Genomic DNA, 57671 nt, shown 5'->3' on the forward strand with positions numbered 1-57671 from the left:
CGCCAGGGGAGCGGAACAGCCGCAGTACGCCAGCCTTGATGGCTGCCTGAGGGGGGCCTTCGCCTATGTCGGATGGTTTCGCGTAGCCCGCCAACGCTTCGGAGAACTGCAGATGTTCCGGGCGTATCAGGTTGCCGGTCGACACCAGCAAGGCGAGATGGATGACATTTTCGAGTTCCCGGATATTGCCGGGCCATGGATACGCCTGCAGCGCCTGCACCGTCGCCTCGGACAGCATAGGCTGCGGCCGTTTCAACTGGGTGCAGTAGCGGTTGAGAAAGTAATCGGCTAACAGCAGGAGATCCTGCGGCCTTTCGCGCAACGGCGGCAACCTCAGCCTGACAAGACTGATCCGGTAGAACAGGTCCATGCGGAAATTGCCTGCGAGTACCGCGCGTTCGAGATCGACATTGGTTGCGGCGACCACGCGAACGTCCACGGGCTTTGCGCGGTTGGTCCCCACACGGGTTACCTCGCCCTCCTGCAGCACACGCAACAGCTTTGCCTGCAGCTCTGGCGCGAGATCGCCGATTTCGTCCAGGAATAGCGTGCCGCCGTTCGCCTCTTCGAAGTACCCTGTGCGCCGGCTGTGCGCACCGGTGAACGCGCCCACTTCGTGGCCGAACAGTTCACTCTCTGCCAGTTGCGGATTGATGGCGCTGCAGTTGATGGCGATGAACGCTCCGCTGCGGCCGCTGACATGATGGATATGGCGAGCCACGAGCTCCTTGCCCGTTCCGGTTTCACCGAGAATCAGTACCGGCGCGGAACTCGGCGCTACCTGCTCGATGACGCGCAGAATCTCGACCGATGCGGGGTCGACAAAGACCAGTGCCTTGGCGCGAATAGAAGTAGCGCTATTCTCGCTGTCCGGCAGCGAGATCAGGCGCGGGGATTCTGGCTGACTGCCCATCATGGGGTTGGCAAAGCTTATCGATAATCGATATCGGGTACGGGAGCGTTGATGGTAATCAAGTCAAATACGGTTACGAAGAAATAATTGCTAACTTGCTTTCTTCAGAATCCGCGATAACTATTCCTCGCCTTGTGAATTGGCGATATCAGCGGGCGTATGCGTGCGCCACGGCTCGTTGGGCGGCGTCGAGATCGACCGCGCGCCCCAACTGCTCGAGCGCCTTGCCATAAGCGAGAACATTCGCCAGAACCGTGTCTGGCGTCGCGCGCAGACCGGTGTGATTGAGACGCACCATTTGCCCCGAGACGTCGCCGAAGCCGGGCGTGAGTTCGCTGCCATGACGCAACGCGTGCCCGATCAGTTCACGTCCGTCGATACCGGCCGGTATGGGCGCTGACGTGACGAGCGCCGAAGCAGCGTCCTCGCGCTCGATCCACGGCGCTACACCGAGCGAGCGCAGCGCAGCCCGGGTCGCGCGTGCCGCCAGTTGATGACGGGCGATCACACGCTCTATCCCCTCCGCTTCAATACGGTCGAGCGCCGCTTCGAGCGCCCAGAATTCCAGTGCTGAAGGCGTGCCCGGTAACGCGGCGCGCCCGCGTTCCAGCCAATCTTGCTTGAGCGCCGCAAGAGAAAGGCTCGACGGCGCGAAGTCCGGCGTCGATTCAATATGGGCCCAGGCGCGCTTGCCGAGCACCACCGCCGACACGCCCGCCGGGCCGGCAAGCGCCTTTTGCGGGCCGATCACCGTGATATCGATACCAAGCCCATCGATATCGATCGCGTGACCGCCAACCGACGCAACAGCATCCACCGCAAAAAGCGCGTTACGCGATTGGGCCAGCGCTGCCAGTTCCGCGAGTGGGTTCAATACACCGCTCGAAGACTCAGCGTGAACCGCGGCGACGATATCGACCTGCGCCAGCGTGTCGAGACAGCCGGACACGGCAGAGAGCGTCACCGGTTGTCCGGCTTCGGCGACCACGTCGTAAACGGTTGCGCCGCCCCGCCGTAGCCACGTGCCGAACCACGTGCCATAGGGGCTCGTCACGACATTGACGGCTACGGCCCCCGGCCGCGCAATGCTCGCGGCAACGGCTTCGAGCGCGAGTATCGCTTCTGCCTGGACAAACACGACGTCAGCCGATGTACCCAGCATCCGCTTGATGCGATCGGCGAGCAACGCGTAACCCGTGTCGGGATAGCGGGGAACATCGAGCAGCAAGTGCGGATTGAACTCTGGCATCGCGTAAGCTCCATCAGACTAGGACGCCGGCGTGTCCGGCACTCTGCAGCACGGCATGCAACAGTACGTTCGCTCCCGACTCGGCCCAATCCGGCGTAATGGCTTCGGCCTCGTTGTGGCTAAGCCCATCCACACAGGGAATAAAGATCATCCCTGTGGGGACAATGCGCGCAAGATGACAGGCATCGTGTCCGGCGCCGGACACGATATCGGCATGAGGAAGCTCGAGCATCGCCGCCGCGCGCCGCACGGAGTCGACACATACCGGTGCGAACTTCACCGGAGCGTACTCGAAAATCTGCTCAAGCTGTTTTTCCAGTCCGGCTTCGGCGGCAACGCGAGCGACTTCGTCGCGCAGCGCCGCATCCATCCGGTCCAGAACGGCAGCATCCGGATGACGGAACTCAACGGTGAAAAAGCACTCGCCTGGCACCGTATTGCGTGAATTGGGCCGCACCTCGATCATGCCGACGGTTGCGCGTCCGTGCGGCGCATGACGACGCCCGAGGGACTCCACAAAGGAAATCACCCGCGCCGCGCCGGCCAGCGCATCCCGCCGCAGTTCCATAGGCGTGGTGCCGGCGTGGGCATCGGTACCCTTGAGCGTCGCTTCGTACCAGCGTTGACCCTGCCCGCCCGTCACCACACCAATCGTGCGACCGTCGCGCTCCAGGATCGCACCCTGCTCGATGTGCAGCTCATAGGCCGCGTGCACCCGCATACCGCCGACAGCCTCTGCCCCGTCGTAGCCGATGCTCCGGAGCGCGTCGGCGATAGTCGTGCCGGACGCATCCACACGCGACAATCCGTATTCGAGCGGATAGGCGCCTGAAAATACGCCCGAACCGATCATGGCCGGTGCAAACCGCGAACCCTCCTCGTTGGTCCAGACGACCACGTCGATGGGGTGCTCCGTGACAACTTGCGCATCATTCAGGGTTCGCACAACCTCAAGCGCACCGAGTACGCCGTATATCCCGTCGTACCGTCCGCCGGTGGGCTGCGAATCGGCATGCGAGCCGACCAGTACCGGTGCGGCATCAGGATCGCGGCCCGCCCGGCGGGCAAAAATATTACCCATCCTGTCGACGCGCACTGTGCATCCTGCCGCTCGTGCCCATTCGACAAACAGGTCACGCGACTGGCGATCCAGTTCAGTCAGCGCAAGCCGGCACACACCGCCCTTAGGGGTGGCGCCGATTTGAGCCATACGTTCAAGTGAATCCCACAGTCTCGCGCCATTTGTCCTTAACGCATCGATAGCGTCGATAGCGTTGGTCGTGCTGGTGACGCTGATGGCGCTGATGGCATTACTCACGCGATTCGTCTCCCTCCGCCCTGTCCGCGAGGCGATATCGAAAGTCGCAGCGGGCGCCACCCTGCATGATCGTCGTGGTCCGGGTAAGATGAATTCGCGGATCATAGCCCGCGATGAAATGACTGTCCCGCGCGCAACTCAGCAGGTGGCCGATCTCGCCCAGCCCCATCGCGTGGTACATCTCGGCATAAGCGCAGCGCTTGACGTCGTAGTCGTAATGTCCGGCGTCCACACGCAGTACGTCGACATCGAGCGCATCGTCCTTTTCCCACAGAACCTGCAACGCCACGAACGATGCCACACTGGTGCCGTCCTGCTCCTGTGCTGCGAACTGCCTACCGGTTTCCACAGCCGCACCGCGTATCGCTTCGCCAATCACCGCCTGCGCTCGCTCAATGCCGAAATCGCGCTTGAGAATTTCGTAGATCGGCTTGATGATCTCTGCTTCAATCCGGCGTTGCGCCAGGATGCCCAGCCGATCAGAAGGCACCCCGGATGATTGTGGCCACTCGTCGCTCATCGCAACCTCCCTTCTGTTCATTTCGCCGCGGTCTGCTCGGTGCCGCCCAGCAAATCGACCACGGCCCACTTGCCGTCACGTACCTGATAGATAGTGTAGGCAGGGTCCTTCAGATTGCCTTCGCTATCGAATGCGATCGTGCCCGTCACACCGGGACGGCTGATCGAATGCAGCGCCGTCACGAGCTTCGCCGGGTCGGTAGAATCCGCTTGCTGGGTGGCCGCAATCAGCGTCGCGGCGGCATCGTAAGCGAATGGGGCGTACAGTTCGATCGGTTCATGATAACGGGCACGGTATTGCGCATCGAACGCTCGCCCGCCCGGCATGCCGAGAAGCGGCCGCCCCGGGTCCAGCGCGGTCACGCCGTCCCCGTCAGCGCCTGCCAGCTTCAAAAAGGTCTGGCTGACAAATCCGCCAGCTCCCAGCAAGGTTGCCTGAATCTGCAACTGATGCATGCGACGCGCGAGCGGCGCGGCCTCCACATCCACCCCACCGAGAAAGATCAGGTCAGGGTGCTTCGACTTGATTTCGGTGAGCACGCCGCTGAAGTCGGTCGTCTTGTCGTCGATGTACTGGTGATCCACGACCGATCCACCGTTGCTTTCCACGCCCTTGATGAACTGCGTCGCGAGACCCGAACCGAACGAGGTACGGTCGTCGATCACCGCGATGCGTTTCGCTTTCAGCGTCTTGACCGCATATGCACCGGTATAGGCGCCACCGATATCGTCGTGGCCGATGATCCGGAACGCCGTGTTGTAGCCTTGCTGCGTGTATTGATGGCCGGTCGAAACCGGTGCGATCTGCGGAATGCCCGCATCGTGATAGACACGGGACGCAGGCAGACTGCATCCGGTATTCCAGTGACCGACCACCCCAACCACGTGCTGATCCACGAGTTGCTGCGCAACCGTCACCGCGGCGCGCGGGTCCGCCTGGTCATCGACGGAGACCAGCTTGTAAATGACGGGCTTGCCGTCGATCACCGGATGTTTCCGGTTGGCATCATCAAGCGCGAGCTGCGCACCGTTCTGCAGATCCTTGCCGGTCCGGGCCGACGGACCCGTGAGCGGTCCGGCCAGCCCAATCAGCACGACCTGCTCGTTCTGCGCGTGGGCGATACCCGTCAGGCCAAGTGACGAAACGGCCGCAAGCGCGACCATCAGCGGGGAGACAATCTTTTTCATGTACGAAGTCGCAGGAAAAGCCGCGTTTGTGGGATGGATAAGGGTGGCGAAAAGATGAGAAATATTAGGCAGTTGCCAATCAGGCGTCCAAATATCCAATTGTTGAATGCTTATGCCGGACGAATGTGTTTCGCCATAACCCCTTAATCCAAGGGCCTCACCGGGAGCCACCCGAACTTTCCATTCTTCGATAAAATTCTGTACATGAAAAATATCGAACAATCGCTCAATGATCCGCCGCTTCGGGCCGTACGTGCCTTCGAGGCCTTCGCGCGCCACGGTTCCGTGACGGCAGCAGCAGCCGAACTCGACATCACACCTTCCGCAGTCAGCCACCAGTTGCAACTGCTGGAGACCTTTGTCCAGACGCCATTGACCGTGCGTGAAGGCCGCATGCTCGCGTTGACGGATGAAGGCCGCGACTACTACCGCTCGATCAGCACGGCTTTTTCCGTCCTGCGCAGCGCGACGGGCTTCGTGCGCGATCGCACCTCGCGCCGTCAGATCACGATCAGCCTGATTCCACTTTTTGGCATGGGATGGTTCATTCCCCGGCTGGAGACCTTCCTGTCGGCGAATGAGGACGTTGATGTCACCGTGCTGTATGCGAACCACCGCAACTATCGAAGCGACGCAGCCGATCTGTCGATCCGCTTCGGTACCGGTGACTGGCCGGGGTACACCAGCACACGACTGATGTCAGGCGCTGTCGTGCCGGTATGCAGTGCTGCGTTCCGGCGCCGTCACGGGCCGTTCAGGAAGCCCGCTGATCTCGCACCGGTGCCGCTCGTGCATGACGAGGACCGGAGTACCTGGGTCAACTGGCTTCAGAGTGCGGGCGTGCGGCATATCACGCGCACGGTGGGCCCCCTGTTCGAAGACGGACAATTGACGCTCAGTGCGACGCAGGCAGGACTTGGTGCAGCGCTACTGCGTGCGCCGCTGGTTGCTCGCGAACTGGCTTCAGGGGAACTGGTGAAACTGTTTGACCAGGAACTGGACGACGGGCGCCACTACTATCTGTGCCGGCGGGTTGACGCGGATCTGCCCGATGGCGCACAGCGGCTCGCAGCGTGGTTACTCGAGTCCATCAAGCTTAAGTGAATGGATAGGGTTGCAGGGGCGGTGGGCCTCGCTGCGGCTTGCGCCTCTGATTGCGGCCGGTTGCTCAGCGCGTAGCGCCGCAATCAATGGATCGCGACGCTACCTTGGCCGATCAGATCTTGCCTACCAGGTCGAGCGACGGTTTCAACGTTTCAGCACCCGGTGTCCACTTGGCGGGACAGACTTCGCCCGGATGTGAAGCGACATATTGAGCAGCCTGCACTTTGCGCAGCAGCTCCTTCGCGTCGCGGCCGATACCGTTGTCATGCACTTCGTAAAGTTTGATCCGGCCTTCGGGGTTGATCACAAAGGTGCCGCGCAAAGCCAATCCCTCTTCTTCGATCAACACCTCGAAATTGCGGGCAAGCGTTGTCGTTGGGTCAGCGACGAGCGGATATTGCACCTTTGCGATCGTATCCGATGTGTCGTGCCAGGCTTTGTGCGTGAAATGAGTGTCCGTGGACACGCCATAGATTTCGACTCCGAGCTTCTGGAACTCCGCGTAGTGATCGGCGAGGTCGCCCAGTTCGGTCGGGCAAACGAAAGTGAAATCGGCCGGATAGAACACCACCACCGACCATTTGCCCTTGAAGTTTTCTTCACTGACAGGCACAAAATTACCGCCGTGATACGCCGTGGCCTTGAACGGTTTGACCTGCGTGTTGATGAGAGACATGCGCTTTTCCTTGATCAGTTTGCAATGTTGTGTGCATCAGCCTCACCGAGACTAGCCGACCCGAGCGAGCGGGAGAACTGATTTTTTCTTGTATGGAATCCGTGTGGGTTGAAATGGCGGCCGCTCCCGCACGCGCACGGTGACCAGCAGAGCCACACCGTTGTCCTCCTGATCACTACCGCGCTAGCGCTAAGGCAATATATACAAATCGGCAAAATTTCCGCGAATGCCTTCTCCGGTCGGCGCGTAGTCCTTCACCTTCTTCGACGAAATGGTGATGTTGGGATTCGCGCCGAACTCGATTGACGGAATGTCGTCATGGACAATCTGCTGGAACTGCACGAATAACTGACGGCGCTTGGTTTCGTCGGTTTCCACCGAAGCAGCTTCCAGCAGACGATCCACCTCCGGGTTCGAATAGTGGGCCGCATTGGAGAATGGCAATCCAATCTTGAAGTTCTTCGACCAGAATACGCGCTGCACTCCGACTGTTGGATCGAAGACGTTGGCGAGCGCTTCAAGCGTGATGTCGAAGGCGCGGTCCGTATAGGCCTTCTTCACATAGGTCGCGAAATCGTAGCTTTGGATCTCGGCATCAATGCCGATACGCGCCAGAGACTGGCGAACGAAATCGGCCGCGCGGGGGTCCTGAAAGGGGTTGTATGTCAGTCTCAGTTTGAACCGGGTGCCATCCGGGCCACGCTTCAAACCGGCGGCATCCAGCGCCGCATTGGCCTGAGCGAGGTCAAACGGAAAATAGTGAATGTCGGCGTCGTGGTACCGTGTGTTTGCCACACCGATGGCCGCGGCGGAGACCTGGCCGTAGCCGTACCAGACCACCCTGTTCAATGCATTGACGTCAATCGCCTGGGATATCGCTTTGCGTACCGCCTTGTTTTGCAGGACAGGCGTGTCCAGGTTGAATATCAATTGCTGATGGTTGCTGACATAGGGCCAGTTGGTTGTGTCCACATTGAAATCGGGCAGCTCGCTGAAACGCTTGACGTCCGCCAGCGGGATTGCCTGATCTCCCAGATTGGCGGCGCCTGATTCGAGCGCCGCGGCACGGGCCGCCGCATCTGGCAGAAAGCGCACGACAATCTTGTCGATATACGGCTTGGGCTTGTCCCAGTAGTCCGGATTGCGCTCAAGCAGAATATAGTTGCCTCGCACAAAGGATTTGAAAATAAATGGCCCTGTGCCAACCGGCGCATTGTTGTAGGGGTTGGAAGCAATGTCCGTCCCTTCGTACAAGTGCTTCGGGATGATCGGTGACTCGGAACCCGATAGCGCCGTTAGCAGGAACGGCGCCGGCTTCGAGAGTTCGATGATCGCCGTATAGGGGTCCGGCGTTTTGACATCGGTCACGTTCGCGAATGTGCTACGTCCGCGCGGATGGACCTGCTTTAAGGTCAAGATTGAAAAGGCGACGTCGGCCGAAGTGAAAGGCTTGCCGTCATGCCACTTCACGCCTTGCCGCAAGGTGAAGCGGTACTCGAGTCCGTCCTTGCTGACCGACCAGGCAGTTGCCAGCAACGGTTCAGGATTGAGGTCCTTGTCGTAGGTCAGCAGGCCTTCCACAATCTTGGGGCCAATTTCCGCGTTCCCGCCGGCCGTGGTGGTCAACGGGAGGATCGATGCGGGCTCCGGCGTCACCAGCCAGGTCAACGTCCCCCCGTGATTGGGCGCCGCTACAGACGGTGGCGGGCAGGTGCAAATCAACGTGGCCGCAAACAATGCCCCGAGGAAGCAGCCGCGTAACCGGTTTTTCCCAATCATATCCATCCCGCGTATTGTAAAAATTGCAGATACTAAGACGCTTTGATGGAGCGGCAAAGGAAGCAAAAGAGATTAGCTTTGCAATTCGGACCGGCGCGACTAAACAGGTCGTCTAAGAGGCGCCAAGGGGATCACGTTTGGGGCGTTACGTCGTGATCACGTCAATCGTGTTGCAAAGCGCCGGCGGAACATGTCGGCCAGAGCGGCGAGTAGCGCTCCGCCGGTCAGCGCCAGCACCAGACCGAGCGCGGCGACGAACGCAGAACGATAGGCCTCCAGACTGGCTCCGCTCGTCAGCCTCACAAGGAAGATGCCTGCGCCCAATGACATGCCAATCGAACAGGCCAAACGCTGGGATAGTTGCAGGAATCCAGCCGCCAGTCCGCGCCCCTCGCCCTCACCTGCCTCAGCCAGCGTCATCACCTGATTCGGTGCGTGGATCAATCCGCTCGCAACACCCTGCAGAAGGCCGATTACCGGATAGACGTACAGTATTCCCGGCACCGGCAGCAACAGGATCGCCAAGCCCTCCAAAACGAGCAAGGCGGCATAAACGGCAATCACGAACGCCACGCCGGGACGGCCGAAGCGGCTGACGAAACGCCAGCTTCTGGTTGAAGACGCGAGCATGCCCAGCGCTGAGGAAACCGACAGAGCGCCAAAGAGTAGTGGCCCAATTCGCAGACCATCGAGGAAAAACAGCGCGCTGACGATGCCCAATGTAAGGCCAGCGGCAAACTGGAACATCGCCACCGTAGTGCCCAGCACGTAGCCGGGCGAACGCACAAGTCCGCGCGCGAGTATCGGGGTACCGCCGCGGCGCTGGTAGTACACCTCCCAGCAGACGAACAGCGGAACACCAGCCACGGCTGCGAGCAGATAAGCCCGTGCGGAGAGCGAGCCCGTGCTGCCAACCAGAGTGGCGAACATCAACGAAAGTGTGATGAGACTCAGCAACACCAGTCCCCCCGTATCCAGAGAGAACTTCTGAGGCTGTGACCGGCTCCTGGGTAAATGCCGCAACGCGAGGAAAAAGATCACGGCGCCGAAAGGAACGTTAGCAAGGAACAACAGCCGCCATCCGATGTCCGGGGGCGTCAACGCCAGCACCAGTCCACCGAGCAGGGGTCCGACAGCACCGGACATGCCTCCTGCCGACGCGTAGCGGCCGAGCGCCTTCGCGCGCCCTATCCCCTGAAACAGATCCTGAATCAATCCCAGCACCTGCGTATTGATGATGCCCGCTCCCAGCCCTTGCAACAGTCGTGCGGCGATCACCGTCTGCGCGCTCCAGGCCAGCCCGCCGAGCACGCTGAACCCGGCAAACATTGCCAGCCCGATCAGGAACAGAGACCTGCGTCCGATGATATCGCCCAGTCGCCCAGCGGGAACGAGCGCCACACCGAAGGCCACCGAGTAGGTCGATATGATCAGTTGCAGTTGGGACGCGGAGGCGTGCAGACCATCGCGCAGTCTGGGAACGGCGAGTGCGAAGATCGTCTGGTCCAGCAGTGTGGTAAAGCCCATCGCGACGCAAATGCCAAGAATGATGCGTGCATTGCCGTCGGACTGAGCGGTCGCATCGGCGTCAACCCTGTCCGGATGCTGGAGCAGCGGTTTTATGGCCGGGTTGTGGGGCAACGTGTCTGACGCCATCGATCTGGGTGTATCGGACATGGGAGAAGTCGCAGAGCGTCTGCGCGTCGCCAGGGTAGGCGATCACATGAGCGAAAGATTCTCCCGATCCCTGGCGAGAATCGCCACCAAGAAATCGATCCAACAATATGAACTCCTACGCTAAGGGACCCGAAGATCGCGCTCAGCCTCGGAATGCGAACCCGGGTCAGGTCCAGCTTGCATGATGAAGACCTCTAGCGGCAAACGTGCAACTGCAGTTTAGTCGCGCTACCAGTCCGGCCCGCCGTTTGCCGGCGCTGTACCTATCTCCCCCGTCGCGAGCGCGAGCGAAGCAGCAGCGGATAATGCGGCGCTGTAGCTATCCGCAGACGCATCCTGCGCGGCAATAAGCTGGTTCTGCGCAAGCAGTGCGTCGGTGATCGAGCCGACACCGTGCCGGTACGCGGCGAACGCCGCGTCGTAGGTGGTCTGCGCGGCGGCAACCAGCGCCTTTGCGGCATCGTTCGATGCGAGGCTTGTGGATAGCGCGCTCTGAGCGGCAACGACCTGGCGGACGGCCTCCTCCCTTGTCCGCGTCAATTGCGCGGACGCGCTGTCTGCGTCGTTGCGTGCCTGCATCAGCACAGCGGAACGCAACCCGCCGTCGTATAGCGGGATCGTCACACCGACGAACACGCTTCCGCTGCGGCGGCTGCCGTTCAGGTTCACGGTGGCCGCCTGATCGCCGACCGATGGAATCGCCGTGATCCCGGTAGAGCCGGTGCCGTATGCAGCCGTCGCGGACACGAACACCTTGGGCATGAACGCCGCCTCGGCCGCGCGCACCTTTGCCTGGTTTGCCTGCTCGAGCGCATAGGCGCCTTGCACATCCGGGCGGCGCGCGATCGCATCGGCGACGATCTCGTCGACCGACTGGTGCAGCGCCGGTGACAGCGTGCGCGGCGGCAAAGGAGCGATCGCCGGTTTCGACAGCGGCGAGATACCGAGCGCGGAGACGAGGCTCAGATAGCTGTCGCTCAGGGCGCCATCTGCCTGCACCTTCACAAGATTCGCCTGGGCGCGGTTCTGCGTTGCCTGTGCAACCTCCACGACTGTGCCCACACCCTGCTTCGTCCGTGCCCGCGCCGCGGCGAGGATGCCGTCGGCGTTGTCGAGCGCCTGCTGCGCGGTATGCTCCCGCGCATAGGCAGCTTCGTATGCGTAGTAAGCAATGCTCACGTTGTGGATCACCTGCTGGTGCACGGCCGTGAAGGCGACATTCGCGGCGACCGACAGTTGCGTGGCCGCATCGACGCGTGCGCGGCGGCCGCCGAAGTCGAACAGCAGCCATTGCAGCGCCAGCACGGAGACGGTGCCGTGAATATCCGAGCTATTCGACACATTGCCTAGCTGCGTCGACACCGAACTGCTCGCCGCCTGATAACCTCCCATCGCGGTCGCGGAGAGTTGCGGCAAATACGCGGTCTTGGCAATGCCAGTCGCAAGCGCGGCATTGCGCGCGTCGTTCCAGGCGATTCGCGTCAGTGGATTCGTCGATTCCGCGAGATCGATCAGTTCAGGCAGCGTGTACGCATGGTTCGCGTCTAGCGCGGCGGCGGGCTCGACCCACGCCAGCCCGGTGCTGTTCGGCAGCGTGTAGCCGGCATGCGCGGCAGCGTCGCCGGTGCGCGGCGCTCCAGGCACGATGTCGCCGGCGGTGTTCGTCTGCGGCTGCCACGGACGGTCGGGCGCAGGAGGTGCGAGATCGAGCGAGGTTGTCGCGCATCCCGCGAGTCCGGCCGCGGCCAATGCGATCAGCCAGCGCGTCGGTTCAAGGGCGCGCATCGGTCACCGCCTCCTTCAGTTCGGATGAATGCGCGGCGTCGGCAATCTGGCCAAAGCGCGCATCTATGACGTGTGACAACGCGTCAACGTTGGAATCCGCTGTGCTGTCGACCGCGGGACCGGTGTGAGGTGCTTGCGTTTGCGTGCCGGCGGCACGCTGGCCCACATCGTCCTCCGCGTGATCGACGGATTCAATCCGCCGCGCGAGTTCCCGCAGCCGCGTATCGGCCACGGCGCCCGCGCGGCCGGCCGCGAGAAAGAGCGGGCCCTCGAGTGCGCCGAGTTCCGCGAGCGCGCGCCAGCGGCTCGCGATCCACGCGGGCGCGGGGCGCACCCATGACGGCTCGTAGTGGATCAGGCCGAGATTCTGGCGCAGCGCGCCGTACTGGGCGAGCGCCCCTGCAACAAGCGCAGTGCGCGTGCCGGTGTCGGCGACGCGCGCAATCCGCGTCCACTGCTTGACGAGCGCGTCGAGCGCCGAGTCGATCCGACCAGCAATACTGACGGGCCAGACTCGCGTGAACATCAGATAGACCACCACGTTGCCGATCAGAATGCCAATCGAGCGGTCGCGTGCGAGCGTCAGGTCGAACTTGGGCGCATCGCCCTGGATCACGCAGAGGAAGAACGCGAACGCGATCTGCATACCCGCGTAGGCGATCCGCGGCGACCCCGTCGCCACCCATGCGGCCAGCCAAGCCCCCACGAAGACCAGCGCCATCAGTTGGTCGATCGACGTCAGCGCCGGCGTCACGAACACGATCGCCGCCGTGCCGAGCAGGGCGCCAACGAGACAGCCCGCAATCCGCAGTGTCAGCTTCTCGACCGTCTCGGCCGTCGTGCCGAGCGACACCATATAGCAGGTGATGAAGCACGTATGAATCCCTTGCCAGTCGAGCTGCTGATACAGCACGTAGCAGAACATTGCCGCTATCGTGGTCTTCAGCGCGTAGCGGACGTGATCGGGATTGGTGAACGCGTCCGCGTCGAAGAAGCCACCTCGCGCTGGCTCAGGTGCAGGCGCGGCTGGCGCTGGCGCCGGCGATGCCCCGGTCTTCGAAGGCGGCACCGCGAAACCCTCCAGCGCCGCGCGCAGGTCGGCGAGCACGAGCGCCGATAGCGGCGATTGTGACGATTGCGGCGATTGCGGCGATTGCGTCGAGAGTGCAGCAGGCTCGGGCAAGTCCGCTACGACGTCCACGGGATAGCCACCGGCATCGAGCATCGCGGCCATCCGCTCCATCGTTTCGGCAAGCCGCGCCGCGCACGCCGCCGATAGCCGCGCGGCGGGTTCGCTGGCGGCGAGATCCGTCGCGAGCAGGATCGCGGTCGTGGACGCAGCCGCCTGGCGCAACGCCGCGCAGTCGGCAGCCGTCGACGTGCCTTCGAGCTTCGAGAACTTCAGCCAGGTCAAGATCTGATGGTCACCTTCGCGAACGCACGCGTCGAATGCGGCGCGCTCGGCCTCGGTGGCGGTGTCCGTGAGGCGGCGCGCGGCGAGCCGCAAGCGCCTCGCGAGCTGGGCGCACGCGAGCCGGCGCGGTGACGGCGCGAAGAGCAGGTTCACGACAATGGCGAGGCCAATCGGAACCGAAACGAACAGCCAAGCGTAGAGCAGCCCGCGCGTCGCGGCTTCGCCTACCGGTGCAAGGCCGAGTTCGTCGAGACCGAAGCCGATGATCATGGCGGCGATCGCGCCAACGGGCCGCAGCTTGCTCGCCGATGTAACGAACAACAAGCCGGCCGACAGCACCGCCATGCTCGCGACACGTAGCGCCGGTTGGTTGATGCAGAAGATCGCGAAGACCATCACGATCCCGATGATCACGGTCACAAGCAGCATCAGCGCAATACACGTGATGATGCTCGTCACCCGGTCGGGCCGGTTCAGGAAGAGCACGATATACACCGCAGTCGAGGCCTCGGGTATTCCATAGGCGCTCGTGACGAGCACCGTCAGCGCGCAGATCAGCGCAATCCGGGTGACGATCGCCGCGCGCCCCGGAAACGGAGCGAGCAGCCTCGCGATCTCGCGCGGCCCGGGCCTCGTGAGTTCACCGGCAAGACTGGCCATGCCGGACCTCGACAATCGCACTCGCACCCACCCGCACCAGTCTCGCGTCCGGTGCGTCGATCCGCACGCGAACCGGGAAGCGCTGCGCGACACGCACCCAGTTCACCGATTGCTGCACGTACGGCAGGCCGTGCGGCACGTTCACGCGGTCCGTGTCCGTGATGCCGGCGCCGATGCCGATGACCTTGCCGCTCATGGCCTTCCCGCGATCAATCATCGAATACACGGTCGCGCAGTCACCGACCTCGATCGCACCGAGCGCCGTCTCGCGGAAATTCGCCACGGCGAACCATTCGCCCGCGTGGATCAGCGTGAAGATGGACTGGTTCGGCGCGACCGTCTCGCCGGCAAGAATCGAGAGGCCCGTCACGTAGCCATCGAACGGCGCGCGCACCATGGTATCGTCGAGCTCACGCTGCGCGATCGCGAGGGCGGCCTCTCGTGCATGCACGGTCGCAATCGCATCCGCGTCGTCGCCGATCGTCTGGGCAGTCGAGTGCTGCTGCTCCCTGGCCTGCGTGAGCGACACGCTTGCGTCCCGCTGCGCGACGACCGCCTGGTCGAACTGCTGTGCGGACACGTAGCCCTGCGCCGCAAGCGGCCGTAGCCGCTCGACGCTGCGTGTCGCGAGGTCGTAGTTATGCGTCGCGCGGCTGGTCTGGTCGGCGGCAATGGCCGCGTTCGATGTCTCGCCTATCAGCGAACGGCGGCGCGTCGCCAGTTGCGCGCGCGCCATTTCGAGTTCGGCCTGCGCCTGCGCCACCGCAAGCCGGTACGCCACCGGATCGATTTCGAACAGCACGTCTCCCTTCGCGACCCGCTGGTTCTCCTCGACGGGAACACGCAGGATCCGGCCGCCGACGGGCGACGCGACGTGGACGACATCGGCGTCGATGGACGCATCGTCAGTGGAAGGAAAGCGCGACGAACGATCGTACGCATACCACAACGCCGCCGCGCCGAGCAGGACGATCAAGGCCGCGATCGCGCGGCCCTTCCAGGCAGGTTTGGGATTTGCGCCGGCCATTTTCATATCAGAGCTGCCCCGTTCCACACAGCCAGACGAGCACCCCGACAACGATACCGATCGCGGTGCAGACAGAGAGCTGGTACGGCACCTCGCGGACCCAGCCGGTGGCGACGAAGGTACGATGCGCGACGATTGCGCCTATCACGCCGGTCACGGCGCTCAGAAGCCAGAATGGAAAATACGCGCCGAACAGCGCATAGGACGGTGCGCCACGGGCAACGCAACCCGCAAGCGGTGTGAATGCCAAGGGCGAACATGCGGCGGCTAATCTGGACCATGTACGTTGTTTCATCGCTTGCGTGACTGGAACAAATACTGGTATGCCACTGGTACGAACAACCTGGCGCAGCGCCGGGTTACCCTTTCACCTTCCCACTACCACACAGTGCCGCGCCCTGCTGATGCCGGGCCGCACGAACTCCCCTCCCCGGACAGGCACATCATCATAGCGCGGTTTACCACGACGCCAGCCAGGGAAGTGCCCAATAGCCTCGCCACACTGAGCGAGGCTCGGACTACTTGTGGCGAAATCCCCCCTGCGGACATCCATTGTTTCGAAAACGTATTCTGACTGCAAGCAATCCAGAAGCTAATGCCCGCCACGCCGTATCGGGAGACGGGCGCCCCATGACAAAGCCTTGGAACGGTGGAGCGCCGCACGCACTCCACCGGGATACTTCTAGAGCCCAAGCTCCTGTTCCAGCCGCAACATCTCTTGACGCCACTCCTCTTGTAAATTCGGCTTTTGATGTTTCCGCTTACGTGCCAGATCCATCGCCAGCCAGGCCTCTAACTGACACCAACGCTGCCATTGCGCCTCAGCCTCGCCATTGGCAGATTGCGCGCCAGCTTGGGTTGGCGCTTTGGGCGCAGATACGGGTACTGCATTGCCACGGCCCGCAAATAAACGTTGATATGCACTTTCCGCATCCGGCCATTCCTGCAGATGCCCGTCATTGATCACCCAGAAACGATTGCAACTGTGCTCGATCAACTCACGGTCGTGAGAGACCAGGATGAAGCCTCCGTCGAAAGCAGCCAGCGCCGCACCAAGTTCGCGCTTGCCTTCCATGTCCAGGTGGTTAGTCGGTTCATCCAGCCACAGCAGGTGATAGCTGGCCATGGATAGCGCCAGGAATAGCAAACGCGCCCGCTCGCCGCCACTCAGAGTAGCCACGATCTGATTGTGGCGCGAATACGCGAATCCGGCAGCGATCAGGGCTTGCCGCCGCTCTCTGTCGCCGACTCGCGCAAACTTGTACAGTGCGTCAGATAACGTGGCATCGCCGGGCAGTTGCTGCAACGACTGATCGTAGTAGGCGATCCGCGCCGCGGGATGATAACGCCATCCGGCGCGCGCCTCGCCATGCTGCAGGTCGCCCCAGCACTGGCGCAGGAACGATGACTTGCCCGTGCCGTTGCTCCCCAGTAGCGCGACCTTGTCGCCTGGCCGCAGCCATACGCTATCGATCTGAAACAACGGCGGTTGCTCAGGCTGGGCACGTACCTGAAAGCCTTCGAATGCCAGCAGAGAATCGGCCTCCAGCGTCCTGCCCGATAGTTTCAGGCGCCACGGGCTGCCACGGCTGACAAAGGTCTGATCCTCTTTCAGCTTGTCGACGCGCCTTTGCATGGATCTGGCCTGGCGGAGCAGCTTTTCGTTGTCATGCTCACGGCCCCAGATGGCCACGCGCTTGCTGCTAGCGGCCAAGCGGTCGATTTCCTTTTGTTCGCCACTACGGCGTGCCTGCGCCGCCGCGTCAGCCTCGGCCAACGCAGCCAAAGCCCGGCTGCACGGCACATCGAAACTGTATAAGCGCTGATCGCGCAGGATCCAGCTCTTGTCGCTGACGGTGTCTAGAAGTCGCGGATCGTGCGATACCAGGATGAAGCCGCCCTGCCAGCGGCGCAGGAAGTCCTCCAGCCACAATAGCGAGGGTAGATCGAGGTGGTTGCTCGGCTCATCCAGCAACAGCAGATTAGGCTCGCGTAGTACGGCCCGCCCCAACAGCAAACGGGTATGCTGACCGCCGCTCAGGCCGGAAACCGGCGTGTCTGCTGCCCCGGGCAGCCCCAGTTCGTCCAGCAGGCTGTCCACCCGCCAATGCTGCGCCGGTTGCTCGCTCACTGCCTCCAGCAACGCCTCGCGTGCGGTCAGACCGGCAAGTCGTGGCGGCAGATGCTGTTCGACGTGTTGCAGCCGACACAGCCCGGCATATTGCACGCTGCCCGCACTGGACTCGCGGCTGCCTGCCAGGACATCGAGCAGACTGCTCTTGCCGCAGCCGTTGTGGCCGATAAGACCGATGCGGTCGCCAAGTCGTACGGTAAAAGAAAGATCTTGGAATAGCCGGTCATGGCCGGTTTCCAGTTGAACGGAAAGTGCAGAAATCAGGGTTGTCATGCTCTTGCTCTCGTTTCTTGGGGACGTGTTTGTCCCTGTCAACAGGAGCGCTGGCGACAACAGTGGAGTCGAGAAAGGACTCGGGAATATGGAGTGGGCTTTGCTCTGACCAGGTTATCGCAGCGCGATGGAACTCAGGCAAGAGCAGGCGAATGTGCTGAACAAGCGTGCCGACATCACTCGGCGCACAAGCAGAACCATATTTACCTCCTTTTTTAAAAAAGTTAGACGTGCGTTGCGAGTGTATAGCGGTTCAGGCCGGTCATACAAGTCAACGGCTCCTCAAAGAACCATTGCGCATCGCACGCTGCCCCCAGGCGCATACGGACTCAGGCGGCGATGTGCCGGCCGCTCAGGAAAGCGCATCGAGCAATCCATACCATGCCACACCTGCATTGATGTAGAACCGCTGCAACGCGTGAAACGGAACCGGCTCGATCGACGTGGGTGGAAGCGGCAAGCCGCGTGTTGTCCCGCCGATCAAAGCGGCCAGATGCTTTCCCAGCGTCGTTGCCATCGCAATGCCGCGCCCGTTGTAGCCGAGCGCGATCGTCATGCCTTCCGCCGGCAAATGCACGTGCGGCAAAAAATTGCGCGTAATGGCGATACGGCCTGCCCACCGGTATTCGTATCCGATCTCCCTCAGTTGCGGAAAGATCAGTTGCGCGGCGCGCTCGAGATGCGCCCAATCCGCTGCGCTGCGAGGCTCGCGAAACGGTCCGCGCCCGCCCATCAGCAGACGCCCTTGTGCATCCTTGCGGAAATAAAGCAGCAGGCGCCGTGAATCGGAAGCCACTTCGCCCCCGGGCAGAATCGTGGCGCCGACATCGCCGGGCAGCGGCTTCGTTGCGACGATAAAGCTGTTCGCCGCAATCACCGATTGAGCAAGGCGTGGCCAGATGCCGTCGGTATAGCCGTTGGTTGCCAGCAGGATCTGTTTCGATTCGATCAGCGGCCCCCGCTCCGTTCGAATTCGCCAGCCTTGCGGGCCGCGCTCGACGCTCAACGCGCGCGTTCCGCTGTGGATCGCCGCACCCGCCGTTTGCGCCGCGCGCGCGAGGCCACGTGCATAGTTCAACGGATGCACACTGCCCGCGCGCAGATCGACCCAGCCGCCAACGAAGGCATCCGTACCGAGCCGCTTCGATACCTGCGCGCGATCGAGCAGTTCGACCGGCGCGCCGCGCGATGCCCATTGCCGCGCGCGGTCATGCAACGTGCCAAGCAACTTGCTCGAATGGGTGGGCTGAATCCAGCCGGCGCGCGTGGCATTGCATTGAATGCCGTGGCGCTCGATCAGATCGAAAACCGAATCCGCGGCGCCGCCTGCCATCTGTACAAGTGCCTCGCCATCGCGATGACCGTAGCGCCGGATGAGTTCGTCGGGATCATATTTCAGCCCCGGAATCACCTGGCCGCCATTGCGGCCCGACGCACCCCACCCGGGTTCGTTGGCGTCGATCACACAGACGCATAGCCCTTGCTCCGCCAGATGCAAGGCCGTCGATAGACCCGTGTAACCCGCGCCGACGATCGCTACGTCTACCGTGATCGAGCCATCGAGCGGCGGCGTATCGACAGCGGGTTCCGCCGTCGCCGCCCAGAGAGACGGAGGCAACGGCTTTGCAACTTCAACCAGGCTCATAGTGGTATTCAAATCCGGGAGGCTTCGGTAAGCGCGGGCATCTTGCCCAGAAACTCGCGTGTGCGAGGATGGCGCGGATGCTCGAACAGCTCGGCTGCGGACCCTTCCTCATGGATCGTGCCGTCGTGAAGAAAGCACACCCGGTCCCCCACTTCGCGCGCAAACCCCATCTCATGCGTGACGACGATCATGGTCATGCCATCGTCGGCAAGCTGGCGCATGACGCCAAGTACTTCGCCGACCAGTTCAGGATCAAGTGCCGAGGTTGGCTCGTCAAACAGGATCGCTTTCGGTTCCATGGCGAGCGCACGTGCAATCGCGACGCGCTGTTGCTGGCCGCCCGACATTTCGGCCGGATACGCGTCCATGCGGTGCGACAGCCCGACCTTGTCGAGCAGATGCCGCGCCCGCTCGCGGGCCTGCGCACGGACCTCCTTCTTCACGAACACGGGGCCCTCGAACACGTTTTCCAGCGCGGTTCGATGCGGAAACAGATTGAAACGCTGGAACACCATGCCCACCTGTGCGCGCAGGGTGTGAATCTGCTTCGATTTCGCGTCGACGGCGTTACCTTCAACGGTGATCGTGCCGGCGTCGTGCCGTTCCAGTCCGTTGACGCATCGAAGCAGCGTCGATTTGCCCGATCCCGATGGACCTATCAGACACACCACCTGAGCACGTTCGACGTTCAGACTGACGCCTTTCAGCACGTGCTGATCGTGAAAGCGCTTGTGAATCGAATCGACCTTGATCATCGTTTTCCCTTCAATCCGAGGCGACGTTCGATCCGCCGCAACCCATAGACGAGCGGCAGGCTGAGTCCAAGGTAAAGCAGCGCGACCAGCGTGAATACCGTCATGTTCTGAAACGTCGACGACGCGATGAGCTGTCCGGCGCGCGTCATTTCGGCGACGGTAATCGTTGATGCAAGCGACGAGTCCTTGAGCATCATCACGAGGGTATTGCCATAGGGCGGCAGCGCGATCCGGAACGCCTGCGGCAACACCACGCGCCGCATGATCATCGCGCCACGCATACCGATGGATTGCGCTGCCTCGATCTGCCCGTGATCGATCGCCTCGATGCCCGCACGAAAGTTCTCAGCCTGATACACCGAGTACGCCACGCCCAGTCCGATGAAAGCCGCCTGGAACGCCGACAACTGCACACCGAGATCGGGCAGCACAAAGTAGATGTAGAAGAGCTGAACGATGATCGGCAGCCCGCGGATCACGTTGATAAAAGTCGCGGCAGCGTTCGATACGATGCGATGGTGAGACACGCGCATCAGCGCGAGTGCGAGGCCGAGCACGGTGCTGAGGATGAACGAGCAGAAGGTGATCTCGATCGTGACAACCGCGCCTTTCAGCAGGATCGGCAGAAAGTCGATGGCGTTCTGGAAGAACATGGCGGACCGTCCTTATTCTGGGAACGATGTCATTCCACCTGCCACTTCTTGATGATCTGCGTCAGCGTACCGTCGGCCTTGATCTTTCTGATGCCGGCATTCAATTGCTCGAGCGTCGCCGTGTCACCCTTGCGCACGACGAAACACACCTCGCCTTTCACGGACGGTTGATACCCGCTGACGAGGCGCAATTGCGGATTCGGATTGTGCTGAAGCTGGTAGGCCAGAATCGGATGGTCGCCGAAGCCAGCCTTGATGCGACCGAGCGCGACGTCGCGCATGATGTCGGCGACTGAATCGTAGGTACGCACTTCCTTGAAGATGCCCTTCTTGTTCAACGCGTCGACGAACGCGGTGCCGACCTGGGCGCCGACGACTTCGCCCTTGAGGTCGTCCATTGACGTGTACTGGCCTTTGTCGTCGGCGCGCACGATCAGACCTTCGCCGTAGGAGTACACGGTGTCCGAGAAGTCGACGACCTGCTCGCGCGCCGGTGTCTTCAGCATGGCCGCCGAGATGATGTCGATCTTCTTCGTGGTCAGCGACGGGATCAGCGAAGAAAAGGTGGTCTGCTCGATCTTCACGTCGAAGCCCGCCGCCTTGCCTGTCGCGGTAATCGCATCGACCAGGAGACCCTGAATCGAATTGCTCTTCACATCGAGAAAGGTGAACGGCACGCCGGTCGCCGTCGACCCAATCTCGTACGTGGTGGCGGCCACCGACAAGGCCGGCGCACCGGCAAGCAGCAATCCTGTTGCAAAGACACCGGCGAAGCGTTTGGCGAACTGGAACATGAGTCTCTCCACGAGTTGACGACGGCCGATCGGGATATCGGTACCCATCAGTTGAAATATATTATTCGAGTCAAAAATATCGACAAACAAAATATTCGTATCGATATTCGATATGTTAGAATCAATGTCAGGCTAAAACAATTGGGTGATTCCATGACACGCAAGACGCTCAGCGCACAGCCGGAAGCGCCCCTCGCGCAGGAGGAAACTCCAGACGCACTGTTCAATCAGTCGCTGGAGAAAGGGATCGCGGTGCTGCGCGCATTCAGCGCACAGCGAAGGTCAATGACCCTGCAGGAAGTCGCGGAGGCAACGTCCATCACCAAAAGCTCCGCGCAGCGCATGATCTACACGCTGGAAAAGCTCGGCTATGTGAGAAAGCATCCGCGTACCCGGCGGTACCAGTTGACGCCTCATGTGATGCAGATCGGGTTCAACTACCTGGCTGCCGACACGCTGATCGACGTCGCCAACCCGTTTCTGTCCGAGCTGACCAATGTCACCGGCGAGACGACCAATCTGACCGAGCCGGATGGTGTCCACATGGTCTACGTAGCGCGGTTCGTGTGTATGAAGTTCGTGCCGATTCACATGCCGATCGGTAGCCGCATTCCGATGTACTGCACGGCGTCGGGACGGGCATATCTCGCGGCGCTTCCGGAAGGCGAGTCACGCGCGCTGCTGCTGGCGAGCGACCGCGTCGCACATACGCAGTACACCGTGACGGATCTCGACGAGATCGAGACGCGGCTCGCGCTGGGGCGGCGCAATGGCTATGCGTCGAACCGCGAGGAACTTTTTATCGGCGATATGACGATCGCGGCGCCCGTGCTCGACGGAGAACGCCGACCGGTCGGTGCGGTTCACGTCGTCGCGCCGACGAGCCGGTGGACGCCGGCGGAAGTGGAGGTACGCCTCGCACCCGCAGTGATCGATTGCGCACGGGGTATCAGCAACTCAATCCGGACCCTTGCCTGAGGGCAGGGAATTTTTGATTGCCTTCGCGCCGCTGACGGCCCGGGTCGATGCACGCGCGCTGCCTGCGGGCAACTCATGAATGTCCTTTTCGGGTCCTGACTCTGGGGCAAAAGTCGAGAGATCGCGCAGTTCATTAAAGGCCTGTTCGACATGGGCGCCTAGACCGGTCGAGCCACTTTCGAACCAGGCGGCGACAGCGTGACCCACCGCAGCCATCCCGACTTGCGCTGCAAGGCTGGCCGCCCGCTCGGGCACGCCCCGCTGGCGGAACGCCACTGCGAGAGCAGACATAACGGCTCGGGTCTTGGTCTGTGCCCGCTCCTGCAAGGCAGGGTGGCTGGCAATGATGCGTTGACGCGGTGCGGTGAAAGCGCGGTTCTTGACGAAAAAAGGCTCTACCGACGGAAAAGCATGAAATAGCGCTTCCAGAGGCCCGAGACCTTGTGGAACGCCTATCACGGCGCGCGTGAGGGCATCGATGAACTCGTCCTCGCCGCCGAACAGCACCTCCCGTTTATCCGGGAAATGCCGGAAAAAGGTGCGCTGCGTAACGCCGGCCTCGGCCGCAATATCTGCGGCGGTGGTCTCTTCGTAACCACGGGTCTCATAGAGCTTGAGCGCCGCCTCCTGAAGGCGACGCCGCACTTTTTCGGCATCTCTGGGCATTATTCACCAAACATATTGTCACAAGCTGACTTTACGCGTATCGTCAGTATGTGACGATACGCTATCGTTGTTTCCCGGCTTTCGCAAGCATTGTGAGGCAACTGCACGTTTCGGATTCAACAGCCAACCAGCATGGAGAATCGTTATGCCGAGTTCCGATCCAGCACAAATGAAAGCACTCCGGGTTCAGCGCTATGGCGAACCGGCCGATGTATTGCATCTGGACGACGCTCCCGTCCCCACGCCGCGCGCTGGACAGGTGCGCATCCGTGTTCATGCCTGTGCTCTCAATCCGGCCGATTGGGCGGTGTGCCAGGGCTTCATTCCCCTACCCCTTCCGCGCGGTATCGGTTTCGACGTTTCGGGGGTAGTTGATGCGATAGGCGAAGGCGTCACTGGCGTGAGCATCGGCGACCTCGTTTTTGGCGTCCCGGACTATATCGGCTATCCCACCGCCGGGGCATCTGAATTCGCAGTCCTGAAGGTCTGGTATCCCATTCCGAACGGCCTGAGCCTTGAGCATGCGGCCTGTCTTCCCATGGCCGTCGAGACGGCCACCCGGAGCCTGGATCTCCTCGGTCTGTCGAAAGGCCAGACCATCATGGTCAACGGCGGGGGAACGATGACCGGTTTCGCGGCAGTCCAGATTGCGCTGCTGCGTGGGGCACACGTGATCGCGAGCGCCGGCGAAACGTTCGCGGATCGCTTGCGTGCGCTAGGCGCGAGCGTGACACCTTACGGCGACGGGATGGTGGAGCGGGTTCGTGAAATCGCCAATGGAGCGCCTGATTTCGCTTTGCACACAGCGCGGGTCGAAGGCGCACTGCCTGGTCTCATCAGGATCGTGGACGGTGATCCACGCCGGGTCATGAGCTTCAGCGATTTCGACAAGGATGGCCTGGGCGTCCGCACAACGGGGCGCGAGAAAGGCGTAGTGCATCGCTACGACGTGCTTGGAGACTATGCCCAGTTGGCCGCCGACGGGAGGTTCGCCATTCCGATCGCCCGCACCTTCACGTGGGACGATTGGCAAGACGCTGTCAAGATCAGCATGGCTGGGCGCGCACACGGCAAGCTCGTGCTGGTGGTGAATAGAGACGCAGCGGCAAGGCTTTAGCAGGCCCGTGATATAGAACCGCGGCCTCCATCTCTTCGCGCCAGAGCTAGCGAATCTCGCCTCTCTTCGATGCAGGACGCGGCACTGCCGCCAGACTCCGCTGCAGGGCCGATTGCTCGATCGGCTTGACCAGGTGATCGTCGAAACCGGCCTCATGGGTGCGCTGGTAGTCTTCGGGCTGGCCATAGCCCGTTATCGCCACCAGGCGAATACCGTGAAGATGCGGCATGGCGCGTAAGCTTCGGGCCAACTCATGGCCGCTCATTCCAGGCAGCCCGATGTCAAGCAGCGCCACATCGGGCCGGAAAACTTCAGCGCGGCGGATCGCCTCCTGTCCACTGTAAGCGACCTCTACCGTATGCCCTTGCAACGCGAGCAACATCGATAGCGAGTCCGCGGCGTCTGTATTGTCGTCCACCACGAGTACTCGTTGGGGAGGCGCGTCGATGTGATCGGCGCGAGTTACCGGGGCCGCCGGCCGCGCGATCCGCGGTAGCCTGATCTGAAATGTCGAACCATGACCAATGCCTTCGCTACGGGCACTGATCGCTCCATTGTGCATCTCCACCAGCCGCTTCACGACGGCCAGCCCGATTCCCAGTCCGCCCTGGGCTCGATCAAGTGTGCGCTCGCCTTGCACGAAGAGGTCGAACACATGTGGCAGCAACTCGGCCGAAATGCCCGAACCGTTGTCCGAAATCGCGATAACAGCGTCGGAGCCTTCCTGCCGTGTCCACACACGGATCGCGCCCCCCGGGTCGGTGTACTTCACGGCATTGGTGAGGAGGTTGCCGAGACACTGGACCAGCCGCGCCATATCGGCTTCGACGTAAAGCGGTTCGTCGCTCGCGGTGGTCTCGACAGTAAGCGTATGCCGCTTCTCGTGCAGCCGCGGCTCAACCATTTCAACGCTCTGGGACACGACCCTCGCGAGGTCGACCGGTTGGCGCTGCAAGGTAATACGGCCTTGCGTGATGCGCGAAACATCGAGGAGGTCGTCGACCAGCCGGGTCATCTGCGTAACCTGCCGCTTGATCATGCCGTTTGCGAGTTGCGCTTCGGCATGATCAGTCATCATTCGGGACAGCAATTCGCTGGCATTGGCGATGGGCGCGAGCGGATTACGCAGCTCGTGGGCAAGCATCGCCAGGAACTCGTCCTTCTGGCGGTCCGCGAGCCGCAGCGCCTGAGCGCCGTGGGCGCGCTCCTCGGCTTCCTGGTGGCGCGAGATGATAATGGCGGCCGACTGGGCGAGGCGCATCGCCAGTTCTCGATCGCGGGGTGTGGGCTCGCGCGGTTGCTCCTGGTAGATGGCGAACGTCCCGACCACCTTCCCGGTCAGAGCCTCGACCGGAAAAGACCAGCAGGCACGATAGCCGTACTGCCGCGCGAGCCACAACCAGTCCTTCCAGCGAGGCTCACGGGTCACATCGGGAGTGATGACAGGCTCCCGCCTGTAGGCGGCCAGCCCACAGGCAAGCGAGTCGGGACCAATAGGAAACCGCTCTACACAGCGCGCATATTCCTCGGGCATGCCAGTGACGTGCCGCAGTTCGGTCTGTTCTGCGTTGGCGATGTAGAAGGCGCAGCGCGCCTGCCCATCCATCTGCTCAGTCGCTGCATGAGTGAGGATGGCGAGCGATGTGGCGAGCGGCGCGTTGTTAACGGCGGCCTGAAAGGCCTCCTTCTGCGCGGTCAGCCACGCCGCAGTATCGCGCAAATCAGCCTCGAACCGCTTGTGCTCGGTCATGTCGACCGCCATGCCAAACCATTCGATGATCTCACCGCGCTCGTCCAGTACCGGGATCGCGCGCGAGAGCGCCCAGCCTGGCGAGCCGTCGACGCGTCGCACACGGTGCTCCAGTTCGAACCTGCCTTTGTTGCGCACGGCCTGTTCAATGTGCGCCAGCACCTTGGCCTGATCCTCCGGATCGATATAGAGCTCGATCCACGTCGAACTTGCGTCTTTCGTGTCCGCGATGAAGTCCCTGCCCTGAAGAAAGCGCATCTCGCTCCAGTCAGCGTTCATCGAATAGACAGCATCGGAGGAAGCGCTGACCAGAGCGCGAAAGCGTTCTTCACTCCTGCGGCGCAGCGCGGTGAGTTCCAGCAGCGCGCCGATCCGGGCGACCAGTTCGCGAGCCGAGAACGGCTTGACCAGATAGTCGTCGGCACCGGAGCCCAGGCCGTCGACTCGCGCCTCTTCGCCCGCACGCGCGGAAAGCAGAATGACCGGCACATCAAGGAGCCGCTTGTCGGCCCGGATGGCTTGCAGCAAGCCAAGTCCGTCGAGCCAGGGCATCATGACGTCGGAAATGATCAGATCGGGCCGTTGCCGGGATGCCGCTTCCAGTGCCGCGACACCATTCTCAACCACTTCGACGGCATACCTGCCGGCGAGAAGGTCTCGCAAGTAAGCGCGCATGTCGGCATTGTCGTCGGCAACCAGCACGCGTGGCCGTGAGTCGCATGCGTTGGCCGGGAGCGCGGCGACCGGTACCGGATCGGGCACGATACCCAGCGGATTCTTCGGCGCACCAGCAGTATTCTCGGGTATCCAGCGCAGCGCCTCCTGCACGAAGGCCTGGGCGTTGATGGCGCTCGAGCCGGACGGCCGCACGGTCTTCAGCCGGTCAGCGGCCAGATGAGCGGCGCCGAGCGGTATGGACACCCGGAAGAGTGTGCCTCTCCCAAGCTCGCTGGCAGCGGTAATTGTGCCTCCGTGGAGCTTGACCAGCTCCTTGACCAGCGCCAACCCGATCCCGGTTCCTTCCTGAGTGCGGCCGGGGACGCCCTCGACCCGATGAAAGCGCTCGAAGATGCGGGCTAATTCGTGCTTCGCGATACCAGCGCCGGTGTCCCTCACCTCGAGCAGCGCGTGCCCGTCGTGTGGACGCAGTTGCACGGCAATCTCACCCTGCAAGGTGTATTTGAAAGCGTTCGACAAGAGGTTGAGGACAATCTTCTCCCACATCTGCGGATCAACGTAGACCGGCTCGGGGAAGCTCTCGCAATCGACGGTGTAGCCCAGGCCGCCGCGTTCGATCGCGGAGCGGAATGTGCTGGCGAGGTCGCGCGTCAGTTCCGCAAGATCGGTGGGCTCGTAAGAGGCCTGCACACGCCCCGCCTCGATGCGCGAGAAATCGAGAAGGGTATTGACCAGCCGCAGCAGCCTGAGGGCGTTGCGATGCGCGAGGTCGAGCTGCGCACGCGCCTGCTCCGGAATCGCGGGATCGGCGGCTATCTCGGCCACGGGGCCGAGCATGAGAGTCAACGGGGTGCGAAATTCATGGCTGACGTTGGAAAAGAAAGCCGTCTTGGCGCGGTCAATGGCCGCCAGAGCTTCTGCCCGCTTGCGCTGCTCCTCGAGCGCTCGCACGTCGCGGATCGCGGTAGCCACCCGCGACGCCATGAGTTCAAAAAAGGTGCGATAGCCGGCGTCGAGGACACGGTGTGGGCTGAGGCCGCAAATCAGCACCCCATACGTAGGGGATTGATCAGACGAAGCGAGCGGTAGAACAATGCCGGACTGAGGCACATCGCCCCACGGGGTTCGTGGCAGCATGTCAGTGGCTTGCGGCAGAAGCGGCACGACTTCGATACACCGCTCGCGCGCTACCTCTCGCAGGCGCCACGGATCGGTTCCTGGCGCAGCCGCGAGATCGACGCTGGCGGGAACCAGTTGCTCGAGCGATTGCGTGTCCACGCCAGCGCTCGCCACTCTCTGAGCGCGCGTTTCACCCTCGTCCAGCAGATAGAGCAGCGCGAACGGTACGTCCGAAGGGTTTTCCTTGAGCACTGCCGCGACGTTGATGCACGCCTCGCCTGCAGTCCGCACATCTGCCGAGCTGGTCGCCCCGAGATCGCGCAACGTGCGAATCTGCCGATCGGCGTAAACCTGCTCGGTAATCTCGGTGACCGTCGCCAGCACGCCGCCGATACCCGTCTCAACGGTCTCGTCCGGCACAGGGCTGTATGCGAGGCGGAAGTGCGATTCTTCCCGAAGCACCTTGCGCTCGATGAGCACAGCAATATCGTCGCTCACCGAAGCCGGACCGCCGCGAAAGGGCCGTTCGGCCATCGGACCGAGGATATGGAAGACTTCGCTCCAGCAATCGCGGAAACGCTGACCCATCGCACGAGGATGCTTCTCGCCGAGTACGGGGCGGTAGGCATCGTTGTAGATCTGCACGAACTCCTCGCCCCACCACAACAGCATGGGGGAGTGATTGTGCAGCACCAGCGATGCGGTTGAGCGTAACGCCTGCGACCAGCCGTCAACCGGACCGATCGAGGTGCGGCTCCAATCGACCGCGCGGGCCAGCGCGCACGCTTCGCCGGGGCCCATCAGGCATTCCAGGCCCGTCTGTAACTTTCGTCCGGGTCGATGCGCTTTCGCGAAGCGATCTTGAGTTGGAGACATTGCGTCCTCGCGCCCAGCGTTTCCGCCGGCCGGTTGCGGACGGCCGGTTTCGGACGGCCGGTTGCGGACGGCCGGTTGCGTCGAGAAGCGCGTTCGACATCCGAGCGCGTCCTCGACGTTCGCTCACTCACTAATGCTTGGTACGATGATCCGCGCCGGCATCTTTCGCAGCGTCCTTCGCGTCACCCACCTTTTTTCGCATTTCGCCGGCGCCCTGCTGAAGATCTCCCTTCAACTCCCGGGCCTTGTCGCCGGTGACCTTTCCCGCAACTTCATTCGCCTTGCCCTTGAGCTTCTCCGCTTCACCTTTCAAATGGTCCTTGTTCATACCAAATCTCCTATGGTCAGCGCTAGCTGCGCCACTCTGGAGTAGCAATGCGCGTTCCTGAGGGTGGCGGGGAAGAACGCCTTCGTCAGCAAACGCCAGCAGCGGGCCTTCGCAGGGGAGAATGCCGGTTGCCTTTAGGTTCCATTTTAGGTTCCACATACGAAGGTCCGTTGATTGGGCGGAGCGATCGTGCGTAGAACCGCTAGAGTACTCGATGGAGCGACTACACGGGGGTTGGTTGAACGCAGCCGGTTGCGGTGCACGGTCCACGGTCTTTCGAGGTTGACCCGTTTGGCACAGTCATGCTTTCCCAAAATGGTCACTCGCAACTCGAGCAACAGTGGCGAACTGGTGCAGACGTGACGCCTACGCTTCAATAATTGCAACATAGGTCGTCAGTATTTTGCCGTCGTCAGCTTAATCCTTGCTTTCGGATCGATCTGCGTAACTCGGATTGACTGGGAACGGATGTCATAGGAGGCGAGGAACATGTAGTGAAGCCGCTGCGTGCCTTCCGTTGGAAAGAACATGACTTTCACCACGGCCTCACTATGCCCAGAGCCCGTGTAGTCTGCTGATGCACTCGCTTCGAATCGGGCATTCATCCCGTCCAGGCAGAAGAAAGGTGCGTGTATCACAAGCGTATCTTTGCAAGCATCCGGCCCCCCCATCGGCAGATTGGCTGACTCGATTATCAGATCACCCTGCTGCTTTAGCGCCTCGAACGATTCCGTTGGTGTCCTGGAGACCGAAGCTCCGTCGTCGCACCGTAAGGCAAAGCACATTAACTCATTGGCGTAGAGCTTGACGTCGCTGAAATCGATCTGAGAGTTTTGTTTTGGCGGTCGAGCTTGCGCCAGAAAAAGTATGCTCTGACACACGTCAAATGCGTTTCCCTCCGAACTCGTTCCAATGGTGTCGCCCGTGTAGCTCCACGCGCCGGCGGTCAGCGTGTAAAGTTCGCGGCATGTCCCTGGCAGTCGCCCCGCTCGCATCGAGCCATCGAAATACACGTCGCTCATATCCGCGGGACTGTAGGCAGCAAGGTCAACGGGTTTGTCCAGCAATGCTTCTAAATCGACTCCTGGCGAGTGCGCTTCCAACTCCGTTCGTCTTATATCCATCAGCTCGTCGAGTTCTCGCAGTCGCTCGTCGTCGACCCGCTGGAAACACGCATCTGCATCTGCCGCGAGATGCCCTTCAGCGACGCATGCTTCGTTCCGCAATTTTCTCCAATGTTCCTGGCCCAACAAAACGCTCGGCTGCTGCGGACCAGAAGCTGACAGTAGAGCATCGTATGCGGCGGTCACGCGTCCATCAATTGCAGGCGAGATCCCCGCGTTTTGCAGGGCACCGTTTGGTTCGACCGCCACGGCATTGAGCGCATACACAAGGAGAATGAGAGGAATGGAGAGAATTCGAACTACAAGCATATCGATCATCTTTACTCTCGTCGGGATTTATATTTTTAGCGAGGGCATACAGGGTGTCGCAATTGTCGACGATTCTGGTATTCAGCGCCATTTAGAGTTACTGGTCGGTCGTCGACTCTCTACGATTGGGGACAGGCGACCCGTAAGCGGCGTTCAATCCACCGGATAGCTGCCATTCAAAGTGAGCCCGCCCTTGCATTGGGGGGCATTGCGGTCGTACGGTGATAGCCGTGTTGTTTTCACAAAGAAGGACCACGAGCAGCGAAGGCTCTCTGTGCAGCCTGGACTTCTTCCCGATGGTCTTCTGTCCACTTCAGAATCGCGCGAAGGTGCGGCTCCAGGGAGCGCCCGAGCGGCGATATCTCGTAGACGACGGCAACCGGAGCCGTGCTGATGACCGAGCGCTTGATGAAACCATTGGCTTCGAGCCGACGAAGACATTGAGTCAGCGCCTTCTGAGTGATGCCTTCGTTTGCCCTTCGTAGCGCATTGAACCGCATGGCCCCGCTGCAGAGGCAGCCTAGTACCAGCAGCGACCATTTGGTGGTGATTTCTTCGAGCACGAGGCGATTTAACTCAAGGTCCTCTTGGGATGGCGTCGGCATTGTCCGGGATACTCCAGGCTACCTAGTAGCATTCAGGTGCGTAATTGCGTTCAAGTATCAAATGTATACCATGATCAACCTCTACCAGATTGGAGGTCGAAAATGCCAGTTGATATTCATGGATCAGACAGCCTGAACAGAAAGGACACAGACGGGGCCAAAACCGTGCTTGTGTTCGGTGCCACTGGACAGCAAGGCGGAGCCGTCGCATCTGCGCTTAAGTCGCAAGGATGGCCGGTCAGGGCGCTCGTTCGCGATCCCGGTAGCGACAAGGCGAAGGCCCTCCTGGATTCGGATGTAGAGCTATTTCAGGGCGATTTTTCAGACAGCGACTCGATCAGGAACGCAATGTCCGGGGCCTATGCCGTCTTCAGCGTGCAGCCCAGTTCGGGCCAGGGAGCGTTATACGGGATCTCCGACGAGCAGGAGATCCGCTATGGTAAAAGCATTGCGGATATCGCCATTGAGACCGGCGTTCACCATCTCGTCTACACATCAGTCAATGCTGCTGGCCCAAGAAAAACCGGGATGGGACACTTCGACAGCAAGTCTGAGATCGAAATCTATATTCGTGGCACGGGTCTACAAAGCACAATCATTCGGCCCGCCGGGTTCATGGAACTACTCATGCTTCCGGGCATGGGACTCGATAAGGGCGCTTTCATGTCGTTTCTGCGACCGGAACAGACCGGACAGTTGATTGCGGTTCAAGACATCGGGAAAATCGTCGCGATCATCTTTTCTAATCCAGACAAATTCGTCGGCCGGACCATTGAAATTGCGGGAGACGAGGTGACTGGCATAACACTACAGGACAGTTTGAGTAACGCGGCGGGTAGGCCAATCACCTATCATCGCTTCCCCGATAGCCTTTTGAAGGAAAACACCTTCCTTGATCGACTTGCATCCCTGGTTGACGATGGCCGACTGGCTGGGCATGCGGACATCTCTGCCCTGAAGACCGAATTTGGACATCTATTGAGCTTCGACGAATGGCTAGCCGGTCCCGGCAAACCGCTTTTCGAGCGCGCGCTCCAGGCAGACGCCGCTACGATCGCACTCCGGTGATGGATGAGTCCGTTGCACTCGAGGACATGCGCGCTTACCAGAGCAAGAGGCAACGCCGGCAGTGGTGTTGCTTCTGCGAGAATGCGAACCCCGGGCATCATGCTGCGGGCTATTCCTATGTAGGTATGTGGAGGCGCAGCAGGCGCTATCGTCAACCGGATAAAGTAACGGATACAGATCCGGTAGTTGGCTTCGATGTCATGAGTTCGTCAGTTCAAACGGGTGGGTTTTCCAAGCGGATCCATTATGCATCGAGCAACCAGCTGCCAGTAGCGGTCGATTGGCACCCGTCAAAGCGACTTTGCAGGCCGCCATCCGTAATGTCCGGTCCTCGACCATGCTCTCGCCTCTTCTTCTAGGCTATCCTTTCGCCTGTGCCACTAGGAGTGCGGCGGTTCCATTTGCTCGGGTCTGCACGGAATAGCAGCGCAGAAAGCACGATTTACGCGGTAGGCGAGCAATACAAGCGATGCCGGCTCAAGAAGCTAAAACAGCACGACAAACGGACCAAATTCATGACCAAAGATGCGACGTTATGGGGTATTCACGCCGGCAGAACCGGCGATGCCGACTCCCTTTTCCTGAGCCAGGGCGTCATCGCGCTCGGTTGGCATCAAATGGGAGATCTGAAGGCGCTGGGTCCGACACGTGAAGACTTCAAGGAACACTACGCGGCGACCTATCTGGAAGCGGCGAAGGCCAAGCCGGGAACTGTTCCGACGTCGGCAGGGCAATTGTTCCGGTTCGTTTACGAAATGCGAATCGGCGATTATGTAGTGTATCCATCCAAGCACCCGAAGCATGTGCATCTGGGACGCGTGACGGGCGACTATCAGTATTCGACTTTAGGCGAATCGCACTATCCTCAACGACGGAAGGTCGAATGGCTACGCCATTTGCCGCGTACGGCGTTTTCACAGGGCGCACTGTACGAAATCGGCTCGGCGTTGTCGTTGTTCGCCGTAAGGAACTACGCCGACGAGTTCTGGGCCGCGATTCACAGCGCCCAGCCGCTGCCCGTCACGCCGGCAGCAAAAGATGAGACCCTCGCGGAGGTCAGTCAAGATATCGAGGAGACAACTAGGGATTTCATTCTGAAAATCCTGGCCCAAGAAACGAAGGGACATCCATTCGCGCACTTTGTTGGCAATCTTCTCACTACTATGGGATATCGCGTTCGGGTATCACCGGAAGGCCCGGACGGTGGCGTCGACGTCTTGGCGCACAAGGATGAGTTGGGCTTCGAACCACCGATTATCAAAGTGCAATGCAAGAGTACGGAGGGGAGTGTCGGCGATCCGCTGATCTCGCAGCTCTATGGGAAGGTCTCCCCGTCGGAGTTCGGATTGTTCGTTACGCTAGGCACATTCACCAACCAGGCGGTGCAGTTCGCTCGCACGAAGAGCAACCTGCGCTTGGTTGACGGCGATGCATTGGTGGAACTGGTCTTGGAGCATTACGAAGCACTTGACTCAAAATACAAAGGCATGATTCCCTTGCGCAAGGCGTATATACCAGAGTCGGCCCTTCAGGACGAATCCGAGTAGAGGCTTGCGCGTTGACGGTTCCCTCTGGTTTGGAGCTGCGCTTTCGAGTTTGTCGTAGCGGCCGATTTAATTATTCAGAAGCTTGGTTTGTTGATGCCAGCTCCGGTCGACGACGCGATAACTGTCGTGGAAGCGCGACGGCCCGTTGTCGGGGCGAAGCCGCCGTTCGAATGTCCGCGTGAAAGTTCGTGCAACCGACCGTACTTGGCCGGTCACTGTCGGACGGCGATCGGCAGCACGCAACCCAAAGCAGTAGCTCGCGATGAGGCGATCGAGTGACATCGTTCGTGTGAGAAGCGGACACATTCGCCAGAGCCGACCACGATCGGACGCTCGCTGCGCACGATTTAAACATCCGTTCGGCCCCGAAGTTGTTATAAATTCTGGATTCAGTACGCCTTTACCCGTCGACCTGATGCACGCCGAAGCTGCACCGCTGCCTGCCAGCGGGCAGCAAACCGCCAGCCTGTTCTAGGCTGGCAGTACTCATCCCCGCGGATCAGGGTTGGCGTTTGCCGTTGCCACCTGCGGGTTTGCCAGCCGGCTTGCGTGAACCCGCAGTTGGCTTGCTGGCGGATTTGCTGCGTGGCTTTTGCACGCTGAATGGGCTACCGCTGGACAAGCTTGTGCCTTTGCCCGCGGCCACAGCGCGTTGCGCCGCAGGCCTGCGTTTGTTTTCGCCACTTTGCGGGCGTGGCTTTTTGCTGGGCACCTGCATGGTATCGGGCGCCGCTAGCGGCACTTTGGGCTTCTTGGGCTTTTTGGGTTTCTTGATGATCTGGCCCGTCGCGCTGGTTTGCGGCACGCGGTGTTCGGCTTCAAAACCCGGCTCTTCTTCACGGGGCAGCGTTTGCCGGATCAGCGCTTCAATCGCGGCCAGTTGTGGCGCCTCATCGGCACACACAAGCGACACCGCCACACCGCTGGCGCCCGCGCGGCCGGTACGGCCAATACGGTGCACATAGTCTTGCGCCACGATCGGCAGATCAACGTTGATCACCAGCGGCAGGTCGTCGATATCCAACCCACGCGCAGCCACATCGGTGGCTACAAGCATATGTACTTCGCCCGTCTTGAAGCGCTCCAGCGCACGCAGGCGCGCGGGTTGCGGTTTGTCGCCATGGATGGTGTCCACCGCATAGCCCGCTTCATCCAGCATGGCCGCCAGGTAATCCACGCCCTTGCGGGTTTTGACGAACACCAGCGCGTGCCCCCAGTTGTTCTCAGCCACAAGGTGCATGAAGAGGTCAGGCTTGTTCTTTTTATCCACCGGCACCACCCACTGCTTGATCTTGCTGACCGTGGCATTGGGCGGGCTGACGCTGATATTGACTGGGCCGCGCAAAATGCTCGCCGCCATGGCGCGGATATCATCGGTAAACGTGGCTGAGAACAGCAGGGTCTGGCGCTGAGCGGGCAAGGCATCAAAGACGGCGTTGAGTTCGCGCGCAAAGCCGAGATCCAGCATGCGGTCGGCTTCATCCAGCACCAGCGTTTGTACTTGATCAAACTGCACTGCATTCTGGCGATTGAGATCTAGCAAACGGCCCGGCGTGGCAACGAGCACATCCACGCCTTTGCGCAACTTCATCATCTGCGGGTTGATACTCACTCCGCCGTAGGCGGCCAAAAATCGTAAATCGAGGCCTTTACCGTAATCGATGAAGCTTTGCAGCACCTGTTCCGCCAGTTCACGAGTGGGTACCAGCACCAGAACACGCGCGCGGTTGCTGGACACCGTCGGGCCGTGTTGCACTAGCCGTTGCAACAGCGGCAGCGCAAAACCCGCCGTTTTGCCAGTTCCGGTTTGTGCCGCAGCCATAACGTCCTTACCACTGAGCACAGCAGGAATCGCCATGGCCTGTACCGGCGTAGGCGTCTGGTAATTAAGGTCCCGCGCATTACGCACCAAGGGATCGATCAGGCCAAGCGAGGCAAAAGACATGGGCGTATTCCCGGCTAAAACCGCAATTCTAGCGGTTGGAGTTGGGCGCCAATGGAGGAATAAGACGCCCGGGCGTTTCGTGGCCACCGTCGGTCGATGGACGGCAGTCGGAATCCAGCGTGCGACGAATAAGTTCTATCGGTCCGATACGGTCGCCCGAAATCGACCCGTTTCAGCCCCTCAACATAGCGTGGCCGCAATGGCTCCTTTCAAGATGCAACGGTCGCTCGCGCGGCCGCACGGGTCGGCAAAGGTCCGGCCAGTTCGGACAAGAGGATCGCGTCACGGCTACTGCTCGCGGACGTCAGCTTCGCCGGCCAGTGCCTGCGACCTATCAGGACCGGGGCGGGAGGCGATGCGACCGACCGGGCCGGCGAATATCTACAGCAATTTGCGCGGAATCCTCGGCCTGCAATCTGCACGAACGATTGTCAGCGCCACGCTTGCGTAAATTCCACAATCACGCGCGACAGATGTGCGCGCATCGCATCGCGCGCGCCGGCCGCATCGCCTGCCATGATCGCCGCGAAGATGCGCTGGTGATCCTCCTGTGACGCCTCGCGCAACGCCGGCGAATGAAAGTGCTCTTCGATCTTATCCCACAGAGGATCGCTGCGCGCGCAGTCCCACATCGCAGTGACCATGTGCAGCAATACCGTGTTGCCGGTCGATTCGGCGATTCTCATATGAAACTGGCGGTCGGCCGCGTCGTACGCATCCTTGTCGTCCATCCGCTCGCGCATCGTCGTCAGCGCGACGAACATCCGGTCGAGATCGGCATCCTTGCGCTCGGTCGCCGCGAGCGCCGCTACTTCTGCCTCGATCAGCCCGCGCGCACGCAGCGTCTCGATCGGCCCTGGCCCGTTCGGCACTTCAAACGTGACGGGGCGCGCGGCATCGGTCGCCGATACGTAGATCCCTGAACCAACGCGTACCTCGACGATCCCCTGTACCTCGAGCGCGATGATCGCCTCGCGCACCTGCGTGCGGCTCACGCCGAACTGGTCGGCAAAGCTGCGTTCCGAGGGCAATCGCGCACCTGTCTCGAACGCGCCGGCGGCCACCATCGCGTGGATCTGCCGCGCAAGGCCGATGTAGGAGCGGTCCGCGGCTTCCGCGTCGCGGGGGTCGGAGAGGTTAGACAGGTCGGTCATCGAAGGCTCGCAACGGTCTGGTCGGCACCGCCGCGGCGCCGGGTCGCGAAAATGGTACACCAATTTCTGTGGCCTCCCGCTCCGCCGTCAGCTTGAGCATTGCAATCGGTCGATTTTGGCTGGCTGCTATGGCTTTAGCATGATCAAATAACTGGTAAACCACTATTTGGCGAAAGTGGTATACCAATCACAATGCACCCATCAACGACAGCACCGCGCGCTCGTCCACCGTATGCCACACCAGTCAGGAGCCGTTCCAGTGAAGATGTCTTTCCGTTGGTACGGCGAGTCCGATCCGGTCTCGCTGCAATACATCCGCCAGATCCCGGGCGTCACGCACATCGTGTCCGCGATCTACGACGAACCGGTGGGCGAGGTCTGGCCCGCGCACAGGATCGACGCGCTGAAGTCGACGATCGAGCAAGCCGGCCTGCGCTTCGAGGTCGTCGAATCAGTACCCGTCCACGAGGACATCAAGCTCGGCAAGCCGAACCGCGACTGGCTGATCGCCAATTACCAGCAGACGATCCGCCATCTCGGTGCGGCCGGCATCAAGGTTGTCTGCTACAACTTCATGCCCGTGTTCGACTGGACTCGCACCGAGCTGTCGAAGACGCTCGACGACGGTTCGACCTGTCTTGCGTTCAGTACCGAAGCAGTCGACGGAATCGATCCAGACGACGGGATTGCACTGCCCGGCTGGGATTCGAGCTACCGGCCCGACGAGCTGCAGGCTCTGCTCGCCGAATATCGCGAAGTCGACGAAGCCGCGCTGTGGGAGAACCTCGAATACTTCCTGAAGGCAATCATTCCCGTCGCTGAGGAAGCCGGCGTAAAGATGGCCATCCATCCCGACGATCCACCACGCCCGATCTTCGGGCTGCCGCGCATCGTGAAGAACCGCGAGGATCTTGCGCGCATTGTGCGCATCGTCGATACGCCCGCGAACGGGCTGACGCTCTGCTCGGGCTCGCTCGGCGCAGGTCCGCAGAACGACGTCGAGGCGCTCGTGCGCGAATTCGGCGCGATGGGCCGCATCCATTTTGCGCACATCCGCAACGTGAAGGTGGAGACGAACGGCGACTTCGAGGAGACCGCGCACCTGTCGAGCTGTGGGTCGCTCGACATCGCCGCGATCGTCAAGGCGTATCACGACACCGGCTTCACGGGCTACGTACGCCCCGACCACGGCCGGATGATCTGGGGTGAGACGGGTAAGCCCGGTTACGGTCTCTACGACCGCGCGCTCGGTGCGGTGTACCTGAACGGACTCTGGGAAGCGACGGACAAGCTGAGCCGCACACAGCAGCAAACGTCGCAGTAAGCCGACTACGGAAGCGACCGGCGCAGCGGATCGCCGGTTGCCCGACACGATATTCCGCACGGAGACTTCACATGCCACGCATTCGATGGGCCATGATCCTCATGTGCTTCCTCGCCAACGTCATCAACTTCATCGATCGCGCCAACCTCGCGATCGCCGCGCCGAGCATACGTGCCGACCTCGGTCTCGACGCGGTCGGCATGGGGTTCGTGCTGAGCGCGTTCTTCTGGACCTATGCATTCCTGCAATTGCCCGCGGGTTGGTTCATCGACAAGGTCGGCGTGCGCGTAAGCCTTGCCCTCGCGGTTGGTTGGTGGTCGGTATTCACGGTCGCGACAGGCGCCGCACGCGGTCTCGCGCAGCTCGTCGGTGTGCGGCTGATGCTCGGTGTCGGCGAAGCGGCTGCGATCCCGTCGTTCGCGAAGGTTGCGTTCAACTGGTTCCCGCGCAGCGAGCGTGGCATTGCGAGCAGCATCTTCGATAGCGGCTCGCGCGTCGGCTCCGCGCTGTCGCTGCCGCTCGTCGCGTGGTTGATCGCGATTGTCGGCTGGCGCGGATCGTTCGCGATCACCGGTTGCATCGGCATCGTGTGGGCGCTCGCGTGGTGGTTCGTCTATCGCGATCCCGAGCGCTATCGCGCCATTGCCCCCGATGCCGTCGACGCACTGCTTGCACAACGCGGCGCGCCCGCCGTGGCAGCAGTGCCCGGCAGCCCGAAGATCACGTGGCCCGACCTGTTTCGCTACCGAACCATCTGGGGAATGATGATCGGCCTGTTCTGCCTGAACTTCGCGATCTACTTCTTTATCACGTGGTTTCCGAGTTACCTGCTGCAGGCGCGCGGTTTCTCGCTTGCATCTCTCGGTACATGGGGAATGCTACCCGCACTGCTCGCGATCCCCGGTGGCTGGTTAGGCGGTTATGTGTCGGACAGTCTGTTCAGGCGCGGCTGGAGTGCGACCGCCGCGCGCAAAACATGTCTCGTACTCGGAATGCTGCTGTCGTCGACGATTGCGCTGTCCGCATTCGTCGACAGCGTGTGGGCGTGCCTCGCGCTATTCGCGCTCGCCTATGCCAGCCTGTCGTTCGCCGGTGCGAACGTATGGACGCTCGTCGGCGAAGTCGCACCGACGCCCGCACACGTTGCGTCGATCGGCGGGATCCAGAATTTCGCGGGCAATCTCGCCGGCATCTTCATTACGACCTTCACGGGCGTGATGCTGTCGATCACGAAGGGCTCGTTCGTCGTGCCGCTCGTCGCCGCGGGTGTGCTGTGCCTGGTTGGTGCGCTGTCGTATCTGTTCGTCGTCGGCAAGGTCGAACCGTTGCCTGTTCGAGGCAGCGGTTGCGCACGACGCGGTGTCCAGGCCGGTGCGGTTTGAGTGTTGGCGACTCCGCCGAACAGGAGAAATCGAAGCAGTGTGTGCTTGAACGAGTACCAGACTAAAACAACCAAAGACAGGAATGGAGATGAAAAAAACTATCCTCGTATCTACGCTTGGAGTTGCGGCACTGAGCGCGCACGCGCAAAGCAGCGTCACGTTGTACGGCATCGTCGACGCCGGCATCGGCTACCAAAGCAGCTCGGCCTCGCTCGGCAGCAACGCCGGTGGCCGCTCGGTAGTCAAGATGGCGCAGGGCATATGGGCTGGCTCGCGTTTCGGACTCAAGGGTAGCGAAGACCTGGGTGGCGGCACGCGCGCGATCTTCCAGCTCGAAGAAGGCTACAACCCGGCGACAGGTGCCCAATCGACCTCGGGCTTGATGTTCAACCGCATGTCGCTCGCGGGCCTTGCAAACCAGCAGTACGGCACGCTGACGATGGGCCGGCAGTACGCGCCGTACTACACGCTGCTTGCAGCCTATAGCCCCACCACCTGGTTGACCGGCGCATACGGCGCACACCCGGGCGATCTCGATTCGATGGACACGATCTATCGCATCAACAACTCCCTCGTCTATACGTCGCCGAACTTCGCAGGCTTCACCTTCAGTGGCATGTATGCGTTGGGTGGCGTAGCAGGCAGTACCGGCGCGGGCCAGTCGTGGAGCGTCGCGGCGAACTACCTGCACGGACCTGTCGGTCTCGCGGTCGGCTTCGAGCGCCTGAGCAACTCGACGAGCGGCGGTGGAACGTGGGGCGCGAATTCCACGGCCAACAGCAACGGCGAGCCTGGCGTTTCAGCTGTCACGAATGGCTTTCAGACCGCGCAGGCACAACAGCGCTTCGCGGTGACCGGCGGCTACACGTTCAATTCGCAGTGGGACATTTCCGCGTCCTACTCGAACGTGCAGTACATCGCAGGCGAAGGTTCGAAGTTCTTCGACACGCAGATCTGGAACACGGGCGGCATCGTGCTGCACTACAAGCCGCTTGTCGCGCTCGATCTCGCAGCGGGCTATAGCTACACGCGAGCGACCCGAGCGAACGGCATCGCCAGCGCGGCCTCGTATCAGCAGTTCACTGCCTCGCAGTACTACAGCCTTTCGAAACGCACGGGTCTGTACTGCGTCGAGGCCTACCAGCGCGCGGGTGGCCAGACCCTTGGCACGAACGGCGCGGGCAACGTCATCAACGCAACCGCCGATATCGGCGACGGCCAGAACAGCGCACCGTCCTCGTCGCGCAGCCAGGTAGCGGGTGCAGTGGGCATCGTTCACCGCTTCTGATCGTCGTGCGAGTGTGAATTCGCTTGAGTGCATTTCGAGCAGTTGGCGTTGCAAATCACCGGAGCAAATCCGGGACGAACATCCCAGGAGGATTCAATGAGCGTTGATCAATCGCTTGTGCGAAAGGTCGCGAGTGCGGCAGCGGTACTGTTTCTCGGGACAGTGCCCCCATACGCCCTCGCGCAGAGCGTGCCGTCCGGTTTGCTGCCGGCCGGTGCGAACACGACCAGTCCGGGTGCACCCTTTTACATCGACCCGACCGGCCTGAACTTCAGCACCAGTCCACCCACCCGCGATCCCTCAAACCCGAACTATCCCAAGGCAACCTCGATCGCAGATGGTCATCTGCCGCCGGTTCCGGTCAACGGGAATTTCATCATCGGCCCGAGTCACCCGGTCGCGACCGAGGTGACAGGTACCCAGACGGGGACGGTGTACAGCTTCAGGATGTGGTCATACAACAGCAAGATCTATCCGGCCGGTCTGGTACGTGTGGAGCCCAGTTTCGATTACATCAATCAGTATGGACGGACCGTGCCGGGCGACTTCTCGACCATGCTCGTTCCCAACTGCTTCACGGCCGGCGCAAACTATTGCGGCGAGGCGGCCATATGGACTCGCGTGGTTCAGGTCTACGTTCCGCGGCAGGCGCGCGGGCAGGACCCTCTGCCATTCATCGTTTCAGGGGACGGTGTGCCATCGTCAATCCCAAGCGGTCTTCCAACGCAAGCCATTGAACCCATCCTGTTCCCGGCCCTCGACAATCTGATTCGTGAACGGCGAATCCCACCGATGGTGGCCATCACCGTCGAGAACGGTGGTCAGGACGCACAAGGAAGTCAGCGCGGGTTCGAATACGATTCGATGAACGGGCAGTACGCGGAATTTATCGAAACAGAAGTATTGCCGATGGCCGAGAAAGCAGCCGGCATCCGTCTCACGCGCGATCCCGCGGGCCGCATCGCGATGGGGTACAGCGCGAGTGGCGAGGCAGCCTTCACCATGGCGTGGTTCCACCCTGAACTCTTCGGCAAAGTCCTGTCTTATTCCCCAACATTTACCAACCAGCAGTGGCCGCATAACCCCAACCTGCCAGGCGGGGCCTGGCAATATCACAGTCAATACGCAGGGCCGCCCCCGACGCAGCTACTGCAAACGGAAGGTTTCAACCTTCCTGCTCCGGCTGCGGCGAACCAGTCCACTGGCCTGCCCCTCGTTCCCAACAGCCCGAGGAAGCCGATCCGCGTGTGGTACGAAGTGGGTGATTTCGACGGCTGGTATCCCAACCCGATGGCGGACGGGATGCACGACTACGTACTGGCTTGCGAGAACATGGCCAGAGCGCTGGCCGGGAAAGGGTACGAGTATCAGTTCATCTTCTCTCGCAACGCGGGGCATGTGGACTTTGCCACCATCAAGCAGACGCTGCCGAATGCCATCGAGTATCTGATGCAAGGCTATCATCGGGATGACAATTAGAACGTATAGGGAACATCCGCTTACTGAGCGCAGCGGACATTCGAATGTCCGCGTGAACGCGAGGTTGAACGGCCGCTCGTGGCCGAACCCAGTCCGACGGCAACGGGCTCAGGTCGACCAATTCGCTCAGCCAAATTCCCACAAACCGGCCATTCGTTCGCCGTGGTGTGCGATAAGGCTACTGTTCCAGCGACATCGAACCGAAACGGCAAATAGCGACTCCTACACCAATCGCAGATCCCACAACACATCAAGTACGTGTTGCGTAGAACGCTCAACGTACCCCGCACGATGCGCAATGCCGAGCCGACGCCACAACGCCGGGCGTAGCGGACGCATGACAATGCGCTTGTCGGGCAACGGCGTGGTGGCCTCATGCGGCAACAGCGCTGCACCGTAACCTGCCGCGACCAGACTCTTGATCGCGTCGTTGTAGTTGAGCTGAATCCGCGGAGCGGGATGATGCCCCTCGGTCGCGAACCACTCCGTAGTCAGACGGGAAAGACGCGTGGTCGCGTCATTGAGAATGAGAGGTTGGGCGGCGAGCCATGCAGGCGTGACGCGGGCGGGGCACCGCCAATGCGCCGGCACAAAAGCCATCACGGGGTCGCGGCGCCAAGGCTTTATCACGAGTCCCGCCACAGGGGGCTGAGGCAGTGCAACCAACCCAACATCCAGCGTTCCATCCGCCAGTCGGGACAGCGTTTCATGAGACGTGAGTACTGCAACCTGAATGTCGATAGCGGGATGGTGCTGGCGCAGCACCTCAAGCGCTTGCGGCAACAGGTGTGCGATCGCGCCAGTCGACGCGCCCAGCCGCGCGCGTCCTTCGAGCCCCTGCACCTGGCGTTGAATATCGTCTAACGCCTGCTCCGCATCGCCCAGCAGTCGACGCGCGCGCTCCACCAGCACCTCTCCTATCGCCGACGGCCTGACATGTCCTCGCTTGCGTGACAGGAGTGGAGCCCCAATCCGGTCTTCGAGTTCAGCGATGTGGAGGCTGACCGTTGGCGGCGCCAGGTGCAATGCACGCGCCGCATCGGCAAATGAGCCACGGTCGGCAATGGCGACCAGAGTGCGCAAGCGGTCCAGGCTGATCTCTCGCATGTCGGCGTCCCGATTCAGAAAAACTGAATGTCCACGTTATTAAATTCAACTTTCTCTATTCTATCGGTCCACGGAATATAGAGGCTCGTTTTACCTGTTTGCAACCCAGAATTAGCGGAGTATTCCACTTATGACCTCCCCCGTTGTTTTCATCGATGGCGACCAAGGCACCACCGGGTTGCAAATCCACGAACGGCTGCGCGACCGGACCGACCTCAGACTGCTCACGCTTGCCGCTGCGGAACGCAAAGATCCGCGGCGTCGCTCAGAGGCCATCAACGCCTGCGACATTGCCATCCTCTGTTTGCCGGATGCCGCCGCGCGCGAGGCAGTGGGCGCCATCGTCAATCCTGCCGTCAGGGTCATCGATGCAAGCTCCGCCCACCGCACGCAGCCGGACTGGACATACGGCTTTCCGGAAATGACGCCGGGACAGGCTGAGCGCATTGCGAGCGCACGTCGGGTGACCAATCCCGGTTGCTATCCGACCGGTGCCATTGGCTTGCTGCGTCCCCTGTTGCAGGCTGGGCTCATACCAGGCAACTACCCGGTCAGCATTCATGCGGTGTCGGGCTACTCCGGACGCGGGCGTGCCGGCGTGGAGGAACATGAAGGGCAGGGAGCCGCCACCGCTCCTTCATTCCAGGTATATGGTCTGGAGCTCGCGCACAAGCACGCCCCAGAGATCCAGCAGCACGCCGGGCTCGCGCAGCGTCCCATCTTCGTCCCCGCGTATGGTTCGTTCCGCCAGGGCATCGTGCTGACGGTGCCCCTGGAGTTGCGGCTGCTGACACGCGACGTGGACGGCGCCACGTTACACGCGTGCCTCGCACGCCACTATGCCGAGGCGGCCCACGTAGGTGTCGTGCCGCTGCACGAATCGTGCGGCTTGAAGCACCTGGATCCGCAGGTGCTGAACGGTACGAACGACATGCGCTTAAACGTATTTCCTAACATGGAACACGGGCACGTCCTGTTGTCCGCAGTTTTCGATAATCTTGGCAAAGGCGCATCCGGCGCTGCGGTTCAGAACCTGAACCTGATGCTCACGCGGCAATAGTGGCCAATGGCTTGAGCTAACGTCCGCCGCACCCATATGCCAACGATTGTTGCCAATCTGGTCGCGGCCGTCGAATGTCTCAGATTAGCTGGCTACTGCCCGATGCGATCGGCCGAAGCCGACCCGAATGGACCCGAGCACGCCCACCCTACCCGTTCAACATCCTGCCTCCGTCGATCACAATCTCCGCACCCAAAGTCCACGCGGATTCATCCGACGCCAGGTATACGACGGCGCGTGCAATCTCGTCCGCCGTCCCAAACCGTCCAACCGGAATCGAGTTAACGATCTGCTGATTGACCTCGGCGCGATACGCATCGGGAATACCGAGCTTGTCGTAGAGAGGCGTGTCGACCGGACCCGGGCTCACCGCATTAACGCGGACGCCGCGCGGTAGCAGTTCGGTTGATAGCGTCTTCGCGAGGCTAAGCAACGCTGCCTTGGTGGCCGCATACACCGTCGATCGTGCGGCCCCGACGTGCGCATTGATCGATGTGTTCAACACTACCGACGCCGGGTTCGCGAACACCGGCAACAAAGCCTGCATCAGGAAGTAAGGACCCTTAACGTTGACGTCGAACGAGCGATCAAAATCCGCTTCGGTCCAGTTCTCGATTGGCTGCCACACAGCGATACCCGCGTTGAGAAATAGCACGTCGAGCTGACCGTACTGGTCCTTGACCGACTGCGCCAGCCCGGCCTGCGCGTCGACACTGGCGGAATCTACGCGCAGCACTGGTGTGTCGGCACCGAGGACAGTTCGGGCGTGATCGATGGAATCGGGATTGATTCCGGTGACGATAACGCGCGCACCTTCGGCGAGAAACCGCCTTGCAGTTTCCAGTCCGATGCCGCTGGTGCCGCCGGTTATCAAAGCGCGTTTGCCTTGCAGTCGAGACATAAGTGAGCTCCTTTAGATGAAGGACAGTCCATCGCGGCGTGCTGCCGTTGTTGACCGAGGCCTCATCATGAATCCATTCATCCGCGACGATAAGTCAGAGAATCTGTATATGATTCATGCATTCAATGTATGAGTGAGGTGGACTTTGGACCGTTTCCTCTTGATGACCTGCTTTGCACGCGCGGCCGAGATGGGTAGCTTTTCGGCAGTTGCGCGTGAACTGGGCCTTAGTCAGCCCAACATCAGCCGTTACATCGCAGCGCTCGAACAGCATCTGGAGACACGGCTGATGCACCGGTCGACGCGCAAACTCACCCTCACACCGGAAGGTGAGCGCTATTACGCCGAGGTCAGGCAGATTCTCGATGCGGTCGACCAGGCGGAGTCGAGCGCCCGTGGCGATGAGCAGCCCGTCGGACTGCTGCGTGTGGCCTGTCCGACCACGTTGGGTCGGCGCTACCTGATGCCCCGCATGCGGGCGTTTATGGATCGGCACCCGCGGCTTCAACTTGAATTGCAAATGAGCGATCGATACGTCGATCTCGTCGACGAGGCGGTCGAACTTGCGATCCGCATTGGGCACCTGTCGGATAGCGCGCTGCGTGCAAAGCGTATTGGTGTGTTTCGGCGCGTGTGTGTTGCGAGCGTCGACTATCTCGAGCGACGCGGCGTGCCGAAAATGCCCACCGATCTGGCTAACCACGAATGCATCGTCTACACCCTGCTTTCGTCAGGAACGACGTGGAATTTTCTCGACACCGAGGTGGCTGTCACAGGCCGCTTTCGTGTCGATTCGCCGGATGCGGTTTGCGAGGCAGTGAGCAGCGGCATGGGAATAGGATACGGTCCGCTATGGCTTTTCGAAGATGCATTGCGCAGCGGACAGTTGAAAGTATTGCTGTCCGGCTACGCTTCGCCGCCGGCTCCGGTGCAGATCGTATATGGCGCGAGCCGGCTGCTATCGCGGCGTGCGACCGCGTTCATGGAGTTTGTGACGCAAGGGTTTCTGGAGATTCCGTCGATGCACGAGGAAGGATGGGCGGACATCGTCGCAGCTGCCGCGGTCTGACGCTGGCCTGGCGCTGAGTCGGTCGCGGGCAATACTCGTGAACGAAACAAGCAGTGGGCGCCCCTGAGTCACCACACGCGCTGGCCGCCCGTAAACCATCCATAAAGCGCAGACATCGGCGTCAGGCGTCGGAGCGCTTCAGCCGCATCGAAACAGAGAAACGCTCCGCCGGATGCACGCTGATAGACACCTCAAACGTCTCGCCAGATGAGTCGAGATATCGCCGCACAATTTCAAGCGCTGCCGTCCCCTTCTCGACATGGAGCCTGTCCGCCATATCCGCCGAAATCAGAGTGCCATGCACATCCTGCTGGATTTCCGCAACGCATCGGCCATAACGCGCTTCGATTAACGAACTGATCAACGTATCCGGTTGCAATCGCGCAGCCTCTGCGACCTCCGTGTAAGCCGGGTCGATATACACGTCGGTCCAGCCGATTGGCGAACTCTTCCTGTCCCCGTCAATACGCAGACTCGAAACCCGCAGCCATCGCGCCCCCTCAGCGCATTGCAGCGTTGTGGCGAGCTTACCGGTCGCTACGACCTCCTCCATGGATTGCACCAAACGCAAGTGCTCGGAGCCGAATTGCACGACGTCGTCCACCGATGCCAGCGATGGTCTGAAGTCATTTCTCGGTCGAGCCGATTCCACCCGCGTTCCCGCATTCTTGCGGCGCGACACCAGTCCCAACTGCTGCAACTCGTGCAGCGCCGCTCGCACCGTATGGCGGCTCGTCTGGTAGTGGTCGCGCAATTCCAGTTCGGTCGGCAGGGTCGATCCAACCGGATAACGTCCGGATGCAATGCCTTCGGTCAGGTCACGCGCGATATCGGCGAAGTGCGGTCTATTCATCGCTTTGCGAGTCGAAATCGGTTTTTGGGAACGCCAGGGTAAATCATAGCTTGTTTGTTATGTCCGGACATATTAATTTATATATGTCCGGACATATTGGGCGTTGCCGCTTTCATCGGTCCTAAACCCGTCCCCTTTTCCGTCTTCCTGGAGGTCGCAATGACGAATCGCACTATCCCGATGGCCAGTACCGTGGTCGACTCCATCCTGTTTCGCGACGCCTTTGGCACTAAGGAGATGCGTGCGCTGTTTTCCGATTACGAGCTCGTACAGCGCTATATCGACGTCGAGGTGGCGCTAGCGAAAGCTGAGGCGCGCGTCGGGGTAATTCCCGCTGAAGCCGCCGAGGTAATCGCGCGCGAAGCCAGCATCGAGCGGATTGACTTTGATCACATGCGCGAGGAAACCGACATCGTTGGCTATCCGATCCTGCCGCTCGTGCACCAGCTCGTCGACATGTGCGGCGAAGCCGGCCGCTACGTGCATTGGGGTGCGACGACGCAGGACATCATGGATACCGCCGTTTCGCTTCAGGTGCGCGACGCGCTGGACCTGATCGATGGCGACATACGTGAGCTGCGCGGAATCCTCGTCGACCTCGCGAAGAAGCATCGCGACACGCCGATGGCTGGCCGCACCCATTTGCAACAGGCGCTGCCGGTCACGTTCGGCTACAAAGTGGCGATCTGGCTAGCCATGTTCGACCGGCATCAGGAACGCCTCTCACAACTTCGCCCGCGCGTGGCAGTGGTCGAATTTGCCGGCGCGGCGGGAACCCTCGCGTCGCTCGGCGACAAAGGCTTCGAGGTACAGAAAGCACTGGCCGAAGAGCTCAAACTCGGCGTGCCTGCCACGACATGGCACGTTGCGCGCGACGGCCTCGCCGAAACCGTGAACCTGCTTGCGCTCGTAACCGGCTCGCTCGGCAAGATCGCGCTCGACATCATGATCATGGCCTCGACCGAATTCGCTGAGGTCTACGAACCGTTTGTCAAAGGCCGTGGCGCGAGCAGCACGATGCCGCAAAAGCGTAATCCGATTTCCAGCGAACTGATGCTCGCCGCGGCTAAAGCGGTACGTCAACAAGCGGGCCTGATGGTCGACGCGATGATCCAGGATTTTGAGCGCGCGACGGGGCCGTGGCAAGCCGAATGGATCGCGATTCCCGAGAGCTTCATTCTGTCGGCCGGTGCGTTGCATCAGGCGAAGTTCGCGCTGGGCGGCCTGATCGTCGACACCGGGCGTATGAAGCACAACCTCGGCATCAGCAAGGGGCTGATCGTAGCGGAGGCCGTGATGATGGGAATGGCGCCCTTTACCGGCCGTCAGCAGGCTCATGACATCGTCTACGACGCCTGCCGCACGGTGAACGAGAACGGGGGAACGCTCGCCGAAGCATTGGCCGCCTTGCCTGCCGTAACCGAGCATTTCGATCGTGCGGCTATCGACCTGATGACCGATCCCGCCAACTACCTGGGTCTCGCGCCTCGCATGGTGGACCGCGCGGTGGAACTGTCGAGCGATATCTAAACGCGTCCGTTCAAGGGACGTGGAGGAGCACACGATGAATCACGCAAACCCATCGCGCGACGAACTGACCGTCGCCCCACCCAGGAAACTTCCGCGCTACCGCAGGCTGGGCACGCAGGTATTGCTCGCACTGGTACTGGGCATCGCGTTCGGACTGCTGTTTCCGAAGTTCGGCGCGCAGCTCAAGGTGCTCGGCGATATCTTCCTGTCGCTCATCAAGGCGGGTGTCGCGCCACTGGTGTTCCTCACGATCGTGCACGGCATTGCCTCGGCCGGCGACGTGAAGAGTGCCGGCCGGGTCGGCTGGCGCTCGATTGTCTACTTCGAAGTTGTCTCGACCATCGCGCTAATGGTCGGCCTGCTCGCCGGTAACCTGCTGCAAACCGGCAAAGGTATGACGTCCGTCACCGTCACCGCGATGCCGGCAACGGTGGCCAAAGCCGCGCCGCAAGGTTTCAGCGAGTTCGTGATGCATCTCGTGCCTGACAACTTTGTCGGTGCATTCGTCAAAGGTGAACTGCTGCAGGTGGTAGTGCTCGCCGTAATGGTCGGCATCGGCATTCTCGCGATTCCCGAGCACCGGCGCGTGAGAATCACCGAGGGGCTCGATCTCGTCTCTGAGACATTGTTCTCGTTCATCAATCTCGTGATGAAGCTTGCACCGCTCGGTACACTCGGCGCGGTTGCCTACGCGGTCGGCAGCAATGGCACCGCCGTGCTGATTGCGCTGGCGCAACTCGTCCTCAGCTTCTACGCGGTGGTCGTGCTGTTCATAATCGTCGTGATGGGCATCATTGCAAAGCTGGCAGGATTCAGCCTGTGGCGCTTTCTGCGGTACATCAAGGACGAAATCTTCATTGTGCTCGGCACCGCGTCGTCGGAAAGCGCGCTGCCGCGTCTTTTGATCAAGCTCGAAAGACTCGGTTGCGCCAAGCAGACCGTTGGGCTTGTATTGCCGACAGGCTACGCATTCAACCTCGACGGCACATCGCTTTTCATGTCGATGGGCGTGATGTTCATTGCGCACGCGTATAACGTGTCGATCACGTTGGAGCATCAGATCGGTTTGTTGTTGCTGATGCTGTTGACGTCTAAAGGCGCCGCGACTGTGTCCGGCGGGTCGTTCGTCGTATTCGCCGCGACCGTCACCTCAACCGGCGTTCTGCCCGTGGAAGGGTTGGCGATTATCTTCGGTGTTTACCGGTTCATGTCGATGGCCATCGCAACGTGCAACACGATCGGCAACAGCCTCGCCACGGTGGTTATTGCCAGGTGGTCACGGACATTCGATGCCAGCGTCGCAGAGCGGCATCTCTATCCTGAGCGGTCCCCCGAAACGGCGCAAGCGGACGCCAGTCTCGGAGACGGCAATCTGCTGCCGGAAGATATCAACGATGCCAATCCGCATCCGGCTGGGATACCGATGAAAAGCGCGGGCACTTCCCAGTGACGGCGTTCAGGCATCGCATGATTGGAGTTACCCGTTACCGCGGACAGCGGAATGACTAACAATGATCAGACATAACCCCATGTCATGGGTACTCCAACAATTCCGGCGTTGCTCCGCCCAAATTGGCTCACTATATTTTTAGCCATCCCTGAGCTGTTTTGTTTCCAGCGGCAAGCCGGAGGCCCGACAGCACGGCGAGGACGACGTCTATCGTTTCAACCGTGTCGAGGAAAAGTCGTGATCAACATACCAAGGTTGCGCCCGTTAGCCATAACTCTCGCGTTAAGCGTCGTGAGCATGGCACCTGCTCACGCTGCAGGCAAGATTACGTTCGTATCGCAAGGCGGCACTTATCAGGAAGCCCAGACCAAGGCGATTCTCGATCCCGCTGCCAAAGAACTCGGCATCACGGTCAATCAGGACAGTATCCCCGACGCATGGCCGCAGATCAAAGCGCAGGCCGCAACGGGCAAGCCGATCTGGGACGTGGTCGATACGCCGACGTCGAACTGTCTGCGCGGCGGCCGTGAAGGCCTGCTCGAAAAGCTCGACTTCTCGAATATTCCGAATGCCGCGTCCATGCCGGAAAAATATCGCACGCCGTACTCAGTGGCGTACGAGTTCTATTCGACCGTCATCGGCTACAACAAGAAGACCTTGAAGAAGGTGCCGCAAAGCTGGAAGGACTTCTGGGACGTGAAGAATTTCCCCGGCACGCGTGCATTGCGCAACGACCCGCAGACGGTGCTCGAAGCCGCCCTGCTCGCAGACGGTGTGCCACGCGACAAGCTGTATCCGCTCGATGTCGATCGCGCGTTCAGGAAACTCCAGCAGATCAAACCGGATATCACCGTGTGGTGGACATCAGGTGGCCAGTCTGCACAGCTGCTGCATGACGGCGAGGTCGATATGACGATGATCTGGAACGGTCGTGCGAGCGCGGTGCGCAAGGACGATCCTGACGTCGATTTCACGTTTAACGACGGCATTCTGCAAAACACACAACTGTGCGTGCTGAAAAACGCGCCCAACCTGAACGACGCAATCAAGTTCGTCAACGCGGCTGTGTCACCGGATCTACAGGCGAATCTGCCGCTCTATATCGACTACGGTCCGGGTAATCCCGCAGCGTTCAAGACGGGCAAGATCACGGCGAAACGCGCGTCCGAGTTGCCTAGCTCGCCGGAGAATGCAGCGAAGCAGGCGTTGATGTCCGAGGAATGGTGGGCATCGGATGCAGGTATCCAGGCGAAAGCGCGCTGGCTGAAATTCATGCAGTGAGCCGCACACGCTCATCCCTTCCGACGCGCTCGCAGAAAATCACTCATCGCCGGCGTCGTTACCCTTGATTTGCAGAACGCGTTAACACATCCGACGTGATCGACTATCTGATTCTTGGCGGCGGGTCGGCGGGCTGCGTGCTGGCCGCACGCCTCTCCGAAGAAACAAGTAAAACAGTTTGCCTGATCGAAGCGGGCCGAGATATCTCCCCGCAGAGCATGCCGGCTGCGATTCGCAGCCGCTATCCGGGCCGCGCTTATCTCGACACGAACAACATCTGGCGGCAACTGAAGGCCCGGATCAGCGCACCGGCTGCGCCGCGCCGCTATGAGCAGGCAAAGCTGCTGGGTGGCGGATCTGCCATCAACGCGTTGATGGCCAATCGCGGTGCGCCCGCCGATTACGACGAATGGGAAGCACTCGGAGCATGTGGATGGAACTGGCAAGCGTGTCTGCCGTACTTTCGCAAGCTGGAAACCGACGTCAATTTCAGCGGTGAACTGCATGGCACGAGTGGGCCCGTGCGTATTCAGCGAACAGGCTGGCCGCGTATTTCGCCGTTCGTGCAGGCCATGCTCGGCGCGCTGCAACAGCGCGGGCATGCACTGCGCGACGACCAGAACGGTCCCTGGGAAGACGGAGCGTTTGTTGGATCGATCGCCGTGAGCCCACAAGGTGAACGCATTCCGACTTCGGTATGCTATCTCGACGATACTGCTCGTGCGCGAAAGAATCTCACGATACGCACGGGTCTGGTTGTCGAACGTGTGTTGTTCGACGGGCCGCGTGCAATCGGTGCACGCGTTTTGCGTGACGATGGCACCTATGAGGACGTGCATGCGGCGCGCGTAATCGTGTCGTCGGGTGCGATTCATAGTCCTGCGCTTCTGATGCGAAGCGGCATAGGATGCGCGAGCGATCTCGCTGCGCTGGGTATCGAAGTGCGTGCGGACAGAAAAGGTGTTGGGCGCAATCTGATGGAGCATCCGTCGATTGCGGTGTCCGCATTTTTGCCGCGTCACGCCCGCACACCGTTTCCCGATGAGCATCATGAGCAGGCCATCGTGCGCTTTTCTTCGGGCCTGCCGGGTACAGCGCCTGGTGACATGCACGGTGCGATCCTGTCGCGCTCGGGTTGGCATTCGGTCGGCTATCGGTTCGGGACGATTTTCCTTTGGGTCAACAAATCGTATTCGCGCGGTCAATTGAAGCTGACATCAACCAGTCCTTTCGATGAACCCAGCGTCGACTTCGCGATGCTCTCCGACCAGCGCGATCTCGAACGACTGAAGCTCGCTCTGCGCTTCGGCGCCCAGACACTCACCGCACCGTCGATGTCGTCCCATCGCGGCACGGTCTTTCCGTCGAGTTATTCGCCGCGTGTCGCGGCCATCGCGGTACCGGGCGCATGGAATGCATTTCTGCGCGGAACGCTGAGTGTGCTGCTCGATATCGCAGGGCCGTTGCGTGGGGAGTTAATCCGAAGTGTGGTCACGCAAGGCGTTTCCATCGAAGAACTGCTAGCCGACGATCACGCGATGACCCAGTTCGTCACGAAATCGGTAGGCGGCACGTGGCATCCGTCGGGTACGTGCCGAATGGGAGCGCGGGATGATCCTCTGGCAGTGACCGATGCGACAGGCGCTGTGTACGGCATCGAAGGGCTGCATGTGTGCGATGCATCTCTGATGCCGTCCATTCCGTGCGCCAACACCAACATCCCGACGATCATGATCGCGGAGCGGGTGTCGGATATGTTGCGCGGCAAAGCCGTTTAATCCCCAAATCCCCCCTTCACCTCAAGAAACGATCAGGCTCGTGCGAGCGTCGATGCGGACGACCGGCGGCTCACGACAACGATCATCACGAGGCACAACGTTAGCGCCGTCAGCATCGTGCTGATCGCGGCGATGGTCGGGTCGATTTCGTCGCGCAGCGTGACGAACATGCGCCGCGTCAACGTCTGGTTCGAGCCACCCGATATGAAAAGCGCGACGACGGTTTCATCGAGCGCCTGAATGAACACGAACACCGCACCCGAAATCACGCTCGCCTTGATCTGCGGCAGCGTCACCGCCATGAAGCTGCGAAAGCGGTTCATGCCGAGACTGCGTGCGACCATTTCCTGAGTGCGGTCGAACGTCCTGAGGTCCGCTCCAACAGAGATAAGCACGTACGGCAACCCGAGCATCGCATCGGCGACGATCAACCCGCCCAACGTGTTCACGTAGCCAGCCTGTGTGAACACGAAGAACACGCCCACCGCGACGATAATGATCGGCACCATCAACGGCAGCAGCATCAGCGTGCGCAGATACTTCATCGACCAGTGCGAGCCGTGCTGAATGCCATACGCCGCTGCAATGCCCAAAGGCGTTGCGATCAATGCTGCGCTAAAGGATGCGATCAGCGTCGTGCGCGCCGCGTCGATCCACGCCGGGTTGTCGAAGAACGAGTGATACCAGCGCAGCGAATACGCGGGCGGCGGGAACGTCATGAAGCGCGTATCGGAGAACGACAGCGGCACGACGATCACCACCGGCAGCATCAGAAAGGCAAGGATCAGCACGACGCCGGCACCCAGCCCAATCCTTCCAAATGAGATCCTGTTCATTTCGCCCCCAGCGTCTTTTCGAGGGGAATCACGCGGCTCGCGGCGAAGAAGATCGCGAACACGCAGATCAGCAGCACGACACTCACCGCACTCGCCGCGCCCCAGCTGTTGTAAATCTCGACATTGCGGCTCACGACCATCGACACCATGATCGACTTGCCCCCGCCCATCAGTTCCGGCGTGATGTAAAAGCCGAGACACAACACGAACACGAGAGTCATGCCCGCGACGACACCGCTCATCGACAGCGGCAGGAACACACGCCGAAACACGTGCAGCGGCGAGCCGCCGAGGCTTGCGCCTGCCTGCGAGAGATTCGACGGAATCTTTTGCATCGCAGAATAGAGCGGCAGCACCATGAACGGCAGCAGGATATGCACCATCGCGACGATCGTGCCGAACTGGTTATACGCGAGCTGAATGGGCCGATCGATCAGCCCCATCGACATCAGCGCCTTGTTCACGAGACCTGTGCGTTGCAGAAGCACGAGCCAGGCATACGTGCGCACGAGCACGCTGGTCCAGAACGGCAGAATCACCATGCCGAGTATCAACGCACTCCATCTGGGCGGCAGGGACGCCGCAAAATACGCAACGGGATAGCCGAGCAGCAGCGTGACGAGCGTCACAATGATGCTGAGCTTGAACGTCAGCAGGAATGTATCCAGATACGCGCCCGTAAAAATCCGCCGGTAGTTGACGAGCGTGAATGCGCCATCGTGATAGACCGATTGCCAGGACAGCCACGCAAGCGGTACGACAAGCAGCACTACGACGACCAGCAGCGCAGGCGCCATCAACAGCAGCATCGCGCGATCTTCGCGCTGTTGATGGCGAACCGACGCGTCTTTTGTCACAGCCTGCATCAAGGTGTGTTCCTGAAAAAGCCGCTTGGCGGTCGTCATCATGCACCCACGGCGTCGAGAAACTGATACCACGCAGCAACAAGCCGGACCCCCGGCGCGCGCAACGAATGAAAGGGCACCGGCCGCAAACCGTCCTGTGCGAGCAGCGCAAGCTCCGGAGTTTCCCCGAGTGCGAGCGCCGCGGCATGCTGGCCGATCAGACTGGCCATCGCGACGCCTGCTCCGTTATATCCGAGACAGAACGTTGTGGCATCATCGCTGCGCCCGACATGCGGCAGCGCATTGAACGTCATGCCGACGTAGCCCGACCAGCGGTACGCGACACGCACATTCACGAGATCGGGAAACAACGCGACCATCGCGCGCCGCAACGCGTCGAAGCCGGTTGCCTGCCCTTCCTTGCCAAACGCATCGCGCCCGCCAAACAGTATGCGCCCATCCACTTTGCGGAACCACTTCATCATGCGGCGCGTTTCGGTGTAGCTGCGGCGATGAATCATGAGCTTTGCGTCCAGTTCCGCAGGCAGCGGTTCCGTCGCAATCATCGCGCTGCGGAACGGTACGAGTTCGCATTGATAGGGCGACGTGGCATCGGTGAGATTCGAATAGGCGTTCGTCGCGACGATCACCTGTTTCGCGCGCACTGTGCCACCGGGCATGCGCAGCAGCACGCCGCCTTGCGCACGCGTCATCTCCAGAACGGGCGTCGATTCATAGATCGGCACACGGCGCGCCGTCAGACCGCGCGCAATGCCCCGCACATATTCGAGCGGCAGGATCGTGCCCGCGTCGGCGCTCAGCACACCGCCGGCAAAGCCCTTCGACCCCGTCTCACGCATCACTTCCTCACGCGACAGCGCGATCATCGATGTATCGTTTAGCTCTTTGCGCACCCAATCCGCTTCGGCTCGAATCGATGCCAACGCGCGCTCGGTATGCGCGCAACGCAGACTGCCCGTGTGTTCGAACTGCGCGCGCTCCAGCTTGAATTCATCGATGAACGCTTCTACGGCACGCACGCCTTCATGCGCGAGGCGATGCATGCGCTTTGCGGTATCGAGATCCCAGCTGTTCGCAATCGCCGGAAACGACAGCCTAAACTTCGACGACACCACGCCACCATTGCGCCCGCTCGCCCCCCAGCCAATGGGGTTCGCATCGAACACCGCGCAATCGACACCGCGCCGTTGCAACGCATACGCTGCCGACAGTCCCGAATACCCCGCGCCGATGATCGCCACGTCAACAATCAGATCGCGCGCGAGCGGTGCGCCTATGCTGATGGGCGCATGCGTAACGGGCGAGCGTGCAGCCATCGCCCGCCATAGCGAGTCCGGCTGCGGCCTGTACGGCATCCTCGGCACAAGCATGATCAGGCGGCGCGCGCTTCGGCTTCGACGGCATCCGCAAGTGCGGCGAGCGTCGCGAATCTGAACGTCGGCTCGGTGACGGCTTCAGGCGCCGGCGTCGCACCGAAGCCCTTCAAGCTCTGGCGTCGTTCGATCCAGCATGTTGCATAGCCGAGCTTCGTCGCGACGCCGATGTCGTGATACTGGCTTTGCGCCGTGTGCAGAATCTCGCCGAACTTGTATCCGAATGCGGCCTGACGTCCGCGGTTGTAGGCGAAGAATTGCGGATCTGGTTTCGCGACGCCAGTCTCGTCGCAGCAGACGGTGTCGTCGAACGGATCGCCGAGCGTGTGCGCATACACCGACAACGCAACGCGGTCCGCATTCGTCATCGCGACCAGACGGAAATGCTTGCGCAGGCGCTTCAGTGCGACAACGGAGTCGTCGAACGCCGGCCATTCGAGCACATCACGCTGAAACGCGGCAGCCGATTGCGCATCGTCGGGCAAGCCAAGCTCTTTAGCGAGCGACAGATACACATTCGCCATCTCGCGGCTCGAACGTCCCGGGTACCTCGCGCGGCCGCGCATGTACGGCTCGAAGATCTGGTCGTCGGTGAGGTCTTGCGCCTTTGCGCCGCCCAGGCGCCGCACGGACGCGAGCACGCCCTTTTCGAAGTTGATCAGCGTGCCGACGACATCGAACGTCAGGACCTTGAAATCGGTGAGCTTCATTGCATCATCCTTTTGCAGTTTGCGTGAATCGCGTCAGACGGAGTGCCCATGCACAGGCGGTAAATGAAATCAGGCGGGCACGACGATGGTGTCCTGCGGATCGAGTGCGACCGTCATCTGCCCGCCCGGCGATGGAATGCGCCGGCGCGCACCATGGCTGCCGGGCTGGCGGAGGCTGATCGATGTGCCGTCGGCGAGCGCGGCGAACACACGCAGGCTCTCGCCCTGATACAGCACCTCGGTGACGCGACAAGACAGGCGGTTGGTGCCTGCATGAGCGTCACCGTCATCGATCACGAGCTTTTCGGTCTGCACGGCGAGCAGCAATCTGTCTGCCCGCGGCAAAGGATGAGCGGTGCGCAAAACAGCATCGCCCAGACGCACGGCATCGTCACCGGCGCGGCTCACGTCGAGCAACGTCGCTTCGCCGATAAAGCTCGCGACGAACACATTGCACGGGCGGTCATAGAGACCTTCTGGGGTATCGATCTGCACGAGCTTGCCGTCTTTCAACACCGCGACGCGGTCGCTCATCGTGAGCGCTTCGCGCTGATCGT

At 61.1% G+C, this 57671-nt stretch carries 47 protein-coding genes (2 of these 47 cut by a window edge); 15 read left to right on the forward strand and 32 right to left on the reverse strand.

All coding sequences use genetic code 11. The features are described from left to right. The 5 genes from FFS45_RS16145 to FFS45_RS16165 all read right to left on the reverse strand — a co-directional run. A protein-coding gene (locus tag FFS45_RS16145) for a sigma-54 dependent transcriptional regulator (RefSeq protein WP_249362806.1) crosses the window boundary here: on the reverse strand, positions 1-916 show its 5' portion. The gene continues 182 nt to the left of window position 1, outside the view; 916 of the gene's 1098 nt are visible here — the first part of the coding sequence; the start codon lies at positions 914-916; its stop codon lies off the left edge, out of view. Positions 917-1061: 145 nt separating this feature from the next. Then, positions 1062-2162, reverse strand: coding sequence for an aminotransferase class V-fold PLP-dependent enzyme (locus FFS45_RS16150; RefSeq protein ID WP_137955647.1), 1101 nt, complete (start codon positions 2160-2162; stop codon positions 1062-1064). 13 nt (positions 2163-2175) lie between these two features. Beyond that, positions 2176-3432 (reverse strand): Zn-dependent hydrolase, encoded by a 1257-nt coding sequence (locus tag FFS45_RS16155; RefSeq protein WP_283204756.1) that lies wholly within the window; start codon positions 3430-3432, stop codon positions 2176-2178. A 40-nt stretch (positions 3433-3472) separates the two neighbouring features. After that, positions 3473-4000, reverse strand: a complete 528-nt coding sequence (locus FFS45_RS16160; RefSeq protein ID WP_137955649.1) for an L-2-amino-thiazoline-4-carboxylic acid hydrolase — start codon at positions 3998-4000, stop codon at positions 3473-3475. A gap of 17 nt (positions 4001-4017) precedes the next feature. After that, on the reverse strand, positions 4018-5187 hold the full coding sequence (locus FFS45_RS16165) for a branched-chain amino acid ABC transporter substrate-binding protein (RefSeq protein WP_137955650.1): 1170 nt from the start codon (positions 5185-5187) through the stop codon (positions 4018-4020). A gap of 204 nt (positions 5188-5391) precedes the next feature. Here FFS45_RS16165 and FFS45_RS16170 point away from each other — a divergent pair, with 204 nt between their 5' ends. Continuing rightward, positions 5392-6291: a LysR substrate-binding domain-containing protein gene (locus FFS45_RS16170; RefSeq protein WP_137955651.1), complete on the forward strand. Its 900-nt coding sequence runs from the start codon at positions 5392-5394 to the stop codon at positions 6289-6291. 112 nt (positions 6292-6403) lie between these two features. Here FFS45_RS16170 and ahpC read toward each other — a convergent pair whose 3' ends face one another. The 12 genes from ahpC to FFS45_RS16230 all read right to left on the reverse strand — a co-directional run bounded on the left by ahpC (position 6404) and on the right by FFS45_RS16230 (position 21563). Continuing rightward, the gene (gene ahpC, locus FFS45_RS16175) at positions 6404-6967 is read right to left on the reverse strand and encodes an alkyl hydroperoxide reductase subunit C (protein ID WP_137955652.1); all 564 of its coding nucleotides are present in this window, start codon (positions 6965-6967) and stop codon (positions 6404-6406) included. 189 nt (positions 6968-7156) lie between these two features. After that, positions 7157-8746: an ABC transporter substrate-binding protein gene (locus FFS45_RS16180; RefSeq protein ID WP_137955730.1), complete on the reverse strand. Its 1590-nt coding sequence runs from the start codon at positions 8744-8746 to the stop codon at positions 7157-7159. 156 nt (positions 8747-8902) lie between these two features. Then, the gene (locus tag FFS45_RS16185; RefSeq protein ID WP_137955653.1) at positions 8903-10423 is read right to left on the reverse strand and encodes an MFS transporter; all 1521 of its coding nucleotides are present in this window, start codon (positions 10421-10423) and stop codon (positions 8903-8905) included. Between the two features lie 228 nt (positions 10424-10651). Continuing rightward, positions 10652-12208 (reverse strand): TolC family protein, encoded by a 1557-nt coding sequence (locus FFS45_RS16190; RefSeq protein ID WP_137955654.1) that lies wholly within the window; start codon positions 12206-12208, stop codon positions 10652-10654. Further along, on the reverse strand, positions 12195-14282 hold the full coding sequence (locus tag FFS45_RS16195) for an FUSC family protein (RefSeq protein WP_137955655.1): 2088 nt from the start codon (positions 14280-14282) through the stop codon (positions 12195-12197). Before FFS45_RS16195 ends, FFS45_RS16190 begins: the two co-directional genes overlap by 14 nt. Next, positions 14263-15315 (reverse strand): multidrug transporter subunit MdtN, encoded by a 1053-nt coding sequence (mdtN, locus tag FFS45_RS16200; protein ID WP_137955656.1) that lies wholly within the window; start codon positions 15313-15315, stop codon positions 14263-14265. Before mdtN ends, FFS45_RS16195 begins: the two co-directional genes overlap by 20 nt. Before the next feature lies 1 nt (position 15316). After that, the gene (locus FFS45_RS16205; protein WP_137955657.1) at positions 15317-15604 is read right to left on the reverse strand and encodes a hypothetical protein; all 288 of its coding nucleotides are present in this window, start codon (positions 15602-15604) and stop codon (positions 15317-15319) included. A 387-nt stretch (positions 15605-15991) separates the two neighbouring features. Then, positions 15992-17716 carry an ABC-F family ATP-binding cassette domain-containing protein gene (locus FFS45_RS16210; RefSeq protein ID WP_137955658.1) on the reverse strand — a complete coding sequence of 575 codons (1725 nt, stop codon included), beginning with the start codon at positions 17714-17716 and terminating at the stop codon, positions 15992-15994. 352 nt (positions 17717-18068) lie between these two features. Next, on the reverse strand, positions 18069-19361 hold the full coding sequence (locus FFS45_RS16215; RefSeq protein WP_137955659.1) for an FAD-binding oxidoreductase: 1293 nt from the start codon (positions 19359-19361) through the stop codon (positions 18069-18071). A gap of 8 nt (positions 19362-19369) precedes the next feature. Next, a complete protein-coding gene (locus tag FFS45_RS16220; protein ID WP_137955660.1) occupies positions 19370-20116 on the reverse strand; it encodes an amino acid ABC transporter ATP-binding protein in 747 nt (248 codons plus the stop codon). Then, positions 20113-20769, reverse strand: coding sequence for an amino acid ABC transporter permease (locus tag FFS45_RS16225; RefSeq protein WP_137955661.1), 657 nt, complete (start codon positions 20767-20769; stop codon positions 20113-20115). The genes FFS45_RS16220 and FFS45_RS16225 overlap by 4 nt, the downstream gene beginning before the upstream one ends. 29 nt (positions 20770-20798) lie before the next feature. After that, entirely contained in the window at positions 20799-21563 is a 765-nt protein-coding gene (locus FFS45_RS16230; RefSeq protein ID WP_137955662.1) for an ABC transporter substrate-binding protein, read from the reverse strand. Positions 21564-21716: 153 nt separating this feature from the next. On the opposite strand from FFS45_RS16230, the gene FFS45_RS16235 reads away from it, so the two are divergent. Continuing rightward, the gene (locus FFS45_RS16235; RefSeq protein WP_137955731.1) at positions 21717-22541 is read left to right on the forward strand and encodes an IclR family transcriptional regulator; all 825 of its coding nucleotides are present in this window, start codon (positions 21717-21719) and stop codon (positions 22539-22541) included. Here FFS45_RS16235 and FFS45_RS16240 read toward each other — a convergent pair. Then, a complete protein-coding gene (locus FFS45_RS16240; protein ID WP_171029662.1) occupies positions 22521-23207 on the reverse strand; it encodes a TetR/AcrR family transcriptional regulator in 687 nt (228 codons plus the stop codon). The genes FFS45_RS16235 and FFS45_RS16240 overlap by 21 nt on opposite strands. A gap of 145 nt (positions 23208-23352) precedes the next feature. Between FFS45_RS16240 and FFS45_RS16245 the strand changes: the two genes are divergently transcribed. Beyond that, positions 23353-24324: an NADP-dependent oxidoreductase gene (locus FFS45_RS16245; RefSeq protein WP_249362807.1), complete on the forward strand. Its 972-nt coding sequence runs from the start codon at positions 23353-23355 to the stop codon at positions 24322-24324. A 46-nt stretch (positions 24325-24370) separates the two neighbouring features. Here FFS45_RS16245 and FFS45_RS16250 read toward each other — a convergent pair whose 3' ends face one another. From FFS45_RS16250 to FFS45_RS16265, 4 genes are all read right to left on the reverse strand, one after another. Next, positions 24371-28747: an ATP-binding protein gene (locus FFS45_RS16250; RefSeq protein ID WP_137955663.1), complete on the reverse strand. Its 4377-nt coding sequence runs from the start codon at positions 28745-28747 to the stop codon at positions 24371-24373. Positions 28748-28877: 130 nt separating this feature from the next. Beyond that, on the reverse strand, positions 28878-29075 hold the full coding sequence (locus FFS45_RS16255; RefSeq protein WP_137955664.1) for a CsbD family protein: 198 nt from the start codon (positions 29073-29075) through the stop codon (positions 28878-28880). Positions 29076-29470: 395 nt separating this feature from the next. Then, entirely contained in the window at positions 29471-30517 is a 1047-nt protein-coding gene (locus FFS45_RS16260) for a hypothetical protein (RefSeq protein ID WP_137955665.1), read from the reverse strand. A gap of 230 nt (positions 30518-30747) precedes the next feature. Beyond that, complete coding sequence (locus FFS45_RS16265; protein WP_137955666.1) at positions 30748-31113, reverse strand: helix-turn-helix domain-containing protein; 366 nt, start codon at positions 31111-31113, stop codon at positions 30748-30750. 102 nt (positions 31114-31215) lie between these two features. Between FFS45_RS16265 and FFS45_RS16270 the strand changes: the two genes are divergently transcribed. After that, positions 31216-32181: an NmrA/HSCARG family protein gene (locus tag FFS45_RS16270; RefSeq protein WP_137955667.1), complete on the forward strand. Its 966-nt coding sequence runs from the start codon at positions 31216-31218 to the stop codon at positions 32179-32181. Positions 32182-32696: 515 nt separating this feature from the next. Further along, positions 32697-33728 carry a restriction endonuclease gene (locus FFS45_RS16275; protein WP_137955668.1) on the forward strand — a complete coding sequence of 344 codons (1032 nt, stop codon included), beginning with the start codon at positions 32697-32699 and terminating at the stop codon, positions 33726-33728. A 499-nt stretch (positions 33729-34227) separates the two neighbouring features. Here FFS45_RS16275 and FFS45_RS16280 read toward each other — a convergent pair whose 3' ends face one another. Together FFS45_RS16280 and FFS45_RS16285 are read right to left on the reverse strand one after the other, a co-directional pair. Continuing rightward, positions 34228-35673 carry a DEAD/DEAH box helicase gene (locus tag FFS45_RS16280; RefSeq protein WP_137955669.1) on the reverse strand — a complete coding sequence of 482 codons (1446 nt, stop codon included), beginning with the start codon at positions 35671-35673 and terminating at the stop codon, positions 34228-34230. A gap of 431 nt (positions 35674-36104) precedes the next feature. Then, positions 36105-36827, reverse strand: a complete 723-nt coding sequence (locus FFS45_RS16285) for an FCD domain-containing protein (RefSeq protein WP_137955670.1) — start codon at positions 36825-36827, stop codon at positions 36105-36107. 259 nt (positions 36828-37086) lie between these two features. Here FFS45_RS16285 and uxuA point away from each other — a divergent pair, with 259 nt between their 5' ends. The 4 genes from uxuA to FFS45_RS16305 all read left to right on the forward strand — a co-directional run bounded on the left by uxuA (position 37087) and on the right by FFS45_RS16305 (position 42300). Next, positions 37087-38151 (forward strand): mannonate dehydratase, encoded by a 1065-nt coding sequence (uxuA, locus tag FFS45_RS16290; RefSeq protein WP_171029663.1) that lies wholly within the window; start codon positions 37087-37089, stop codon positions 38149-38151. A gap of 71 nt (positions 38152-38222) precedes the next feature. Then, positions 38223-39533: an MFS transporter gene (locus tag FFS45_RS16295; RefSeq protein WP_137955671.1), complete on the forward strand. Its 1311-nt coding sequence runs from the start codon at positions 38223-38225 to the stop codon at positions 39531-39533. Positions 39534-39621: 88 nt separating this feature from the next. Continuing rightward, positions 39622-40821 carry a porin gene (locus FFS45_RS16300; protein ID WP_137955672.1) on the forward strand — a complete coding sequence of 400 codons (1200 nt, stop codon included), beginning with the start codon at positions 39622-39624 and terminating at the stop codon, positions 40819-40821. A gap of 96 nt (positions 40822-40917) precedes the next feature. After that, on the forward strand, positions 40918-42300 hold the full coding sequence (locus FFS45_RS16305; protein WP_212745737.1) for an alpha/beta hydrolase-fold protein: 1383 nt from the start codon (positions 40918-40920) through the stop codon (positions 42298-42300). Positions 42301-42522: 222 nt separating this feature from the next. On the opposite strand, the gene FFS45_RS16310 is transcribed toward FFS45_RS16305, so the two are convergent. Next, positions 42523-43407, reverse strand: a complete 885-nt coding sequence (locus FFS45_RS16310) for a LysR family transcriptional regulator (protein ID WP_137955673.1) — start codon at positions 43405-43407, stop codon at positions 42523-42525. Positions 43408-43537: 130 nt separating this feature from the next. Here FFS45_RS16310 and argC point away from each other — a divergent pair, with 130 nt between their 5' ends. Further along, positions 43538-44467: an N-acetyl-gamma-glutamyl-phosphate reductase gene (gene argC, locus FFS45_RS16315; protein ID WP_137955674.1), complete on the forward strand. Its 930-nt coding sequence runs from the start codon at positions 43538-43540 to the stop codon at positions 44465-44467. A gap of 148 nt (positions 44468-44615) precedes the next feature. Here the strand turns inward: argC and FFS45_RS16320 are convergent, their stop codons facing one another. After that, positions 44616-45368: an SDR family oxidoreductase gene (locus FFS45_RS16320; RefSeq protein WP_137955675.1), complete on the reverse strand. Its 753-nt coding sequence runs from the start codon at positions 45366-45368 to the stop codon at positions 44616-44618. 145 nt (positions 45369-45513) lie between these two features. Between FFS45_RS16320 and FFS45_RS16325 the strand changes: the two genes are divergently transcribed. Then, entirely contained in the window at positions 45514-46437 is a 924-nt protein-coding gene (locus FFS45_RS16325; protein ID WP_137955676.1) for a LysR family transcriptional regulator, read from the forward strand. A 121-nt stretch (positions 46438-46558) separates the two neighbouring features. On the opposite strand, the gene FFS45_RS16330 is transcribed toward FFS45_RS16325, so the two are convergent. Then, a complete protein-coding gene (locus tag FFS45_RS16330) occupies positions 46559-47290 on the reverse strand; it encodes a GntR family transcriptional regulator (protein ID WP_137955677.1) in 732 nt (243 codons plus the stop codon). A gap of 159 nt (positions 47291-47449) precedes the next feature. On the opposite strand from FFS45_RS16330, the gene FFS45_RS16335 reads away from it, so the two are divergent. The 4 genes from FFS45_RS16335 to FFS45_RS16350 all read left to right on the forward strand — a co-directional run bounded on the left by FFS45_RS16335 (position 47450) and on the right by FFS45_RS16350 (position 53329). Further along, the gene (locus FFS45_RS16335; protein WP_137955678.1) at positions 47450-48820 is read left to right on the forward strand and encodes an adenylosuccinate lyase family protein; all 1371 of its coding nucleotides are present in this window, start codon (positions 47450-47452) and stop codon (positions 48818-48820) included. A 34-nt stretch (positions 48821-48854) separates the two neighbouring features. Beyond that, complete coding sequence (locus FFS45_RS16340; protein ID WP_137955679.1) at positions 48855-50270, forward strand: cation:dicarboxylase symporter family transporter; 1416 nt, start codon at positions 48855-48857, stop codon at positions 50268-50270. A 297-nt stretch (positions 50271-50567) separates the two neighbouring features. Beyond that, positions 50568-51551 (forward strand): ABC transporter substrate-binding protein, encoded by a 984-nt coding sequence (locus tag FFS45_RS16345; protein ID WP_249362808.1) that lies wholly within the window; start codon positions 50568-50570, stop codon positions 51549-51551. Positions 51552-51646: 95 nt separating this feature from the next. Then, entirely contained in the window at positions 51647-53329 is a 1683-nt protein-coding gene (locus FFS45_RS16350; RefSeq protein WP_137955680.1) for a GMC family oxidoreductase N-terminal domain-containing protein, read from the forward strand. A 32-nt stretch (positions 53330-53361) separates the two neighbouring features. Here the strand turns inward: FFS45_RS16350 and FFS45_RS16355 are convergent, their stop codons facing one another. The 5 genes from FFS45_RS16355 to FFS45_RS16375 form a co-directional block, all read right to left on the reverse strand. Continuing rightward, the gene (locus tag FFS45_RS16355) at positions 53362-54165 is read right to left on the reverse strand and encodes an ABC transporter permease (protein WP_137955681.1); all 804 of its coding nucleotides are present in this window, start codon (positions 54163-54165) and stop codon (positions 53362-53364) included. Further along, positions 54162-55073, reverse strand: a complete 912-nt coding sequence (locus tag FFS45_RS16360; protein WP_137955682.1) for an ABC transporter permease — start codon at positions 55071-55073, stop codon at positions 54162-54164. Before FFS45_RS16360 ends, FFS45_RS16355 begins: the two co-directional genes overlap by 4 nt. Continuing rightward, on the reverse strand, positions 55070-56401 hold the full coding sequence (locus tag FFS45_RS16365; RefSeq protein ID WP_137955683.1) for an FAD-binding oxidoreductase: 1332 nt from the start codon (positions 56399-56401) through the stop codon (positions 55070-55072). Before FFS45_RS16365 ends, FFS45_RS16360 begins: the two co-directional genes overlap by 4 nt. Before the next feature lie 2 nt (positions 56402-56403). After that, positions 56404-57114, reverse strand: coding sequence for an HAD-IA family hydrolase (locus tag FFS45_RS16370; RefSeq protein WP_137955684.1), 711 nt, complete (start codon positions 57112-57114; stop codon positions 56404-56406). A 69-nt stretch (positions 57115-57183) separates the two neighbouring features. Beyond that, positions 57184-57671: the 3' end of an ABC transporter ATP-binding protein gene (locus tag FFS45_RS16375; RefSeq protein WP_137955685.1), read on the reverse strand. Its footprint extends 589 nt past the window's final position; 488 of the gene's 1077 nt are visible here — the last part of the coding sequence; the start codon falls outside the window, past its right edge — the gene reads right to left on this strand; it ends in the stop codon at positions 57184-57186.

Source organism: Burkholderia sp. 4M9327F10, from assembly GCF_005503145.1.
GTDB lineage: Bacteria > Pseudomonadota > Gammaproteobacteria > Burkholderiales > Burkholderiaceae > Paraburkholderia.

Excerpts from the sequence above, each read along its gene's own strand:
- FFS45_RS16150 (WP_137955647.1), bottom strand. The coding sequence starts at position 2,162 with ATGCCAGAGTTCAATCCGCACTTGCTGCTCGATGTTCCCCGCTATCCC.
- FFS45_RS16160 (WP_137955649.1), bottom strand. The coding sequence starts at position 4,000 with ATGAGCGACGAGTGGCCACAATCATCCGGGGTGCCTTCTGATCGGCTG.
- FFS45_RS16165 (WP_137955650.1), bottom strand. The coding sequence starts at position 5,187 with ATGAAAAAGATTGTCTCCCCGCTGATGGTCGCGCTTGCGGCCGTTTCG.
- FFS45_RS16170 (WP_137955651.1), top strand. The coding sequence starts at position 5,392 with ATGAAAAATATCGAACAATCGCTCAATGATCCGCCGCTTCGGGCCGTA.
- ahpC (WP_137955652.1), bottom strand. The coding sequence starts at position 6,967 with ATGTCTCTCATCAACACGCAGGTCAAACCGTTCAAGGCCACGGCGTAT.
- FFS45_RS16180 (WP_137955730.1), bottom strand. The coding sequence starts at position 8,746 with ATGATTGGGAAAAACCGGTTACGCGGCTGCTTCCTCGGGGCATTGTTT.
- FFS45_RS16185 (WP_137955653.1), bottom strand. The coding sequence starts at position 10,423 with ATGTCCGATACACCCAGATCGATGGCGTCAGACACGTTGCCCCACAAC.
- FFS45_RS16190 (WP_137955654.1), bottom strand. The coding sequence starts at position 12,208 with ATGCGCGCCCTTGAACCGACGCGCTGGCTGATCGCATTGGCCGCGGCC.
- FFS45_RS16195 (WP_137955655.1), bottom strand. The coding sequence starts at position 14,282 with ATGGCCAGTCTTGCCGGTGAACTCACGAGGCCCGGGCCGCGCGAGATC.
- mdtN (WP_137955656.1), bottom strand. The coding sequence starts at position 15,315 with ATGAAAATGGCCGGCGCAAATCCCAAACCTGCCTGGAAGGGCCGCGCG.
- FFS45_RS16205 (WP_137955657.1), bottom strand. The coding sequence starts at position 15,604 with ATGAAACAACGTACATGGTCCAGATTAGCCGCCGCATGTTCGCCCTTG.
- FFS45_RS16210 (WP_137955658.1), bottom strand. The coding sequence starts at position 17,716 with ATGACAACCCTGATTTCTGCACTTTCCGTTCAACTGGAAACCGGCCAT.
- FFS45_RS16215 (WP_137955659.1), bottom strand. The coding sequence starts at position 19,361 with ATGAGCCTGGTTGAAGTTGCAAAGCCGTTGCCTCCGTCTCTCTGGGCG.
- FFS45_RS16220 (WP_137955660.1), bottom strand. The coding sequence starts at position 20,116 with ATGATCAAGGTCGATTCGATTCACAAGCGCTTTCACGATCAGCACGTG.
- FFS45_RS16225 (WP_137955661.1), bottom strand. The coding sequence starts at position 20,769 with ATGTTCTTCCAGAACGCCATCGACTTTCTGCCGATCCTGCTGAAAGGC.
- FFS45_RS16230 (WP_137955662.1), bottom strand. The coding sequence starts at position 21,563 with ATGTTCCAGTTCGCCAAACGCTTCGCCGGTGTCTTTGCAACAGGATTG.
- FFS45_RS16235 (WP_137955731.1), top strand. The coding sequence starts at position 21,717 with ATGACACGCAAGACGCTCAGCGCACAGCCGGAAGCGCCCCTCGCGCAG.
- FFS45_RS16240 (WP_171029662.1), bottom strand. The coding sequence starts at position 23,207 with ATGCCCAGAGATGCCGAAAAAGTGCGGCGTCGCCTTCAGGAGGCGGCG.
- FFS45_RS16245 (WP_249362807.1), top strand. The coding sequence starts at position 23,353 with ATGCCGAGTTCCGATCCAGCACAAATGAAAGCACTCCGGGTTCAGCGC.
- FFS45_RS16250 (WP_137955663.1), bottom strand. The coding sequence starts at position 28,747 with ATGTCTCCAACTCAAGATCGCTTCGCGAAAGCGCATCGACCCGGACGA.
- FFS45_RS16255 (WP_137955664.1), bottom strand. The coding sequence starts at position 29,075 with ATGAACAAGGACCATTTGAAAGGTGAAGCGGAGAAGCTCAAGGGCAAG.
- FFS45_RS16260 (WP_137955665.1), bottom strand. The coding sequence starts at position 30,517 with ATGATCGATATGCTTGTAGTTCGAATTCTCTCCATTCCTCTCATTCTC.
- FFS45_RS16265 (WP_137955666.1), bottom strand. The coding sequence starts at position 31,113 with ATGCCGACGCCATCCCAAGAGGACCTTGAGTTAAATCGCCTCGTGCTC.
- FFS45_RS16270 (WP_137955667.1), top strand. The coding sequence starts at position 31,216 with ATGCCAGTTGATATTCATGGATCAGACAGCCTGAACAGAAAGGACACA.
- FFS45_RS16275 (WP_137955668.1), top strand. The coding sequence starts at position 32,697 with ATGACCAAAGATGCGACGTTATGGGGTATTCACGCCGGCAGAACCGGC.
- FFS45_RS16280 (WP_137955669.1), bottom strand. The coding sequence starts at position 35,673 with ATGTCTTTTGCCTCGCTTGGCCTGATCGATCCCTTGGTGCGTAATGCG.
- FFS45_RS16285 (WP_137955670.1), bottom strand. The coding sequence starts at position 36,827 with ATGACCGACCTGTCTAACCTCTCCGACCCCCGCGACGCGGAAGCCGCG.
- FFS45_RS16295 (WP_137955671.1), top strand. The coding sequence starts at position 38,223 with ATGCCACGCATTCGATGGGCCATGATCCTCATGTGCTTCCTCGCCAAC.
- FFS45_RS16300 (WP_137955672.1), top strand. The coding sequence starts at position 39,622 with ATGAAAAAAACTATCCTCGTATCTACGCTTGGAGTTGCGGCACTGAGC.
- FFS45_RS16305 (WP_212745737.1), top strand. The coding sequence starts at position 40,918 with ATGAGCGTTGATCAATCGCTTGTGCGAAAGGTCGCGAGTGCGGCAGCG.
- FFS45_RS16310 (WP_137955673.1), bottom strand. The coding sequence starts at position 43,407 with ATGCGAGAGATCAGCCTGGACCGCTTGCGCACTCTGGTCGCCATTGCC.
- argC (WP_137955674.1), top strand. The coding sequence starts at position 43,538 with ATGACCTCCCCCGTTGTTTTCATCGATGGCGACCAAGGCACCACCGGG.
- FFS45_RS16320 (WP_137955675.1), bottom strand. The coding sequence starts at position 45,368 with ATGTCTCGACTGCAAGGCAAACGCGCTTTGATAACCGGCGGCACCAGC.
- FFS45_RS16330 (WP_137955677.1), bottom strand. The coding sequence starts at position 47,290 with ATGAATAGACCGCACTTCGCCGATATCGCGCGTGACCTGACCGAAGGC.
- FFS45_RS16335 (WP_137955678.1), top strand. The coding sequence starts at position 47,450 with ATGACGAATCGCACTATCCCGATGGCCAGTACCGTGGTCGACTCCATC.
- FFS45_RS16340 (WP_137955679.1), top strand. The coding sequence starts at position 48,855 with ATGAATCACGCAAACCCATCGCGCGACGAACTGACCGTCGCCCCACCC.
- FFS45_RS16345 (WP_249362808.1), top strand. The coding sequence starts at position 50,568 with ATGGCACCTGCTCACGCTGCAGGCAAGATTACGTTCGTATCGCAAGGC.
- FFS45_RS16355 (WP_137955681.1), bottom strand. The coding sequence starts at position 54,165 with ATGAACAGGATCTCATTTGGAAGGATTGGGCTGGGTGCCGGCGTCGTG.
- FFS45_RS16360 (WP_137955682.1), bottom strand. The coding sequence starts at position 55,073 with ATGATGACGACCGCCAAGCGGCTTTTTCAGGAACACACCTTGATGCAG.
- FFS45_RS16365 (WP_137955683.1), bottom strand. The coding sequence starts at position 56,401 with ATGCTTGTGCCGAGGATGCCGTACAGGCCGCAGCCGGACTCGCTATGG.
- FFS45_RS16370 (WP_137955684.1), bottom strand. The coding sequence starts at position 57,114 with ATGAAGCTCACCGATTTCAAGGTCCTGACGTTCGATGTCGTCGGCACG.